We start from the raw sequence: 57,023 nt of genomic DNA on the forward strand, positions 1-57,023 counted from the left end.
GCCAAAGGCGCGTGCGTATCCCCATCAAGGCCACGGCCCGCGAGCCGATCAACAGGCCGGATACATATCAGCGACTTCCGCTATCTAAGCATAATCTCACTTGCGATCAGCAGCCGGTCCATACATTTGCGCCAAAGGCTACCATCTGGCTGTTCCGGCACGATTATGTACCAGGTTCACGTGCACGAAACGCAACAGGCTCCGGCCATGCAGGACGGCGGCGCCAATGTTTCATCGGTTTGGCTGTGGTCCTGCAACGATGCAATGTCATCGTCGTGTTTGCCGCCCTAAGATTTGGTTCGGCGAGCGCATGGCCCGACCCGGCCGTGACTGCCGTGATGGCCTTCATCTTTCTCACTTCATCCATGCAGATACTTCAGCAGGCTTGGTTCGAGTATTTCCAACAGAGAGTTTCAGCAAGTGCCGCAGCCAGCCCTCGGATGGAGAACTGCTTTTGTCTTCCCTGATCCTTATGGTTGCCTTTAATTCGAAATGAATTCCCTTCGAGGCACAGGGAATTCGACGATTTTCGTCCTTAATCCGCAGAATGGGACGGGTCGAAGACGTGCACCGGCGTCGAGAATTGCAAATTCCCTGTAAAATTCCCTGTTTGCAGGGAATTGGCACGGAGACAGGCGCGAACAACACTCCCGCCCCAGCCAGGCAGTGCCGCAGACCTATAAGCTGCCCCTTTTTCTGAAAACCCGCTATTGGCGGGCTTTCTTGCAGTCCGGAAACGTCTCTTGGCGGTGTAATTTGCCTCAATGCCGGCGAACTCCCGAAAGTCTTCGGAAAATACCTTTGAAATTCCCATTTTCGGGAGACTTTCGTCGGCGACCGGTTCGATCTCCACCGAATGGACGGGCTCGGGGTAGGTTTGGCTGGCGTCTCTATTTCACAATAGGGCGAATTGGGGCTACTGGCTGACTGCTGCGCGGGCGCCATTACCCGCCAGAACCACTCGAGAACACCCGGCTCGCGAGCACATCCGAAGCCTCCAGTGACATGATGTCGTCGGCGCTCAGCACGCGGTCGAGATCGGCAACAAGCCGGTTGGCCTGACGCAGCCGCATGCGGTCGAGCGCGTTGCGGATCGAACGGGCGTTGGAGAACAGCGGCTGGGTCTTGCGCAGCGCGATGTAGCGGACGAACGCCGCGCGCGCATCGGCGCTGAATTTGTAGTTCATATCCCCGAGCATCAATTCGGAAATGGCGAGCAACTCGTCGTCGGCATAATCGGGGAAATCGATGTGGTGGGCGATACGCGAGCGGAAGCCGGGATTGCTGCCGAAGAACTTGTCCATGCGGTCGCCATAGCCGGCGAGGATCACCACCAGATCCTCCCGCTGCGATTCCATCACCTGCAGCAGGATCTCGATCGCCTCCTGGCCGTAGTCGCGCTCGTTATCAGGCCGATGCAGGTAATAGGCCTCGTCGATGAACAACACGCCGCCCATCGCCTTCTTCAGGATCTCCTTCGTCTTCGGCGCGGTGTGGCCGATATACTGCCCGACCAGTTCGTCGCGTGTCACCGACACCACCTGCCCTCGCCGCACGAAACCCAGTTTATGCAGGATGCTGGCGATGCGCAGCGCCACCGTCGTCTTGCCGGTGCCGGGATTGCCGGTGAACGACATGTGCAGCGTCGGGTTGCCCGACGCCAGGTCCATGCGTTTGCGAATGCGCTCGATCAGCAGCAGCGAAGCAATCTCGCGAATCCGCGTTTTCACCGGCTTCAGCCCGATCAATTCACGATCGAGCTGATCGAGCACCTCGCCGATGCCGACCTCGTCGAACTCACGGCGCAGATCGACCAGCGTCGCCGGCGGCGCAGCGCCGGAGCTATCGACCGCGGTCAGCGTATTCACGACGCACCATAGCGCTGGCCTTCGGGTCGGTCGACGGCATAGGATTTGGTCGTATAGCGGATGTTGCGGCCTTCCACCTCATGCCGCTCGAGCCGGAAGCCGGGCTCTTCCTTCGGACGGTTGACGATGAAGGACAGCCGCACCGATTCCCAGCCATGGCTGGAGTCGAACGCCGATAGCCGGATGTAACTGTTACCGTAGACCTTGCGGCATTCGGTCAATTCCATCAGCACACCGGCGGCATCGCGCAGATCGAACATCGGCAGCCCCCACATTTCCCAGAAACTGTTGCGAGGATGCGGATCGTCGGTGAATTCGATGTTCACGGCCCAGCCATTGGCGAGGCAATACTGCACCTGTTTTGAAATCTGTTCATCGGTGAGATCGGGCAGGAACGAGAAGCAGCCTTGAGTGATGCGCATGATAGTCCTCCTTACAGCGAGACGCTGGGGGTGGGGGCGTAGTCGGGCATGTCAGTGGATTCGTAGTTGAAGGTGACGTTCTTCCACGTTTCCAACGCCGCCTTCAGCGGCGTGCAGGTCATCGCCGCCTTGGCAAGAATCTCCTCGCCTTCATGCAGGTAGTCGCGGCCCTCGTTGCGAGCGAGGATCATCGCCTCCAACGCCACGCGGTTGGCGGTGGCGCCGGCCTGGATGCCCATCGGATGACCGATGGTGCCGCCGCCGAACTGCAGGATGACGTCTTCGCCAAGGTGATCGAGCAACTGATGCATCTGGCCGGCATGGATACCGCCCGATGCGACCGGCATCACCTTGTTGAGGCTGGCCCAGTTCTGCTCGAAGAACACGCCGTGTTCGAGCTGCACCGGATTGTAGTCTTCGCGGCAGATGTCGTAATAGCCGCGCGTCGTCGCCGGATCGCCTTCGAGCTTGCCGACGACTGTGCCGGCATGGATGTGATCGACGCCGGCGAGCCGCATCCATTTGGCGATGACGCGGAACGAGACGCCGTGATTGCGTTGCCGCGTATAGGTCGAATGCCCTGCGCGGTGCAGATGCAGGATCATGTCGTTCCTACGCGCCCATTTCGCCATCGACTGGATTGCAGTGTAGCCGATCACGAGGTCGATCATGATGATGACGGAGCCGAGCTGCTTGGCGAATTCGGCGCGCTCGTACATGTCCTCCATGGTGCCGGCGGTGACGTTGAGATATGTGCCCTTGATCTCGCCGGACGCCGCCTGCGCCTTGTTGACCGCCTCCATGCAATAGAGAAAGCGCTCGCGCCAATGCATGAAGGGTTGCGAGTTGATATTTTCGTCGTCCTTGGTGAAGTCGAGCCCGCCCTTCAGCGCCTCGTAGACGACGCGGCCGTAGTTACGACCGGACAGACCAAGCTTCGGCTTCACAGTCGCGCCGAGCAGTGGGCGGCCGAACTTGTCCATCCGCTCTCGTTCGACCACGATGCCGGTGGCCGGGCCCTGGAACGTCTTCACATAAGCGACCGGAAGCCGCATGTCTTCCAGCCGCAAGGCCTTCAGCGGCTTGAAGCCGAACACGTTGCCGATGATCGAGGCCGACAGGTTGGCGATCGAGCCGTTCTCGAACAGGTCGAGATCGTAGGCAATATAGGCAAAGTACTGGCCTGGCGAATTCGGCACCGGATCGACACGAAAACACTTGGCCCGGTATTTTTCAGCGGCCGTGAGGCGGTCAGTCCACACCACAGTCCAGGTCGCGGTCGAGGATTCGCCGGCAACCGCTGCCGAGGCCTCGATCGGATCGACGCCGTCCTGCGGCGTCACCCGGAACAATGCGATGATGTCGGTGTCCTTGGGGACATAATCGGGCTCCCAATAACCCATCTTCTTGTATTCCATGACGCCGGACTTGTAGCGGTCCTTGCCGCGGATCGTTATCGAAGCATGTTCATTCATGGTGGCCTCCTCGTTTGGACCCGGCGTCACCGGATGGAATAAGGTCTGTTCACTCGGCAGCTTGTGCGATGTTGCCGATCTTCGGGTCGAGCGCGCCGCTGCGATAGCGCTTCGCCATTTCGGCCAGCGGAATCACCCTGATCTTTGCGGCGTGACCCGCGGTGCCAAATTGTTCGAAGCGTTCGCGGCAGAGGTCGCGCATCGCGTCCATCGCCGGTTTCAGGAATTTCCGCGGATCGAATTCACCTCTGGTTTGCACGCCGACCTTCCGGAAGGCGGAGGTCATCGCGAGGCGGCAGTCGGTATCGATATTGACCTTGCGGACGCCGTGTTTGATGCCGCGCACGATTTCCTCGACCGGCACGCCCCAGGTCTGCGGCATCTCGCCACCGAATTGATTGAAGATGTCCTGCAGTGGCTGCGGCACCGATGACGAGCCGTGCATTACGAGATGCGTATTTGGTAGCCGACGGTGAATTTCCTCGACGACCGTCATGGCGAGAATGTCGCCGTCCGGCTTGCGCGAGAACTTGTAGGCGCCGTGCGAAGTCCCCATCGCGATCGCCAGCGCATCGACCTTTGTGGCCCGGACGAAGTCGACGGCCTGATCCGGATCGGTGAGCAACTGGTCGTGGCTGACCTTGCCCTCGACGCCGTGGCCGTCCTCCTGCTCGCCGCCGCCATGCTCCAATGAACCGAGTACGCCGAGTTCGCCTTCGACGGATGCGCCGATCCAGTGCGCGATATCGACCACGCGACGCGTGATGTCGACATTGTAATCGTAGTCAGCAGCAGTCCTGGCGTCGGCCTTCAGCGAGCCGTCCATCATCACCGAGGTAAAGCCGTACTGTAGCGCAGTGGCGCAGGTGGACTCTTCGTTGCCGTGGTCCTGGTGCAGGCATAACGGAATATGCGGATACATCTCCTCCAGTGCATCGATCATCCTCGCCAGCATGATGTCGTTGGCGTAGGAGCGCGCGCCGCGCGAAGCCTGGATGATAACCGGTGCGTCGACCTCGGCGGCGGCCTCCATGATCGCCAGGCCCTGCTCCATGTTGTTGATGTTGAAGGCCGGCACGCCGTAACCATGTTCGGCAGCGTGATCGAGCAGTTGCCTCAGTGTAATGCGTGCCATGGGTCCTCCATTTCGTTGTTTTGTCCCGAACAACTCATTCGACGGCGGCGATGCGCGAGCGGGCGATGCAGCGCATCGCCGCCGTTGCAACCGCCGCAGCGGTGATACCGAATTCGCGATATAGATCGTCCGCAGGCGCCGAGGCCCCGAATCCGGTCATGCCGACGAACTCACCACCGTCGCCGAGCCAGCGCGCCCAATCGCCCTCGATCGCGGCCTCGACACCGACGCGCGGAGCGCTGCCGAGAATTGCGGCCCGATACGCGCTTGGCTGTTGCCGGAACAAATCGAAACACGGCGCTGACACCACCGCGGCGCGAATGCCGTCGTCGGCGAGCAGTCTTGCCGCGACCAGTGCGATCGACACTTCGGAACCGGCTGCAACCAGGGTGACGTCGCGGCCGCCTTCCGGCTCGATGACGACATAGGCACCGCGCGCGACCCGGTTGGTGGAATCGATGCCGCCGCGGAACACAGGGAGCGCCTGGCGCGACAGGCAGAGCACCGACGGCGCATGCGGCGTCCGCAACGCGCAATCCCAGGCCTCGGCGGTCTCGACGGCGTCGCCGGGGCGAAACACCAGCAAGTTCGGAATCGCGCGCAGCGAAGCCAGATGCTCGACCGGCTGATGGGTCGGGCCGTCTTCGCCAAGCCCGATCGAGTCATGCGTCATCACGTGAATGACGCGGATGCCCATCAACGCGGCCAGCCGGATCGCGGGGCGGCTGTAATCGGCAAAGCACAGGAATGTGCCGCCATAGGGAATGAAGCCGCCATGCAAGGCGACGCCGTTCATTGCCGCCGCCATGGCGTGCTCGCGCACGCCATAATGGACGTAGCTGCCGTCGAAGGCATCGTGCTGGACCGGCGTCTGCATCCTGGCGCGCGTGAGGTTCGAATGGGTGAGGTCAGCCGATCCGCCGAGTAGATTCGGCAAGACATCGGCAATGACATCGATGACGAGTTGCGAGGCCTGCCGGGTGGCGATCTTCGGCCGCTCCTGCAAGAAATGCGCGCGAATCTTGGCCAGCGTATCGTCGTATCCGCCGGAAAGCTGACCCTTCAGCGCGGCCTGAAAGTAGTCCCGCACAGCGCCGTCGAGACGCGCAACGCGCCCCGCCCATTCCGCATGCGCTGTCTGTCCGCGCGCGCCGACCGCGCGCCATTGTCGCGCCACCGCATCGGGAACGTGGAAGGGTGCGTGCGGCCAGTGCAGCGCGTTGCGCGTCTTCGCGATCTCGTCCGCGCCCAGCGGCGCGCCATGGGCCTTCTCGCTGCCTTGCCGATTCGGTGCGCCGAAGCCGATCACGGTGCGGCATGCGATCAGCGACGGGCGGTCGTTGTCGCGCGCCTGTGCAATGGCCGCGGCCACCGCCTCGGGATCATGGCCGTTGACGCGGGCGGCCGACCATCCCGATGCCGTGAAGCGCGCGAGTTGATCATCCGAACACGACAGCGAGGTCGCGCCGTCGATCGAGATCTGGTTGTCGTCGAACAGCACGATCAGACGATTGAGCCGCAGATGTCCCGCAAGCGAGATCGCCTCGTGGCTGAGGCCCTCCATCAAGCAGCCGTCACCGGCGATCACGTAAGTGTAGTGATCAACGAGACCGTCGCCGAAGCGGGCATTCATCAGGCGTTCGGCCAAGGCCATGCCGACCGCCGTGGCGATACCCTGGCCGAGCGGGCCGGTGGTCGTCTCGACGCCCGCGGTGTGGCCGTATTCAGGATGGCCGGGTGTCTTCGAGCCCCATTGCCGGAACGACTGCAACTGATCGAGTGTCACCTCCGCCGATCCGGTCAGATGCAGTAGCGCGTAGAGCAGCATCGAGCCGTGGCCGGCGGACAGGATAAAGCGGTCGCGGTCTGGCCAAGACGGATCGGCGGCATCGAATTTAAGGAAGCGTGAGAACAGCACCGTCGCCGCATCGGCCATACCCATCGGCATGCCGGGATGACCCGACTTCGCCTTTTCCACCGCATCGATCGCGAGAAAGCGAATCGCATTCGCCATATCCGCGTGCGGAACGGTCGCTTGATCCATCTGGGGAGCGGGACTCTGAATATTCATGCCGTGCGCCTTTTGCGTTCCATCAATTGCAGGATCAGCGGGGTGAGGATGAGCTGCATCGCCAGATCCAGCTTCGAGCCGTGGATCACGATCGAGTTGGCGCGCGACATGAAGCTGTTGGGGATCATCGACAGCAGATAGGGGAAATCGATGCCGCGCGGATTCTTCAACCGGATCACCACCATCGATTCATCCGGCGTCGGGATCCACCGCGCGATAAAAGGGTTCGAGGTGTCGACCGTTGGCACACGCTGGAAGTTGATGTCGGTCTCGGCAAATTGTGGGCAGATGTAGTTCACATAGTCCGGCATCCGCCGCAGGATGGTGTCGGTGACGGCTTCCTGCGTGTAACCGCGATCCTTGCGGTCGCGATGCAGCTTCTGGATCCACTCCAGATTGATGACGGGAACGACGCCGACCTTGAGGTCGGCATGCTGGGCGATGTTGACCTTGTCGGTCACCACAGCGCCATGCAGGCCTTCGTAAAATAGCAGGTCGGACTTTTCCGGCAGCGGGCCCCATTCGGTAAAGGTCCCCGGCGCCGCCCCGTATAATTTGGCTTCGTCCTCGTCGTGCACATAATGACGGACGGTGCCGGTGCCGGACTCGCCGTAGTCGCGGAAGACTTTCTCCAGCTCCTCGAACAGGTTGGTTTCCGGGCTGAAGTGGCTGAAGTGCTTGTTGCCCTTCTCGCCTTCCTCCAGCATCTTCGTGCGCATTTCGACGCGGTCGTAGCGATGAAACGCATCGCCCTCGATATAGGCGGCAGCGACCTTCTCGCGACGGAAAATGTTCTCGAACGTCTTTTTCACCGAGGTGGTGCCGGCGCCCGACGAACCCGTGATCGATATGATGGGATAGCTGCGCGACATTTTTCTCTGTCCCCGGTTCAGCGAAACAGGCCACGCCGCGCAAACAGCGGCGCGTCGCTATTGTCGAACATCGGTTCGATCCCTTCGTGAATGGCGGCGACGTCGCGAACGCCACCCATCGAGCCCATGATCAGCGGCACGCGCTGGTGCGGCGTTCGGGCCGCGAGTTCGAGGATGCGGCGACGGCCGGTGGTTGCGGAGCCTCCGGCCCACTCCATGACCAACGCCATCGGGTGTGCTTCGTATAAAAGGCGCAGGCGCCCTTCACGGTATCCGGGGCGCGCGTCAGCCGGATAAAGGAACACACCGCCGCGAACGAGAATGCGAAGCGACTCGGCGACCAGCGAGCCGATCCAGCGCATGTTGAAATCGGCGCCGCCATTACCACCAGTACCGGCCAGGCATTCGTCGATATAGGTCCGCACCGGACCGTGCCAGTGCCGCCGGTTCGACGCATTGATGGCGAATTCCGGCGTATTGGGCGCAATCCTGACGCCTTGTGCGACAAGCAGGAATTCACGCGCGCAGCGGTCGAGAATGAAGATGTCGACACGCCCGCTATGCGCCAGCACCAGCGTGGTCTGGGGACCGTAGACCACGAAGCCCGCGGCGCATTGGGCCGTGCCGGGCTCGAAGAAGGTGGAGACCACATCGTTGCCGCGCGGACGAATCGAGAAGATCGTTCCGACCGAAATGTTGTTCTCAAGATTGGCGGAGCCATCCAGCGGATCGATCGCGACACAGAGCGGCGCAGCGATGTCGAGAATTTCGGGCAATTCTCCCTCTTCGGAGAGAATGGCGGCGACGGGTGTCACGACCAGCGCGCGACGCATCATCCTGTCCGCGACAAGATCGATGTCCTTCTGTGCATCGCCGTCGGAATTCACGCCGCTGAGACGACCGGTGATGCCGGCCAGCGGGCCGTCGGCAATGAGGTCGGCAAGGTCGATGGACGCACCGGCGATTGCCTCGATCACAGCGGCAACCGCGGCCCGGTTCGGCATCTCTGCCGCCGCGCGATTAAGATGCGAACGCAGCGTCACGCGTTCATCCATGGCCGTTCCCTCGTTGCTGCCCTCTGCGGGGCTATTTCAAAGCGTCGTGCCGTTCGGCCCTCCGCACCCCAACAACATCCCAGCCGGACGAATTAGTAAAATTTTCTTATCTTTGGTCGCGGCAAAGTTTTCCTTATAGAAAGGGCGACAGTGGCGAGCCGATTTCTGCAGGAATTGCCCTTCTCCATTTGCGCGCTCGCCGCGATCGCTCTGTCACGGCTGCGGCCAAAAAGTGCATCCGACGCAGCCCGCGGTCACGCTGGACATGCGCAATCTGCAGACCCTGGCAGGGCCTGCCACTGATTTAGCGCAGCAGCGACGGCATGCTCCTGACCGCGCCTGGCGCGAGATGCCAGTCGCTTTCCAAAGGGATCGAAGCCGCGATCCCGTACTACAAAACATCGCTGGAAATGATGATGGGCAAGGCCGCCGGCCGCATCTCGATCGGCGCCGTCAGCACCTCGAAAAATTTTGTGAAGCTCTCTCGCCGGTTGCTACCGTCGGAGGCGAGTTGTGTAGCATGGCACGCTGCTAGACCGGCGGGACATCAGCACACGGTGCATGGTGAGGGCGAAGGCGCATGCCTACCCTTACGGGCTACCCTTCTTCGACAGTCGATTCTGTGAGTATCGCGACCAAGCAGCGGGCCGATCGGAACGAGGCCGACGCGCGGTTGTTCGGGTGCCCCACCAAGTCGAAGCACCCCTTGCAGAAGGAGATCTACGGACCAGCGCCGGTGGCGACATGTCGCCACCGGCAGATGCTCATATGCTATGTTGAATCAGGCCGCTTTGGCCGTTGCCACGTGATTGGCGAGAACATCCATCAGCGCGGGCGAAAGGCAATCATAAGGTTCGAGTCCGAGTTCCCTCAGGCGCGACCGTATTGCGGGCATCTCGCTCGGCTTCACGCCGGATTCAATCACCGACGAGACGAAGGCGGCGAAGCCCGGTGCGGCCGACCCGGTTTCTTCGAACAATTCAGGATGTATGAAGTCGAGGCCGTAAAACGCATGTCCCTTGTTCTCGATGCGGCCGAACATGTGTGTGCCGCAGCCGGTACAGGCGTGGCGCTGGATGGTGGCAGCCTGATCGACGATGCGTAACTTGTCGCCGTTCTGCAGTACGGTGACATTTTCACGCGGGACCACCGCGACGACAGAGAACGTCGCGCCGCTTGGCTTCCAGCACTTGGTGCAGCCGCAGGCATGATTATGAGCCACGTCGCCTTTGACGCCTACCTTGACCGGCTTGTCGCTGCATTTGCAGACGAGCGTTCCGCCGGCAAAATGGCCTGAACCTTGTCTGACACCGCCGTCAACGGACGGGTGGATATGAACAGTCATCAGTCTATCCTCCTTGTATGATGCGTCACTTGTGTGAAGCATTTTTGTATTGGCACTCTGGTGTTGCGGCCTGCATTCAGAACACGACGACCGATCTGATCGATTTTCCTTCGTGCATCAGATCGAATCCCCTGTTGATCTCTTCCAGCTTGAGGACATGCGTAATCATCGGATCGATCTCGATCTTTCCGTTCATGTACCAGTCGACGATCTTGGGCACGTCGGTACGACCGCGCGCGCCACCGAAGGCTGTGCCTTTCCAGACCCGGCCGGTGACGAGCTGAAATGGCCGGGTCGCGATCTCTTTCCCGGACTCCGCGACGCCAATGACAACGGAGACGCCCCAGCCGCGATGGCAGGCTTCGAGTGCCTGTCGCATGACCGTGGTATTGCCGGTGCAGTCGAAGGTGAAGTCGGCGCCGCCATCGGTCAGCGAGACCAGATGCTGGACGATATCGCCATCAACCTTCTTCGGATTGACGAAATGCGTCATGCCGAAGCGGCGGCCCCATTCTTCCTTGTCGTCATTGAGATCGACGCCAATGATCTTATCGGCGCCGACCATGCGCGCGCCCTGAATGACGTTGAGGCCAATCCCGCCCAGACCAAACACGACGACATTGGAGCCCGGCGTAACCTTTGCCGTATTGACCACAGCGCCGACGCCGGTGGTGACACCGCAGCCGATATAGCAGCTCTTGTCGAACGGCGCGTCTTCGCGAATCTTCGCGACGGCAATTTCAGGGAGCACCGTGAAGTTAGAGAATGTCGAGCAGCCCATGTAGTGATAAATCGGCTTGCCCTGATAGCTGAAGCGTGACGTGCCGTCGGGCATCACGCCCTTGCCTTGGGTGGCGCGGATCGCGGTGCAGAGATTGGTCTTCTGGCTCAGGCAGCTTTTGCATTGCCGGCATTCCGGCGTGTAGAGCGGGATAACGTGATCGCCGGGCTTGACCGAGATGACGCCGGGACCGACCTCACGCACGATGCCTGCGCCCTCATGACCAAGAATGGAAGGAAAGATGCCTTCGCTGTCAAAACCGTCGAGCGTATAGGCATCGGTGTGGCAGATTCCGGTCGCCTTGACCTCGACCAGAACTTCGCCGGCCTTCGGCCCTTCGAGATCGACCTCGACGATCTCCAGAGGCTTCTTTGCTTCGAAAGCGACTGCGGCGCGGGTCTTCATTCTCAACTCCCCTTGTCATCTGGACTGCAGGTCATCATGTCGCTTGAGCTCGCATTGTCAGGGTTTCCCCATGCAGGCGCTCTCAGCCTGGGTATAGGCCGCTGGCTTATCCTCGCGTTTGCCGGGACGCACGCGGCCAACCGCATCATTGGCACGGGCACGCAGGTAGACGTAGAGGTCGTCCATGTAGCAGGCGACATTGGTGTTATCGCCGAACGCCGGCATGACATTCTCCTGCGACGAACTGACGTTCTTGCGGCCGCTGGCGACCACACCGAGGAAGTCGCCATAGCTCATCGTCTTGAGCGAATCTTTCAGTGCCGGTGCATAGGTCGAGCCCATGCCGTCCGGGCCGTGACAAACGTGGCATTCCGAGTGATAGCGGCGGTAACCGGAATATGTGTACCAATCGACGGTGCCATCGGCTGATACCTTGAAGGTGGGATTGCCATCCTTGTCGAAATACTTGCCGTCTTCGGATTTGACGGCTGTGGGATCGCCAACGTCCTCGGCGAAGGTAACACTTCCAGAGGCCATGAAAGCGATCACGGCAATGACAGACCAAATGTGACGCAAGAGCTTATCCTCGGCATGCTATTTCAGAAAAGACCGGCGCATGGACGAAGCCATGCGCCGGTGACTGATGCGTCAGTTCACTGTGGGAGTGCAAAGACCGTCAGCGCGCCGCCGAGTGCGGTATAGCTGGTCAGGGCCGCGTAACCACCGACGGCACCGAGACCGGCAGTCGGATCCGTCAGACCCGCTGCGAGACCGATACCGGCCCAGCCGCCGACGCCTGACAGGACGGCGATATACTGCCGGCCATTGTTTTCGTAAGTGGTGACGTTGCCGATGATGCCGGACGGAGTCTTGAACTTGTAGAGTTCCTTACCCGTCTTGGCATCGACCGCCTTCAGGTAGCCTTCCAGCGTCCCGTAGAACACCACGCCGCCGGCAGTGGCGAGGGCGCCTGACCAGACCGAGAACTGTTCCTTGTTGGACCAGACGATCTTGCCGGTCTTGTTATCCCAGGCGATGAAGTTGCCCATGTGGGTTTCGCCCGGAGGTGGGTACATCGACAGCGTCGCACCCACATAAGGCTGACCGGCGGTGTAGTTCACCTTGAACGGCTCATAGTCCATGCACACGTGGTTGGTCGGCACATAGAACAGCTGGGTGTCCGGAGAATAGGCCCCGGGTTGCTGATCCTTGGTGCCGAGTGCCGCCGGGCAGACGCCCTTGGTATTGACGTCTTCACCTTGCTTCTCGGTGGAATACTGATCAACCACCTTCGGGCGGCCATAGGTCGGCGACGACTTGTTCATGTCGACACCGGTGGTCCAGTTCACCTTCGGATCGTACTTTTCGGCGACCAGCAATTCGCCGGTGACACGATCCATGGTGTAAGCGAGGCCGTTACGATCGAAATGCGTCAGCAGCTTGCGGTTTTGGCCGTTCATCTGCTGATCGCTGAGGATCATTTCATTGACGCCGTCATAGTCCCATTCGTCATGTGGCGTCATCTGATAGACCCACTTGGCCATGCCTGTATCGGCATCGCGCGCGAAGATGGTCATCGACCACTTGTTGTCGCCGGGACGCTGCTTCGGATTCCAGGTCGAGGGATTGCCCGAACCGTAATAGACGAGATTCAGTTCAGGATCGTAGGAGGTCCACCCCCAGGTGCAGCCGCCGCCGATTTTCCACTGATCGCCCTGCCAGGTCTTCAGGCTGGAATCCTTGCCGACCGGCTTGCCCAGCGCCATGGTCTTCTCCGGATCCACCATGATCTGGTCGTCCGGTCCTTCCGAGAAGGCGCGCCAAGCGAGTTTGCCTGTCTTCAGGTCATAGGCGGTCATGTGGCACTGGACGCCGAATTCGCCGCCCGAGATGCCGATCAGGACCTTATCCTTGACCACGAGTGGAGACGACGTGCCCGTCGCACCTTTGCCGGGGTCACCGTTCTTCACGGTCCAGACTTCCTTTCCGGTCTTGGCGTCGAGCGCGACCAGCGTGGTATCGGCCTGGTGTAGGAAGATCTTGCCGTCCGCATAGGCAACGCCCCGATTGACGGTGTCGCAGCACATCACTGGAATGACGTTCGGATCCTGCTTCGGCTCATACTTCCAGACGATCTTGTTGTCCTGCGACAGGTCCATCGCATAGACCTTGTTCGGGAACGGCGTATGCACATACATCATGTTGCCGATGATCAACGGGCCGCCTTCGTGGCCGCGCAGAACACCGGTAGAGAAGGTCCACGCCACCTGCAGCTTGCCGACATTAGCCGCTGTGATCTGGTTCAGCTTCGAATAGCGCGTATTGGCATAGTCGCCCGCTGGCATCACCCAGTCTTTCGGGTTCTGCGCCATCTTTGTCAGTTCATCATTGGCGATGGCAACGCCTGCGGCAGAGGCCGCCATTGTGCCAAGACAGGTCGCAAGCAGCACCTTACGCATCGTGATGTCCTCCCAGACATAATGCCGGGTCTCGTCGAGCGGCCCAGCTTCATTTTGGTATCTATGAGTAGCAAGATCCGCTGCTGCATACTTGCCCAAGAGCGAAGCAGGCTTGCTCGACAGAGAACCTGTGCAAGATAATTTTCTCGCGCGGGAACAAGAGATCTGAACGGGATCTGGAAAGCCGGCGCCTTTCGCACTGCACACGGATCGCCGCACCGCGACCAGGGGCTGATGTTTCGCTTGACGGGGCTGGTATCAAGTCAGAGGATTGACAAGGAGAAGTGAGTTACTCTGATCACGATTCACGAATTGCGGGCTGTGCCGTTGCATATTGTGTCGCACATTTTTCTGTATGTGCTTCGTTCGATATGTGCTTCGTTCTGTAAGTATAGTTCCATCTCGTGACCAATTGTTACGTGATGGTCTTTCATCGGTGAATTGTTCATGCCCGATACGCTTAGTTCTCTCAGCACATCCGGATTGACGCCGACAAGGCAAATCCAGGTTTGGTCAGATGCCCTGACCGATCTGTGCGGTCGATTTGATATCGATCCGCTGGAAGCGTCCACATTCGACGGGCTGATCAACTGCACATCGGTTTCGCGGCTGAAATTATGTCAGATCGAGGCGAGTCAGCATCGAATCGGCCACGCAGCCCCGCGAATTCGGCAAAGCGACCATCCATACGTGAAGATTTTGTTTCAAACTTATGGCATCTCGCACTTCGAACAGGACAGCCGCCGGATCGATATCGGGCCCGGGGATTGCCTCGTTTATGATGTGTCGTGCCCGCATACCATCGTCAGCCCGGCCTTTACACGCCATGACGTCGTGATCGTACCGAAGGAACTGCTGCATGAGCGCGGCCTCGGCGCAGGAAACATCGCCGCCTGTAAGCTCTCGGCCCGCACCGGCACCGGACGCATCGCGCACGATTTCGTACAGGCCGCTTTCAGCGAATCGACCAGACTATCGCCAAACAATGCCGCCGGCGTCGCGGATTCGCTGATTGATCTCTTGCTGTTACCACTGCGGGAAGTCGACATGACGCTTGATCGCGTCGGCCCGGAAGCCATGTATGTCCGTGCGCAGGGTTTCATTCGGGAACATCTACGTGACCCCGAGCTCAGCATCGATCAGATTTCGGCTGCACTGCATTGCACCAAACGTTATCTGCATATGCTGTTCAGCGATCGCGGGATCACCGTGAGCGACTATATCTGGCAGGCGCGACTTCAGAATTGCCGGCAGGAACTGGAGGCACAGAACGGAAAGACGATCACGGACGTCGCGTTTTCCTGGGGATTCTCAAGTTCCTCACACTTCAGTCGCGTGTTCCGGAAATATTTTGGCGTCGTTCCATCTGCGATTCACAGAGCGCATCACGGCCATCAGCGGCCTGCTCTGACCGAGGAAGTATAGTTGCGCTCCGGTTGCCTGCGCGCATTTGCGCGGCGCAGCCTTGAGGAGTTGTATTGAAAGACATCGCCTCACTGCTTATCGTCACACGGCGCGATCACCGCGCAAACTCTGAGGAGACCAAGATGAGCTGGAAGACTCCGAAGATCGTGGAAGTGCAGGTCGGCATGGAAATCAACATGTACGCCTGCGCGGCCCGTAAGTGACAGATTGATCATCTTGATCGATCTCTCCCGGCTCACAGACTGCGGTTTGTGAGCCGGGCAGAGGCCGCTGAACGCGCGTTGCGGCTGTCAAGCGTCCTTCGTATCGAAAATCAGCAGATCTGCGCCGCCATCCGCAAAATTCGCGAGGTCGCCTGCTGCAGCCTGCCCTTCCGGTGAGGCGAGACCCAGCTTGAGCGCAGCAACCGTCTCGAAATCCAGCGCTGCAACAAGATGAATATCGCTGGCACCTGTTGGCGTTCCGACATCACCAGAACTGATATCGTAGTGCTTGAGCCCTGGAATCTTCTTCGCGAGCGGGATGTGAACGGATTGATAGTGCTTGTTGAATGCTTCGGGATTCTTGGGTGTTTTATAAAGAACCAGAAGTCTCGCCATTGATCCTTCCCTGAATGCGGAGCTATTGGCGCTCGCCGCGACGCATAGCAACTGATCCGAATGAAATGTTCAAGCAAATCGCGAACATCGCCTTCGCGGCTGGGCCAATTTCGGCTAGGCTCGCGCAGTGTGTTATCTCTGTATACGTCTCTCTTCGATGACAGGATTGGATACAGGTGCAGCGTGGCGTCAGGATAGTCTACGCGGCGGTTCTTGCATTCAGCACGCTGGCCGTGCCGCGCGCACAGGCCGGTGATATCGATACCGAGCATATTTTCGGCTTCATGATCGGCAGCGACGTCGGCCGAGTGGGCGAACGGGAATTCCAGAGCGAAACGACCGGGCGGTTCGGGAAATCCGGCGGTCGCTACCGCGCGGGCGAGCAGGAATTCGAACTGGAATTCGTTCCCGCCAAGGACATTCGCATCGAGATAGGGAGCAGTTTCTCGGCCCATCGGATCGTCGGCGTTCCCGGGCTCGCCGATCAGCGCTCGCTCGGCTGGCAGGGAGCATCGCTGGACTTTCGCTACAGATTTCTTGATCGCGAGACGGCCCCTATCGGCATGACGCTCGCGATCGATACGCAGTTCAACAGGATCGACGAAACGAGCGCAGCGCGGGTCAGGAGCTACGGCACAGGGCTGACGCTGGCCTTCGATCGCGAGATCGTCCCTGACGTCGCTGTTGCGGCGCTCAATCTGATCTATCAGCCGGAATGGACGCGCTATGCCGATACCGGAGCGCGGGAACGCGAGGCGAGCATCGGAGCGGCGCTCGGCGTCATGATGCAGGTGCGTCCCGGCATCCTCCTCGGAGGCGAGGCGCGTTATATGCGCCGATATGAAGGAATCGGCCTTGGCGAACTGGCCGGTCAGGCGCTGTTCGTCGGGCCAACGGCCTATTTCCAGCTTTCCGAACGATCACGGCTGACTGCAAGCTGGAGCACCCAATTATGGGGGCGCTCGGAGGTGCCGGGATCGACGCTGGATCTGGTCAGTTTCGAACGTCACCAGGCCCGCCTGGTTTATGGGATCAATTTTTAGCGCAGGGACCGCCGAAACTTCGCCATGCCGGGCACGTATTTGAGATGTTATCGTCCGGTAAACGATCAGGGATGCCGACATGAATATGATCAATCTGGTCCTGACAGTCTGCGCGGTGATGTCGCCAAACACCTGCGAAGAGCGGAATCTGTCGTTTACGGCGGACTTTTCACTGCATCAATGCGCCATGGCGGCGCCGCCCTACATCGCCCAGTGGGTCGGCGAACATCCGAAATGGACCGCGGTGAAGTGGCGCTGCGAATATCCGCATGCTCATGACAAGGCTGACGCGGCGCAGGGAACAACATCCGGCTAATCAAAGGCGACCCGGCGCTATTTGTTGCAGTCCTGCAGGTCCTTGTCCGCAATCGAGAATACAGCATCGGCCTTGATCTCGATATTCCTGACCACGCACTGCCGTGCCTCGGCATAGCTGACCTTGGCGTCGTAACTGCCGGGCTCTATCCCAGTGATGCGCAGCCGCTCATCGTGATCGACTTCCTTGTCCTTGTCCGCCAACGTCAGATTGGCGCTCCATTGCTGCTTTCCAGCCGGGGATAGCTGGAACCCAATAATGGTCGACGTCGTCAGGTTCCAGAGCCGGATGCCCTTCCCGGCTTTGCCCTGCGCATGAGCGTGGCTTGCCATGAGCAGCAATATAAGAGCCATCGATAGAGATATGCGTGACATGTCCCCTCCGCATCTGTTCGGCTTATTGAGCCGCTTCGTTTTACTAGTATAGTTCGCCGATCGTCTTCGCCAGCTTTGCGAGGCTCTCGTGGGATCCGATCGAATGACAGGATATCTCGTCACGTTTGCGGCCGTTGCCGTTTTGTCGGGGTCGGCAAGAGCCGCGGAGGTCAATGACTATCCGACCTCCGCGCGCGCCGAATATGTCTTCGGCTGCATGAAGGCGAATGGCGAGACCCGGCAATCGATCGAGCAATGCTCGTGCTCGATCGATGTCGTGGCGTCGCTGGTGCCCTATACCCGCTATATCACGGCGGAAACGGCACTAAGTATGTCACAGGTGCGCGGCAATTTGAGCGCCCAGTTCCGAACATCGGAGCAGGCTACCAGCGCCATCAATGACGTCAGGCGCGCTCAGGCCGAGGCCGAAGTGCGCTGCTTCTAACGGCTATCGTCTGCCGGTTGCATGATGCGCTGCATTACATGCCGGAGCCATCGACCTTCCACTCATGACTAAATTGATGTCCATCGGTGTCCTTGGCCTCGGCACGGAACGTCTTTGCGCCATTTGAGACGTATGTGAATCGAATATTCGGGTCTTCGGAGATCGAGATACCGCCCTCCACCGACAAGACCGGGCTGTCGTCCTGCCATAGCTGGAGCCGATCGACATAAAGAGCCGGGATATACAGTTGCGAGACCTGATCCATCTGCAGGCCGGAATTATTGGGGTGACCGACCATGACCTGCGCCTCGCGCGTGCTGCTACTTCCCTCGTTTTGAGGTCTGGCAAACTGCCTGTAGCGCATCTGGCCCAAGCGGTTCTTGGCCTCTTCGGCATTCTTCGCCGCCGGTGCAGAGCAGCCACCGGATGCCTTCACATAGGTTTGCACCACATGGAGTTTGCCGTCACTGGTCTCCGCGACAGCATGGACGTTGGTATAATTGTTGATCCGGACACGGGTTGAAATCTCCGAGACATTTGCGTCTGCCCCGAGCTTGAACTTCGCCGCCATGGGCGCCGGATTCTGGTCGATCACCAGTGTGATCGACACCACCCTCGAGCGCGCATCCGATGTCAGCTTGAGGCGCAACGTCACCGGCACGATGGCGGCATCCTCCGCGCGTGTCGGCATTTCAAGCGCAATCAGGTTGCTGCCGTCATCCATCGCTCGGCTGTCGAAAATGTCCTGCACCAGCCCCGGCCATGGATCGTAGGGCTCCGGACCGGCCGCGGAAACAGAATGCAGACTGAGTACGGCGCTCAGCAGGATGGCGGCATAGACGCTGCGGAGTGCAAATCCCGGCATGGTACGGCCCTCGCAAGGGAAGAAGCGACGCGCTTGATACTAACCTAACCGGCAGTCATTCCCATTCAAATTGTGAGTATGCTGCAGTTGCGTTGCGGGCATTGTAGTCGTCGAACAGCTCCCACTTGTCGCGCTCTGCCGCTGCCGCATGTTCCGCCGCGGCCGCGATCGGCCTGCCGTCGGTGACGTCGCTGCGGATGTCGGATGCCAGCGTTTCGAGGTAACGGCGCTCGGCGGCAAGGGCTTGTGGCCACGCGCTCACCGGACCGTGGCCGGGAACGACGCGGTTGGCGGGCAGTGCCGCGAGATCGTCCAGCAGCTTGAGCCATGCCTGGATGCTGCCATCGAGCACCGGAATATGGCGGAGAAAAACCAGATCTCCAGCGAACAACGTCTTCGTCACCGTGTCGAATACCGTGACATCACTATCGCTATGGGCGGTGGGCCAGGCTTTCACGACAAGCGTGCGCCCGCCAAGATCGAGGACGAGTTCTCCATCGACGAGCCGGGTTGGCGGTACGATACGAACGTCGTCGATCAGTGCGTCGCCCATGCTGCGCCTGAATGCGTCGACATAATACTGCCCGCGTACTGCTAATGCCTGCGGCAGCCTGACATGACCGACGAACTCGGTTCCTTCGGCAACGAAGGCAGCGTTGCCGAACATATGGTCGGGATGGCCATGGGTGTTGATGACGTAGCGAATGGGCTTGTCTGTATGTGCGCGAATGGCGGCCAGTAGTTGCCGCCCTTCCCGCACGCTGCCGCCGGTGTCGATCACCGCAACCGCCTGCTCGCCGATCACGACGCCGATATTGGCGATGGCGCCGTCATTGTCCGACGACATCAAGGCGATGCGTCCCTGATGCATGAAGACGCCTGGTGCGACTTCACCGATCGCCAAGGTCTGCTGTTGCGCGTGGGCAGATGCGAGCATTGCCAGCATGATGAGCGCTGCATGCATCGCAAGGCGAGATGTCATTTGCATCTCCATATCACCCCGGAGAAGCAGCGATCCTGCAATCACCCGGAAAGTGCGGCGCAACATCGGAAGCGCCCCTTTGCATCTTGCACGCTTAAAACGAGAGGCCTAGGTTTTTGTCGTGTCACCCATCAAATGTGAATGGCAAGTAGCGCATGCAGCACCGAGCGGAACGATCCGGACCATGTCGCGCACTACTCACGTCGCTCTTCGCAAGTGCACTGTTGCTGGATGGCATATGCACCGCACTTGGCCAGACTGCTGCTCCCGCCGATGATCTCTCGATCGAACTGGTCGATCCGCAGGTACTGCGCGTCTGCGCCGATCCGCGCAACATGCCGTTCTCGAATGAGAAGGGCGAGGGTCTGGAGAACAAGCTCGCCGAGCTGTTCGCAGCCAAACTGCAGAAGAAGCTCGATTACGTCTATTTTCCGCAGGCGACGGGCTTCGTTCGCATGACACTCGGCGCGCATCGTTGCGATGTCATCATGGGCTTCCCGCAGGGCGACGACCTCGTCCAGGGGACCAATCCCTATTACCGGACGGCCTATGCGCTGGTGTCGAAGACCGGCGCCGGTCTCGATGACGTCACGACGCTGGATGACGCCAGGTTGAAGAGCAAGCATATCGGCATCGTGGCGGGGACGCCGCCGGCCACCAATATGGCGGTCAACGGCCTGATGGTGAATGCGAAGCCCTATCCGTTGGTGATCGATACCCGCGTCGATTCATCGGCACTGGCCATGATCAAGGATCTCACATCCGGCGATATCGACGCTGCGATCCTGTGGGGGCCTATGGCGGGCTTCTATGCCAAGAACGCCAATCCTCCGCTTCATGTCACGCCGCTGGTCAAGGAAACCACGGGGCCCCGCCTCGTCTATCGCATCGGCATGGGCGTGCGCTCCGCGGATCAGAACTGGAAGCGGCAGCTCAACCGGCTGATCCAGGAAAACCAGCCGGCCATCAACAAGGTCCTGCTCGATTTCGGTGTTCCCATTCTCGATGAGAACAATCGTCCGATCGGGCCGGAGGCGGCGGCCAAGTCGCCGTGACCATGCGTGACGCCGTCCTTCTCGCGATGGCACTGGTGATGGTCACGACGGCCCGGGCCCAGGATATTGTGGCCGAGCCGGATGACTATCGCACCGACAATTATCGCGCGCCGGTGCCTGCGACCCTGAAAGGCGCGCGCGTTCTCACCACCAGCGAGGCCGAGACAATCTGGCGGGACAAACGTGGCACTTTCATTGATGTCATGCCGCGTCCGCCGAAGCCGGCCAATCTGCCGCCGGAAACAGTCTGGCGCGACAAGCCGCGGCACAACATTCCGGGCAGCCTGTGGCTACCCGACACCGGCTACGGCAGGCTGGCCACCCAGACCGAGGCCTATCTGCAAGACGGTCTCGCGCGCGCATCGGCCGGCAACCGTGCTGCGCTTCTGGTGATCTACTGTCAGGCGAATTGCTGGATGTCCTGGAATGCAGCGAAGCGCGCGCTGTCCTATGGCTACAGTAATGTCGTCTGGTATCCGGAAGGCACCGACGGTTGGGAGCTGGAGGATCTACCGCTGGCGGACGCTCAGCCTGAACCGCGGTCGCCGGCAAATTAGGCCGTGCTTGGAACCATCTTCCGCGCCATAGTAAAAGACTCCCCTTGGCTGAGATTAAGACATCATGCATTGGGCACTCAGGCTTTTCGGTTTCGTCGTCGGTGTTTTGGCCTTGGCGATATTGGGGCTCGGCGGTTGGATCGTCATCGCCCGTCAAGACGAATTACAGCTCGCCTCCGCTGCTGCGGCGAAGACCATCTGCTCGAACGTATTCATGGCCAAGCGCGAAGCGGATGCGATCTTGCGTACCGACCTGCTGGCCCTCGGACATTCGATCTTCCGCCTCATGAAAATCGACGTCAGCGCCGTCGAGCAGAGCGTCGATGCCAGTCTTTTCGGTCTTTTCGCCAAACGTCACGCCCAATATGTCGAAGGACGGGGCTGCACCAACGTCTTGAACGACCAATCTTGGGACCGCCCTGCCGCACTGCGACTCCCGCCAACCAAAGACGCCGACATGCTCTGGCCGACCGGCGAGAAGGTGCAATTATCCGACAACCAACGTTTGCAGGCGGCGGTGAACGATCCGGTTTTGCAAGGTCCGGGCATGCGCGCCATCGTTGTCGTACACAGCGGGCGCATCGTCGCCGAAACCTATGGCCAAGGTTTCACCGCTTCAACACCCTTGCTGGGTTGGTCGATGACCAAGAGCGTCACGGCGGCCCTGGTCGGCCTGGCCATCAGGGACGGCAAGCTTTCGCTCGATCAGAAACATCTGTTTCCGCAATGGGCGGACGCCCGCTCGGACATCTCGGTCGCCGATCTGATGGCCATGTCTGGTGGACTGGAATGGAACGAAGATCAGGGGCGTCACACCGACGCGGGGCGCATGGAGTATCAGGTGAGGGATGCGGCGGCTTTCGCGCGGGACCGCGCGCTCGTCGCCTCACCGGGAACGACATTCCACTATTCCGGCGGCGATTCCGTCTTGCTGACGCGCCTCTGGCAGAACGCGATTGGCGAGGCGGCTCTGTCTTATCCGCGCGAGCGGCTGTTCAACCCTTTGGGCATGAATAGCGCCGTTATCGAAGCCGATGAGGCCGGCACGTTTCTCGGCGAAGGCTTCCTCTACGCCAACGCGCACGATTGGGCGCGCTTCGGCGAGTTTTTGCGATTGGGCGGGGAATGGAACGGCCAACAGCTTCTACCGGCGGGCTTTGTCGACTATATGCGCTCACCTTTCCCGGCGTCCGATGAGGGCCAAGGCCCCGTCTATGGTCGTGGACAGCTTTGGTTGGCCCGGGGCCAAGGATTCGATCTCCCCGCCGACACGTTTATGTTGCAAGGCCACCTCCGTCAGGTGATCGCGATCATTCCCTCGCGCAAATTGGTAATCTTGCGCATGGGATTAACGCGTGAAGATATTGGCTTTAGCAACGCGAAGCTGCTGCATGCCATCGTCGCCGCCGGCTTTTGAAGCTTGTTGGAGATATGAGTCCACGCCCTGGCACGCGATATTATTCCATCTCCTGCTGGATGGTGCGACTGAGCGCGAACAGCCGCTGGTCGATCAGCGTCGGCACCTCGCAGACGAAGGTAACGACGCGGCGCCGGTCGTCGAAGATGCGGGCTTCCCATAGCAGCTTGTTGTTGAGTTCGTCGATCTTCGCCTGATCGGGTGGCGACGCGTTCTGCAATGTCTGCAGCGCTGCCGTGTCGGCGCGGACCCGATCGGCTGCTTCGCGCTGCTTGCGCGTGACGCGTTCGAGACCGGCCAGCACCGTCGCTCGCTGCGCGTTCAGGCTGTCGAACAACCCCGCGAAGATCAGTTTGCCTGCTTTGGCCTTGTCCGGCGATTGTGAGAGAAAGTCCGTGACAGCCTTCTGCGCTTCCTCAACGGGTACGCGTCGTGTCGCCAGACGTTCGACCAGCGCGCTGACCTGGGCGTCGTCCTTCCAGGCGCTGGCGACATCGTCGATCGGCGGTCCGGCCCAGACCGCAGCCAGCGAGATTTCCGGCACCTTGGCCTGAACGCACGGCCAGTCGGGATAACGCGGATCGGCGGCCTGCGTAGTGCCCGACCAGATCAACAAGAGTGCTGTGATGACGCCGATCGGTCTGTTCATGTCTCGCCCCCGGCTGGTGCCCGGCGGGCAAGGCCGCGGCCGGGATCGTAAGCAATGATTGCACCGATGGTGAAGACGGCGGTACAGCCCGCGACCACGGCAAGGGAGACCCAGTTGACCTTGTCATAGAGCGCGAAGCGGATCAGTTCGACCACATGGGTGAAGGGATTGAACAGGCAGAGATAATAGAGCATCGGGCTGCCCTCCTGCACGCGCCACAAAGGATAGAGCGCGGACGACGCAAAGAACATCGGGAAGATCACGAAGTTCATGACCCCCGCAAAATTCTCCAGTTGCTTGATGCGTGACGAGATCAGCATGCCCAGCGATCCCAGCATCAATCCGGACAGGACCAGTGCCGGCAGAACAGTGAGATAGCCAATGAGCGGCGGAGCGATGTCCCAGAACCACGCGATCAGGAGAAATGCATAGACCTGCAGCAGGGAGACGACTGTCCCGGCCAGCAATTTGCAAACCAATAGGAACCAGCGCGGCAGCGGACTGACCAGAAGCGTCCGCATATTCCCCATCTCGCGGTCATAGACCATCGACAGCGAGGACTGCATGCCATTGAACAATTGGATCATCGCGATAAGGCCGGGCGCGATATAGACCTCATAGAGAATGTAAGTCTCGTAAGGCGGGATGATCGAGATACCAAGCACCTGCCGAAAGCCGGCGGCGAAAATGAACAGCCAGACCAGCGGACGCACCAGCGCCGAAACGAAACGTTCGCGCTGATGCAGGAAGCGCAGCGCCTCCCGCCACAGGATGCCGTTGAGACAGGTGACATAATTGCCGAAACCCAGTTTGCGATGCTCATGGGTGACGAATGTCGTGCTCACGATGGCCTCCCGCGCCGGTCAGCCGCCTCGGTCATGCTCCGGAAGGCGGTGTCAAAATTGGGAGCGCCGGTTTCGCCCAGGATCTGCGTTACGGAACCTTGTGCGAGCACGTGGCCGCCATGCAGCACGACGAGATCGTCGCTCTCGGCGATTTCGTCAAACAGATGTGTTGCCCACAGCACGCCAATGCCTCGTTCCGCGACCAGCGTCCGAACATGCGCAAGAATATCGGCGCGGGCCTGCACGTCGAGGCCAACGGTCGCTTCATCCAGCAACAGCAGCCGCGGCCGGTGCAGCAGTGCGCGGGCGATCTCGAGACGTCGCATCTGTCCGCCGGACAGATCGCGCACGCGGCTGTTCACGCGGTCGGCAAGGCCGATGCGCGCAATCACCTCGTCGCCGCGCAAGCGGGCCTCGCGCCGTGCGATGCCCTGCAGCGCGGCGTGATAAAGTAGGTTCTGCATGACAGACAGATCGAGATCGAGCGTACGTGGCTGAAACACCACGCCCAGCAGCCGCAAGGCATCGCCCGGCGTATCGCTGATGTCGTGGCCGAATACACTGATCCGTCCAGCCTGAATGCCGAACAACCGGGTGATCAGCGCAATCAGCGTACTCTTGCCCGCGCCATTGAGGCCGACGAGAGCCGTGAAACTCGCCGGCGCGACGCCGAAGGAGACATCCGACAGCGCCCGGCGACGACCATAGCAATGGCTGATGCCTGCGACCGACAGAGCGAGCGTGACGGCCGGCACGCTAGTTGGCTCCGGCGCGTCGCGCGCGATCTGTTCAGGGCGGGATGTGTCGATCGTGGTCATGGCCGTGCCATGGCGACGCCCCAGGGCAATTCGCCAACCTGAATGGTCTTGATGACCTTCTGCGCCGTGACGTCGATCACCGAGACATCGTTGGAGACGCCATTGGTGACCAGCAGATATTTCTCATCGGGGGTAAACGCCATGTGCCAGACCCGCTGGCCCACCAGCAGATACTTGATCACCTTGTGGGTCGCCGCATCGACGATGGCGATCCGGTTGGCGGGGCCGAGCGCGATGAAGGCGGTCTTGGCATCCCGGGTCATGCCGATACCGACCGGCTGAATGGCTTCGCGCCGCAGACCGGGAATGTTGAACTCGATCTTGTCGGTCACCACCCGTTTGGCCGGATCAATCACGGACACGGTGCCGCCGATCTCGGACGACACCCACAGTTCGGAGCCGTCGCGCTTGAATTCGGCAAAACGCGGACGCGCGTCGACCAGCACATTGGCCACGATCTCGCGCGTCGCGGTGTCGATGAAATGCGCCATGTTGGTGGTTTCGGATGTGTTAATCAGGATCTTGCCATCGGGACTGATCGCCATGCCTTCGGGCTCGACACCGACCTGCACGTCGCCCATGCGCACGCGTTTTTCGAGATCGATCACGGTCACCGTGTTGTCGTTCTCGTTGGCGACATAGAGAATCTTGCCGGTGGCATCCTGGGTGAAAAGCTCGGGGTCCGGACCGGATGGCAGCGAGTCGACCACCTTCTGGCTGGCGACGTCGATGATCTGGATGGTGTCGTCGTCGCCGACCGCGACCAGTACCGATTTGCCATCGCGCGTCAGTTCGATACCGCGCGGACGCTGACCGACCTTGATGGTCGCGGTGACGGTCCAGCTGTCGGTGTCGATCACCGAGACGGTGTTGCTCTTCTCGTTCGACACATAAGCGAGAAAGGCCGATGCAGGCGCTGCTGTTGCAAGCCATATCGCCGCTCCACACAGCCAGACACGACACAGCATCTTTGATCTGTTCATCATCATTGCAGCCTGCATTTGCTTTCCGGACGGTCGATTCCGAGTGTGTCGAGTTCCGAGACCTGATGCAGGAAACCTTCCTGCGGCGAGACCGAAATCACCATGCGCCCGTCGACCAGCAGGATCGGTTGGCGTAGCTGCAGGTTCCAGTCGCGGATCGTGAGCCGCTGCCCCTTGAAGCCGGCGATGGAGAAATCGGGCGACTTCAGAAACGTCAGAATGGCGTTGCCGTCGCCCGAATTCGTGCGGGACGCGGCTTCGCCGATCATGCGGGTCGCGAGCCATGCCTGCATGTCGCGCGCTGTCATGCGGCGCGAATTCAGTTTGTTGAAGCGGTTCTGGATCTGCACGGCCCCCCATTGATCCTGTGCGGCATGCCAACTGGTCGGCACCAGACCCGCCGATCCCGCGACCGGCCGCGGATCCCAGGTGCGATACGGCAAATAGGAGGCGAAGACTTCGCTCTCGTCGGCGGCGATCATGACGTCATAGGCCGGTGCCTGCTGTGTGAAGACCGGGATCTGGCGCTGGATCAATGTGACGCCACTATCGGTACGCCGCGCGCCGCCGGTATCCTCGAAGACACGTTCCTGCACGATCTTTGCGCCGAACCGCGCGGCTGCACGGCGATAGGCGTCTGCTTCAAGCCGATCGTCGTCATGCGAGCCGACCACGAGCAGCCAGCGTTTCCACTGCTTCCACACCAGATACTGTGCCAGTGCATCCGCCAGCATCGATCGCGTCGGCGCAATATGGATCACATTGGCCCGGCAGTCCGCCTCGCGCAGCCGATCGTCGGCGGCCCCCACATTGAACAGGATCCCGCCGCGATCACGGACCGCGTCGGCCGCCTGTAACAATGCATCGGGCGGCAGGTCGGCAATGATGAAGGTGCTACGGCCAGCGAGATCGCGTACGGCTCCGGCGACGTCGTCGCCGTCCTTCACACGGACCTCCTCCAGCCGGAACTGCTGCTTCAGGAACCTGCCAGTGGTGTTGTTATCCTCGATGGCGAGCCGCGCGCCGGCGATGCCATCGTTCTCGGACGGTAATTCGACCAGTGAAAGAGTTGCCTTGATGCCGGCCTGACCTAGATAACCGATGCTGATCGTCAGCGGTTCGGCCGCCAGCGCAGACGACGTCACGGCGCAGAGACTGATCGCGCCGATCAACCACCGTATCATGTTCCCTCCGGCTACTCCTCCCCGGCTTGGCACCGGCGAAGGGTCTCGTGGCTTGAAACATGAACCAATTATCGTAGCTTGCAACCTCGGATTCTGCCGACGCGTTGCATTTTAATGATGCGAGGTCCGTGATGAGAGCACTATCGATCGCCATATGGCTGCTTGTGACGGCGTCCGTAGCCCAGTCCGCAGAACTCAAGATGGCCGTCTTCAACTTCGAATTGCTCGATACGAGTCTCGATGGTGAGATAAAAGGCCCGCGTGCCGACGAGCATGAGCGGCTGCTCCATATCAGCGATCAGCTTCGCCATGAGCTCGGTCAGTCCGGCCGTTTCGAGCTGCTGGATATGTCATCCCTCAATGTTGCGGCGCAAGGCCGGAACTTGCAGGCCTGCGGCGGCTGCGACGTCCAGCTTGCGCAGCAAATCGGCGCCGATCTCGTCGTCACCGGCGTGGTGCAGAAGATTTCCAACCTCATTCTCAATATGAGAATCTATCTGCGAAACGTCCACACCGGTCGGCTCGTAACGGCCGTGAACGCCGACATGCGCGGCAACACCGACGAATCCTGGTCGCGGGCGACCAGCTATCTGGTTCACAACCGTTTGCTGGCGCCTAATTACGGCGCTCCCCAGCCGCAATAGCTCACCCTTTGAGCCGCGCCGCGTGCCAGCGCAGATGATCGGCCATGAAGGTCGAGATGAAATAGTAGCTGTGATCGTAGCCGGGCTGGTGGCGTAGCGTCAGCGGAATGCCCGCCTTTTCGCAAGCACTCTGCAGCAGTTCAGGCCGCAGTTGTTCGGCGAGAAAATTATCGGCGTCGCCCTGATCGACCAGCAATTCGGGGAATCGTGCCCCATCCTCGATCAGGGCAACCGCATCGTGTTTTCTCCACGCCGCTTTATCGTCGCCGAGATAGCCACGCAGCGCCTTGATCCCCCACGGCACCTGCGACGGCGCCACGATCGGAGCGAAAGCGCTAGCCGCGCGATAGCGATCAGGATGACGCAGCGCAATGGTCAGCGCGCCATGCCCGCCCATGGAATGGCCGAGAATCGACTGACGACTGCTATCGACGGGAAATTGATCGGCCACGAGCTTTGGCAATTCCTCGGTCACATAGCTCCACATGCGATAGTTGCGCGCATACGGCTCCTGGGTAGCATCGACATAAAAGCCGGCGCCCAGCCCGAAGTCATAGGCATTGTCGGCGTCGCCGGGAACATCAGCACCGCGCGGGCTGGTATCCGGCGCAATGAAGATCAGCCCCAGCTCGGCGCATGCGGCGCGAAAGTCGCCCTTTTCGGTGACATTGGCATGCGTGCAGGTGAGGCCCGAGAGATACCAGACCACGGGCAGCCTGACGCCATCCTGATGCGGCGGCACATAGACCGAGAATGTCATGTCAGTTCCGGTCGCGTGACTGGCGTGTTTGTAGACGCCCTGTGTGCCGCCATATGATCGATTGAGCGAAACTGTCTGCATGGTCATGACTTTACAGGTTGGATGCGGCAGCGATACGACATCGCCGAAACACGTGATGTCTGGTCAGGGACGCCCGGTCAGGCGATGCCACGCTCGATGGCGAAGCGCACCAGTTCGACCGAACTGCGGACGCCGAGCTTTTGCCGCATAAGTGACGATGTATTGGCGACCGTCTTGTAGGAGGCGTGAACCATCCATGCAATTTCGGCGAGGCTCTTGCCGGCACCGAGAAGTCGCAGGATTTCCATCTCGCGCGAATTCAGCTTCGACAGCGGGCTTTGCATCAGCGCAGGCCCGGCAAAAGCAAGGCTTCGCGCCATCGCCGGTGGGAGATACACGCCGCCGCGCGCAACCTCATAGACTGCCTCCAGCAGATCGTGTGGGTCGCCGGTCTTGGAGACATAGCCTTTGGCGCCACTCTCGATCGCACGGGCAGCGAAGATCGGGTCGTCATTCATACTGAACATGATGATGCGCATCGTGTCGTCGCGCAGCAGGATGCGCCGCGCCAATTCATATCCGGACACTGTCGGCAGATTGATATCGATGATGCAGATATCGGGATCACCGGTGAGGAAAACCTGCTCCCCACTGGCGGCATCGGACGCTTCCAGCAGCTCGATCTCCGGATCGTCCGCGAACACCGCGCGGCAGCCCGATGTGACGATGGGGTGATCATCGACGATCAGAACGCGCATGGGTTAACCCCGTAAACTCTGTCGGCAAAAAACTTTTTCAGTAAGAAACTCAGTCAGCAAGTCTCGGCCTGCTCCTCGATTGCTGCGCTGCATCAGCCGCGCGCCTTTGGAGTGACATGATTGACAATCGAAGGTCGCCTCGATCCGATATGATCGCCGTCGAATTTCGCTGTCAAGTTCATAGTCGCGGCATGCAGGCGAGATGCGAGTGAAAGCATGGTCATGTGGCAGAATCTTTCGCTGCGCGCGCGGATCAATCTTCTGGTAGCGCTTGTGCTCACTCTCGGCCTGGTCGCCAATGTTGTGCGGCTCGCGCTGGAAGCCGGCCCGCGCGTCCAGGCCGAGGACCAGAGCGTGATCCGGCTGACACGTGAAGTCATCGAAAGTATCGGAACCGGCCTGAGCGAAGCGCAGGATCCGAATGCGCGGCTCGATAAAATTGTCGCCGATCTGAATCGATTGCGACATGTCAGTATCGTCAGGCAAGGCGACGGGAACATGCCGTCCCCGAAGAGTGACGGGCATGATCGGAGCGACGGTGCAGGCTCTCCGCCATCGTGGTTCATATCGTTGATTCATCCCGAGCGGATATCGGTTCCGGTGTCGGTGGCGATTGGTGGGAAACAGCAGATGCTGATGATCACCTCGCATCCCGATGACGAAATGCGGGAGATATGGGACGGTATCGTCACCCAGTTGGCACTCAGTCTGATCGTTGCCATGGTGCTGTTCGTCGTCACGAGCCTGGTCGTCAGGCGGGCGCTGGCGCCGCTCGACGCATTGTCGCAGGCCATGGTCGATATCGAAGCGGGGAACTATCAAGCGCGCGTCGCGCCCGCAGGCGCACCGGAACTCGCCGCGCTCTGCATCCGGCTCAATCATCTCGCTGCCACATTGGGCGATGTGCTCGAGGACCGGCGGCGTCTGGCCGAACGGGCCGTCTCGCTGCAGGATATCGAGCGCAGGGATATCGCACGCGAACTGCATGACGAGTTCGGGCCGTATCTCTTCGCCCTGCGCGCCCATGCAGGCGCGGTGATGCGTCTCGCCGATCACGATCCGTCGGGGACCGGTGCCTTGTCGAGGCATGGCACGGCCATTCTGGCGCAGGTCGATGTCTTGCAGCAGTTCAATCGCCGCATTCTCGAGCGATTGCGCCCGGTCGGACTAACGGATCTCGGTCTGTCCGGCGCTGTTGCGGTCTTGCTGCGTCTCTGGCGCGAATCCCATCCGGAGGTCGTCATCGAGAGCCTGATATCGCCGACGCTTGCGCCGCTTGGTGAGGTCGCCGAACTCACCGCCTATCGTGTTGTTCAGGAGGCACTCACCAATGTGTTCCGCCACGCGCAAGCCTCTGCCGTGAGCGTGGTCATCGAACCGGTGATGGGGACGGCGGCGAACCCCGAGTGTGACAACGTACTGGTCCGCGTGCGCGACAATGGCCGCGGCCTCGATCCCGATCGCAATGGCGGCTTTGGTCTCGTCGGCATGAGAGAGCGGGTCTGGGCACTGGGTGGGACGCTCACGGTCAGATCTGATGTGGACGGCGTAACTGTCGAGGCCATCATTCCCGTGACGGAACCGTTGCCAAATGCGCTGGTTACGCGCGATCGGGAATTTGTCCCGACTTTATCGGGAAAATAACTGAGACGGATTTCGACATTTGCAGATAGCGCAGCCTCTCACACTCGCTAGTATCACGCTACCGAACGGTGCCATCAGAGCGCCGACGCGGAATGGGGTGAAACAGATGCGCGTAAGAGTGCTGGTCGTGGCTTCGCTGTCGACGGGTCTTCTACCGATTTCCGAAACGGCTTTTGCGCAAAGTCCGCCTGGAGAGCCGCAGGTGCTGCCTCCCGTGGTGGTGTCCGCCCCTGCCACCGCCAGCAAACGCGGCCCCCGGCGTCAGACCACCCAGCGGGTCGCCGAGCGGCCGCGGACGGTCTACGTCTATCCGACCACGCCAACGTCGCGTTCCGGCATCGACGTCGACAAGGTCACCGCGGGTATCAATTATGTCGATGCCCGCGCGATCGAACGTGCCAATTCCCTGAACGTCACTGATGCGCTGCAACAGCAAGTGCCCGGCATTCTGATCAACGAAGTCGCGGGCAATCCCTTCCAGCCCGATCTGCAATTTCGCGGATTCGTGGCGTCGCCGGTGGCTGGTACGCCGCAGGGGCTCGCGGTCTATCAGAATGGCGTGCGTATCAACGAAGCCTTCGGCGACACCATCAATTGGGACCTGATCCCGACCACGGCGATCCGCTCGGTCAGCGTGGTCACCAACAATCCCGCCTTCGGCCTCAACGCGCTAGGCGGCGCGGTCAACATCCAGATGAAGGACGGTTTCAACTATCAGGGAGCCGAGCTTAGCACGATGGGCGGCTCGTTCGGCCGCATCCAGGGCTCGGCGCAATGGGGCAAGCAGGTCGAGGGATTCGCCGTCTATGGCGCGCTCGAAGGCCTGCATGACGGCGGCTTCCGCAACTTCTCGGCATCGGACGTCCGACGTTTTTATGGCGATGTCGGCTATCGCAGCGACAGCACAGAGCTTCACCTCAATATGGGCGTCGCCGACAACAAGTTCGGTGCGGCGGCGACCGTGCCGGTCGAACTGCTGCAACAGAACTACGGCGCGACCTATACGACGCCGCAAACCTCGAATAACCGCGTCGGCTATCTCAACTTCACTGGAAAGGTCGAGGCCACGCCAACCTGGACGGTGGAAGCGGCGGCGCATCTGAGATTCTTCAGGAACAAGACCCAGGATGGCAATCCGACCGGTACCCAGCGCTGCGAAGATCCGACCCTGTTGTGCTTCGGCGATGATGACACGCCGGCCAACGGCCTGAACGGCGCACAAATCGCCAATCCCTTCGCGCCCGGCGCGGTTCTTGGCGAGAATGATCGTACCTCGACGCGCTCAACCACGGTGGGCGGCTCCCTGCAGGCGACCAATACCGATCAGCTGTTCGGCCATGACAACCGCTTTGTCGTGGGCGCCAGCTATTCGTCCAGCGTCAGTCAGTTCACCGCGAGCGCCGAACTCGGCACGATCGGCCCGGATTACGTCGTCACCGGCAGCGGGATTTCCCTCGGTCAATCCGGCGATCCGGTCGCGATCGGCCCGGTGTCGCTGCGCACCACCAATCGCTATGGCGGCATTTACGCGCTCGACACGTTCGATGTGACCAATGCCTTTTCGATCACCGGCGGCGGTCGCTTCAACACCGCGCAGATCGTGCTCGAGGATCAGATCGGCACCGCGCTCAACGGTGACCACACGTTCAATCGTTTCAATCCGATCATTGGCGGTACCTACAAGATCACGCCAGAGCTGACCGCCTATGCCGGCTATTCGGAAGCCAACCGCGCGCCAACCCCACTGGAACTTGGCTGCGCCGACCCCGCCAATCCATGCATCGTCGGTGCCTTCCTGATCTCCGATCCGCCGCTCAAGCAGGTGGTTTCGCATACGATAGAAGCTGGTCTGCGTGGCACCAAGGAGCTGAATGCCGGCACGCTCGGCTGGAAGCTCGGCGCCTTCCGCGCCACCAACACCGATGACATTCTCGCAATCCCGAGCCCGGTGCTGCAAGGCTACGGCTATTTCCAGAATGTCGGCTCGACGCGCCGGCAGGGCATCGAGGCGGAAGTCACGCTGCGTGCGCCCACCCTGCAGCTCTATGCCAGCTATGCATTCGTCGATGCGCGCTTCCTCGATCCGCTCGCGATCGGATCGAACAGCCCGTTCGCGGATGCCGATGGCAATGTCCAGATATTGCCCGGCAACCAGATTCCGGCGATCCCGCGTCATCGCGTCAAGGCCGGGTTCGATTATGCGCTGACTGATGCCTTCAAGGTCGGGGCTGATGCGCTGTTCGTCAGCAGCCAGTATTTCGTGGGCGACGATTCCAACCAGGCGCCAAAACTTGAAGCCTATACCGTGTTCAATGCCCACGCGTCGTATCAGGTCGACAAGTCGGTGCAGGTCTTCGCCCGCGTCGACAATATCTTCGACCGCCGCTATTCGACATACGGAACTTTCTTCGAGACCGACTCGGTGCCGAATTTTGCCAATAACGGCGCTCAGTTCGCAGACGCACGTTCGGTCAGCCCGGCGCGGCCGCGTGCTTTCTATGCCGGTGTGAAGGTCAGGTTCTGACGGCGCGGACGATCAGGTCCGATCTGCCGGTCGGCGTTCTGCAGCCTGCCGTGCCTTGATCCGGCAGTGGGCCACCGCGGTGGCTCGGTCGCACGCATAGATCGGGTGCGAAGTGGCCGGGGCTCGCAAGCCGCAGCTCTACTGGCGATGCGCCTGGTCGATTATTTCTTTCTGGGCTTTTCCGCCTCGGGATGCATCAGTCCCTTCATGGACGGAGCCGCTGCGCTCGTCTTGATCTTGTCCTTCTTCGGCTTCTTTGTTTCGCGATTGCTTCGCTGTTCGCCCTTGGCCATGGTTTCGTCCTCCGCCCGAGCTGGGCTTCGATGATAATAGCACATCGGTAGGCCGTCTCGCGCATTATGTTGCCCTGGAATGCCGGCACATCTCGGTCGTGAGGGAGGGGCAATCGTCGTCCCGGCGGCGGATTGCGGGCTCTGTTTGGGAAAATCAAAGTTTGCTCGATTGACTCGCCGCCGAATAGAGCGCTGCTGTGCTTCCAGAGATAACCGGGAGAACTGAAGTGGCCACTGGCGTAGTAAAATGGTTCAATGCGACGAAGGGCTTCGGCTTTATCCAGCCGGACGATGGCAGCAAAGACGTCTTTGTTCACATCTCGGCCGTTGAGAAGGCGGGTCTGAGCACGCTGAATGAGGGTGCCAAGGTCAGTTTCGAGGAAGTAGCCAACCGTGGCAAGACGTCGGCAGAAAACCTCCGGGTTGGCTGATAGGCTTCTTTTGCCTGGTGCCGCAAGTTCTGCAGCGCCAGGCGATCGCCAAATGACCACATGACTGAATAGCCTGCCGGATCTACCCCCCGGCGGGCGTTTCGCGTTGTTTCAGCGTGCTGGCGTTGTTTCGCTGGTTTATCTCAGCGAAGTGGTAATCAGGGGTGTTCGCAGCGACCTCGAATTTCAGGCCGCCGTGAAGCCATCCATATCGTTGTGCATGATTTTCTGGCTGTCGCGGCTATCCCATTTGACCGTGACGCTGCTCCAGTCCTTGGCGATGACGGTGCCGAAATCATCCTTGTCGTTCTTCCAAAAGACTGTCGTTCCGACAACGAGCGCCCTTGATTTTTCACCAGTCACGACGCGTCTCCCAAGAGTTTGCTTTCACGGATTGACGAAGAATACAGATCTTGAGCTGAGCGCGCCGAGCCGCATCCGACTGCATCTCGATTGAAGCCAAGTGGACCGTCATCTGTCCATCGCTGCGAGAAGGTTTCTTATATCGATCGTCGCGATGTTCGAGTAACTGTCCGAGATCGCATATGGAAAGATGATCCTGTCGCCATGCCGCATTGCGCCGCATGTGTAGACGACATTCGGCACATAACCTTCGCGCTCGGACGGCGCGGGCCGAAGCAGCGGTTCACGCAGGCGTGCCAACACCTTTGTCGGGTCGTTCTTGTCGAGCAGCGCCGCTCCTATCGAATATTTGCGAACTGGCCCGACACCGTGGGTCAGTAACAGCCATCCTTCATCCAGTTCGATAGGCGAGCCGCAATTGCCAATCTGCACGAATTCCCAGGGAGCGGCCGGCTTCAGGATCGGCGTGCCGCCATCCCATGTGTAAAGATCATCCGAATAGATCAGGTAGAGGTTCTCGTTGTCCTGCCGTGCGATCATCGCGAACCGGCCGTCGATCTTACGGGGAAAGAGTGCCATGCCCTTGTTATGTGACGCACTGCCTCGAAGAGCTGAAAAGCGAAACGTGACGAAGTCGGACGTTTCGATGATTTCAGAGCGGATCGCCCTGCCGCTATAGGCGGTGTAGGTCGCGTAATAGACTGTCCGCTCCGCATACGTGAATTTCACGAAACGCGCATCCTCGATGCCGTTCGATTGCGATTCCGTAATCGGAAAAATGACCCGTTCGCTGATATCCTCGCCGCTCCTGAACGTGACGTCGACATCCTCGCCGCCAGGTCCGGAGCCAGGGCGCTGCACCGTTGGATTTGATGCGAGGCGTGCGGTCGGATCGATGCTAACGGCCCCCTCGGCGCCCACAAGCCCTGTGCGAAACGTCAGGGATGAGACATGGCCTTCTCCCACCGCGCGCAGGCTGAGGATAAAGCGCAGAGCGCCGGCTGACGTTCCCGATTGATCGGGGTGGGGCACGATGCTCGGATTGAAGAGTGCCGACGCTTCAAAGGAGTATTCACTCAGGAAGTAAGCTCCGATCAGCTGACGCTGTATCTTCGTAAACTGACTATGGTCGTGAAACGCATCTTCCATTTCGTCGGCGCGGGCCTCGAACGTCTGAAGCAAATTCCGGTGGCGACCCAGAAAATTTTCAAGAACGTCTGCCAACTGGTGTTCTGCCTGCTCAGGACTGAGCGCAAGGATCCGATCGACAATATGATTGGCGCGCGTCTTATCTGTCGGATTGAGATCGCGTGGCTCCGTTGCGGGTTTGAACGGCCGTACGATGACTCGGGACGCATCGGGCCGGAGATAGAGATCTTGGCGATTCAGGATCGGGGATGAGGGCAAAGGACTCTCAATTTTCTGAGGGGGCGACAACGCCATTAGGCCACGCGGGCCGCTGACTTCGGTTTATCCTCAGCCATGCGCGCCATATGCCGAATCTCGGATAGCCCGAGCAGGTAGGAGACGACTGACTCGCCACCGCGGTTCTCATTCGCACGGTCCGGATGCAGTCCGTCGCGGCAGCTTCCTGTCTCCAGATCGACGAGCGAAATCGAAAGGTCATTGCTGCCGAGGAACCACGCGAATACCCGGGCAGCTTCACTCTTCCATTCGACGTCTTGATCGGCGCGCCACGCCGCGAGACTCGCGGCGATGGTGGCGGTTGCCTCTACGGGCTGTTGATCGAAGCTACGCGGCTGGCGCCGGATGTCATGGAATCCTTCCGTGCCCACCGGCCGGAACTGACCGCTGGCCGAGGTTTGTTTGGCCACCAGCCAGCGCAGGCTTCTGAGTCCGGCATTCAGATAATCTGGCCTCTCCGTCGCCACGCCGGTGAGAATCAAGGCCTGACAGAGTCTGGCGTTGTCATAGGAAAGTCCGTCTTCAAACCAGACCCAGTCGCTCGTCTCGACTTTTTCGAGGAGCGAGACAAGTCTGTCGGCCAGAGCCGTCCGGGTTGTGTTGGCATGACTGTTGTTGGAGACGGTCGTGCAATACGCATCAAGTCCCAGCAATGCGAACGCCCAGGCACGGGGCGAGAGGAAATCGTCAACTGCCGGCAAAGCCTGGGCAAAGAGTGTTGCAGCCCAGGTGCGCCGAGAGGGATTCGCATCGGAAAGAGCGCAAACGCCCAGTGCCCAAAGCGTGCGACCATGACTGTCTTCCGATCCACTCTCCTCCAGCCAGCCGCGATCGAAGGCCATGAAATTCCGAAACCGGTGCGTTTCAGGATTCCACGCATGCTGGACGAAAGCTGCAAAGCGGGAGGTCAGGACCTCCGACAGACGCAGCTCGCCCGGAGTGTTCAACGCACATGCCAGCAGTAGCGCGCGGGCATTGTCGTCGACGCAATAGCCATGCGAGCGATCCGGCACACAGTGGACCGCATGCTGGAATAGCCCGGTGTCGTCGCACATCGACAGGAAGTGACCAATCTGCATCTCGGGCGGCGCACGACTATCTCGCAGGAGCGTACTCGTATCCGACTTCGCAATGGTCTTGAGCCGATGGCGGCGACCCGCGTTCTCGAACACCGACATGTATCGATCGGCCGTTCGTTCCCAGGTCATGGAGCGGCTGCTGGCATAGGCGCGCTTGCGCATCGCCTGGCGCAGTGGCGCATTGATCAGAAGCTTTTCGATCTCGGTGCCGATCGCATCCGAGTCCGCGAACGGGACGATAATGCCGCGGCCATCGGCAAGCAGTTCGCGAGCGTGCCAATAGGGAGTCGATACCACGGCCTTTCCCAGGCCAAAACTATAGGCCAGGGTGCCTGACGTCATCTGCGCTTCGTTCAGGTAAGGCGTGACGTAGACGTCGCACATCGAAATGAACTCGAGCAGAGTCTCCTGGTCAACGAAGCGATCAAGGAACACGACATGATCCGCGACGCCAGCTTCGCGAGCTCTTGCAATAAGGGACTCGCGATAGGTCTCGCCTTCGTCGCGTACCAGATTTGGATGGGTTGCACCCAGTACGACATAGACGGCATCCGGACAGGTGCTCAGGATGGACGGCATCGCATCGATCATGAATTCGATGCCCTTGTTGGGCGAAAGCAGGCCAAACGTCAGAATGACAGACCTGCCGGCGAAGCCGAGCCTGGTCTTTGCGGCGTCGGGCTCCACAAACGCGAATTCGGGAATTCCATGTGGAATGACCTCGATCTTCTCTTCGGCGACCTGATAGATCGTCCGAAGCAGTTCCCGACCTTTCTCCGCCATCACCACCACTTTCGACGACATCTCGACAACGCGCGTGAAGACATCCTTCTGTGCAGCGGTAGGCTCCGCAAGAACCGTATGAAGTGTTGTCACGATCGGCATTTTGAGCAGCGATAGAAGCTGTATGATATCGCTCCCCGCCACGCCGCCGAAGATCCCGAACTCATGTTGAAGCGACACCACGTCGAAATGGCCGGCGTTCAGGAATTCCGCGGCGCGTATGTAGTCATTGATCAGTCCGTCATTGATCTGGATGCCAACAGTGGCCGGATAATCATAGAGATGACCGTGATCAGTCATGGCCACGATGACGGTTTTGGAGTCAGCGCGGGCGGCTGCTACTGCGCTCTGCAGATCGGTGGTGAACGTGGCGATCCCACATCGGCGTGGAAGTGAATTGCCAATAAATGCAATCCGGCTGAACACCGTCAATCTGCGGCCTCGCGATTTCAAGGTTGGAAGGGCAATCGCCCAAAATTGGCAATGCTGCGCCAGCCGCGGCACGTCGGACAATTTCGTGGCAAAAGCAGCGCGCTCGGCAGGGACCATCAGGGTCATCAATGCGCGCGCGTGAAGCGTGCGCTCTTTCTTCGCGAATAGCCATCAGTATCTTCGGGCACGGAAAGTCGGAACAAGTGTCGGTGCGAGGTCAGCGAGGGATTGCTGATAATAAATCGGTCTTTCACGATTAGCCGTGGTAACGCTCGATCTCACTTAGCGGGAGTACGACATGGCCAAGGGAAATCGCGAAACAAAGAAGCCGAAGAAAGTTCCAATCAAGACGATCGCTGCTGCTGAGAGTCTGAAAGGCGGCGGTCCGAAGATCATGCCGTCGCTGGGCGCGGTCAGAAAGAAGTAGCGCAGATCCTGCCAAGTCAGCGCGAAGCGTTTCCCGCGAATGATCAGATCGCAAGTCTGCTCACGCAGTGAAACGCGTTAACGTCGCAAACTCACAGATCGAGGAACAGATGTCGATCAAGCCGGCCATTCGAGATGCGTACGGCACTCCTGCGATTTTCTCCGGCTCCAAGACAGGCCAGGAAGATGCACCGTTTGTTTTCATCAATGTTGGCGGCGAAGAGCGCCGGATGAGAGCTGCCGAGTGGGATGCGCTGCCGCCATGGTTAGGAGAGCGCCCGGCATGGGCAGGTAAAGGCTGACATTCGAGGAGGTCTTTCCTCGCCCGCCGGAACATAAACGCTTTCAGCGGCTTGTCGGGCGTGAACAACCTCAACCACAGAATGTGAGGCCCCTGCATCTGTGGGGGCTTTTTATTGGAGAAATCCCATGGCCAAAAAGCCCAAGCTGCTCGCCGACCTTTTTCACGACACCCTCAAGGACGTGTACTTTGCCGAGAAGAAGATCTTCGCAACCCTGCCGAAGATGGCGAAGGCCGCACAAGACAAGGGCCTGAAAGCGGCCTTCCTCAAGCATCAGAAGGAAACCGCAGGTCAGATCAAGCGCCTTGAGCGCGTGTTCAAGATCGCAGGCAAGAAGCCGGTCGCCAAGACCTGTGCAGCCATCATGGGCATCACGAAGGAGGGCACCGAGATCATGACCGAGTACAAGGGCATGCCCGCGCTCGACGCTGGACTCCTTGCTGTCGCTCAGGCCGTTGAGCATTACGAGATGTCTCGTTACGGCACCCTTCGCACATGGGCGCAAGAACTAGGCATGTCGGATGCGGCATCATTGCTCGATGCGACGCTGCAGGAAGAGAAGGCGACGGACGCTGCGCTGACCAGTCTGGCCGAGTCAGTCGTCAACGTGGAAGCTGAAGCCGGGATGTGACACGGATGCCCGGCTGCTTCAGCAGCCGGGATCGATCCGCCGGCGTTTGAGAAACTCTGGAACGTCAGGTGCAGGCGAACCTTATCCGAGGCAACCGCCGCACGGCGCGTGCGAACAGCACTTCCGCCCCGGCCAAGGCAGGCCCATCGGCGACCCGTCACCTCTGTTTCATGACGTAAACGCCTGCATTCCGCTCCAACAGCACCTGAACAAGGTCCAGCCGCGCTTCCCGAGCAGGCCCCTCATGCGCCCTTTGGCGAGTTGAGGGGCGGAGCGTTTCGTGGGAAGACGGCGGAAAGCTGAAAAGTGGACCCAAAGAATCTCTGGGAGCGAGATGCCATGACCTACCGAGCACCGATCAACGACATGCTGCTGGCCCTGAATCACGGCGCCGGCCTGCAGGCAGCCCTGAAAGCCGGGCATTATGGCGATTTCGACGCGGATATGACCGCTGCCGTGCTCGAAGAGGCCGGCCGCTTTGCCAGTGACGTTCTGGCGCCACTCAATACCGTGGGCGACAAGAACGGCATCAAGCTTGCCGACAACAAGGTCACCACCGCCCCCGGCTGGCCCGATGCCTACGCGCGCTGGACTGCCGCCGGCTGGAACGGCGTCTCCGGCCCCGAAGCCTTCGGCGGCCAGGGCCTGCCGCTGGCGATCAATGCCGCCTGCACCGAGATCTGGAGCGCGTCGAACATTGCGTTCGGCCTGTGCCCGCTGCTGACACTGTCCGCCATCGAAGCACTCGATGCCCATGGCAGCGACGAGCTGAAAAAAATCTATCTGGAGAAGCTGGTCACCGGCGAATGGACCGGCACCATGCAGCTCACCGAGCCTCAGGCCGGCTCCGATGTCGGCGCCCTGCGCTCGCGCGCCGAGCGCGCGCCGGACGGCAGCTATCGCATCTCCGGCACCAAAATCTTCATCACCTATGGCGATCACGACATGACCGACAACATCGTGCATTTCGTGCTTGCGCGATTGCCCGATGCACCCGCCGGCACCAAGGGCATTTCGCTGTTCCTGATTCCGAAATTCCTCGTCAATGCTGACGGCTCGCTCGGCGAACGCAACGATATCCATGCCTCGGGCGTGGAGCACAAGCTCGGCATGCACGCCTCCCCTACCTGCACCATGACCATGGGCGACAAGGGCGGTGCGATCGGCTACCTGATCGGCGAAGAGAACCGCGGCATGCTCTGCATGTTCACGATGATGAACCAGGCCCGCCTCGGCGTCGGCCTTGAGGGTGTCGGCATTGCTGACCGCGCCTATCAGCAGGCACTGGCTTTTGCGCAGGAGCGCAAACAAGGCCGCGGCATCGGCAGCAAGACCACAGGGATGGACCCGATCATCGTGCATCCCGACGTCAAGCGCATGCTGATGCAGATGCGTTCGCTGACCGCCGCGGCACGCACCATCTGCTACGCCACGGCCGTGGCGCTCGACATCGCCGCACGTTCGCCCGACGCCAAGGTGCGTACCGAAGCTGCAGCGCGCGGCGCATTGCTGACGCCGATCGCCAAAGCCTTCTCCACGGATATCGGCAATGAAGTGACGTCATTGGGCGTGCAGATCCATGGCGGCATGGGCTTCATCGAAGAGACCGGCGCGGCACAGCACTACCGCGATGCGCGCATCACGGCGATCTATGAAGGCACCAACGGTATCCAGTCGATCGATCTCGTCACGCGCAAACTCGCGGCGTCAGGCGGCGAGTCAGTGTGGACGCTGCTCGGCGAGCTCTCCGGCATCGTCAGCCGCGTCGAGGCCTCCAATGATCCCGCCTTCGGCACCACCGGCGCAAAACTCCGCGACGCGCTCGGCTCGCTGGAACGATCGAGCAAATGGCTGCTGGAGAAGCTGGCCTCCGCACCGAACGACGCACTCTCTGGCGCCACGCCTTACCTGCGGCTGTTCGGCTCCGCCCTCGGTGGCTGCATGCTTGCCAACGAAGCGCTCGCGGCACGCGATGGCGACGGCGATTCCGCGCGCTACGTAACGGTAGCGCGGTTCTTCGCCGAGAATGTTGCAGTGCAGGCAGGATCTCTCGAACGCACCGTGATGGACTCAAGCGAATCCGTGATGTCGGCCGATGCCGTTTTGCTGGCATAGACCGTCGCCAACCATATCGGCTGCAGCGGATTGATGTAGTATCCGACAGAGGAACGCGCCAGCCGCGCTTTTTGCGGGGCGCTGCAAGGAAGTGACATGACCGAACATCTGATCGTGACCGACGAACACGCCACGCGCGTGATCACGCTGCGCCGCCCCGAGAAGAAGAATGCGATCACCCAGGACATCTATCGCTCCATGAGCGAGGCGATCGACACCGCACAAAACAATCCCGATATCCGCTGCATCATCATCACCGGCGGCTCCGGTGTCTTCACGTCCGGCAACGATCTCGAAGATTTCATGAAGGACAGCGTCGCCAAGGCCGAAGTGCCGCGCGCTTCAAACGCCGTGAAATTTCTCTATTCGCTGGCTCAGAACACCAAGCCGATCATCGCGGCGGTGGACGGTATCGCCATCGGCATCGGCACCACGATGCTGTTTCACTGCGATTATGTGCTGGCCTCTACGTCCGCGAGTTTCAAGACACCATTCATTCATCTCGGTCTGGTGCCGGAAGCCGCATCGAGCCTGCTGTTTCCGCGTACCATGGGTCATCAGCGCGCCTTCGCAACCCTGGTGATGGGCCGCACGATGACTGCGGAGGACGCCAAGGCCGCCGGCTTTGTCAATGAAATCGTCGCGCCCGGCCACACCGAAGTCGAGGCGCGCAAGGTCGCCCGCGAAATCTGCGCCCTGCCCGCCGAAGCCGTGGCGATCTCGCGCCGGCTGTTGAAGCTCCCACCTGAGGACCTTACCCGCCGCATCGATCAGGAGAGCCATCTGTTCGGTGAACGCATGAAATCGCAGGAGGCGATTGCGGCTTTCAAGGCGTTCTTCGCGCGCAAGAAGGCGTAATGTATCTGCAGTAGACTGGACGGCATGAACAGCCCTCGCTCAACCCTCATTGCCGCAGCATTCTTGCTCGGCAGTATAGTGCCCTATGCAACAGCGCAGACGCCGGCTCCCGTCGACGTCACCGTCCTCGCGATCAACGACTTCCACGGCAATCTGCGCCCTGCCCCCGGCGGCATCAGCATCGACGATCCCGCCGACAGGACGAAGAAGATCACGATCCCCGCCGGCGGCGCCGAACATATGGCGACGCTGGTGAAGCAGCTCCGCGCCGGCAAAGCGAACAGCGTGTTCGTGGCTGCAGGAGACCTGATCGGCGCCAGCCCGTTTCTCTCCGCGCTGTTCCACGACGAACCGACCATCGAGGCACTGTCGATGATGGGCCTTGAGATCGCTTCGGTCGGCAATCACGAATTCGACGAAGGGCGCGAGGAGCTGCTGCGCATGCAGAACGGTGGGTGCCACCCCGTCGATGGCTGCCAGGGCCCGCATCCCTTTGCCGGCGCGACCTTCAACTATCTCGCTGCGTCCACTATCGATACCAAAACCGGCAAGCCGCTGCTGCCGCCCTATCAGATCAAGACATTCGATGGCATTCCCGTCGCCTTCATCGGCCTGACGCTGAAAGGTACGCCGGGACTGGTTGCGCCGCCGGGGATCGCCGGTCTGGAATTCTGGGACGAAGCCGACACCGTCAATGCGCTGGTGCCCGAACTGAAGGCCAAAGGCGTCGAGGCCATCGTGGTGCTGATCCATGAAGGCGGCCTTCCCACCGGCGACTACAATGAGTGCCCGGGCATCTCCGGACCCATCGTCGATATTGTGAAGAAGTTCGACAAGGCGGTCGACGTTGTGGTCAGCGGCCACACCCACCGCGCCTATACGTGCCAGATCGACGGGCGCCTCGTCACTTCGGGCGATAAATACGGCACGCTGGTCACCACCATCGATCTCAAGCTCGACCGCACCACGCGCGATGTCGTCAGCGCGAAGGCGGACAACGTCATTGTGCGCACGGCAACCTATCCGGCAGATCCCGCCCAGACGGCCTTGCTTGCCGCCTATGACAAGGTTGCCGCGCCGATCGCCAGCCGTCCTGCCGGATCGATCACCGCAACGCTGTCGCGCATACCCGACATGACGACCGGGGAAAGCCCGCTCGGCGATATCATCGCCGACGCACATCTCGCGGCGACATCTACGAGCACACTCGGCGGTGCTGTAATCGCCTTTACCAATCCCGGCGGGATCCGCGCCGATATCGTGAGATCCACTGACGGCACAGTGACCTATGGCGACGTCTTCGCAGCGCAGCCCTTTCGCAACCAGTTGGTGACGCTGACGCTCACAGGCGCGCAGATCAAGGCGACGCTTGAGCAGCAATGGAACACCCCGAGCCGGCCGCGCATCCTGCAGGTGTCGAAAGGCTTCAGCTATGCCTGGGACAATACGGCGGCGGCGGGCCAGCGCGTTCCACCCGGGCGCATGATGCTGGATGGCAAGGTGATCGAGCCCGCTGCCAACTACCGCGTCACCGTGAACGGCTTTCTCGCCGTCGGCGGCGATGGCTTCACGGTTCTGAAAGATGGCAAGGATCCGCTGGTCGGCGTCTATGATGTCGATGCGCTGAACGCGTATATGAAGGTCAACAGCCCGGTGTCGCCGGTGCCGTTGGGACGAATTGCGCGGGTGGATTAGCGGAAGCATCCGCCTGTCCTGCGCTATCATTCCAGAATTATCATGGCGCGTCATTCCGGGCGCACGAAGGCGGCGAAGCCGCTGCAGTGCGAACCTCAGGCAAACCAATTGGTTTGCCGGGGAATGACAGCTTGGAGTATCGAACATTTTTTCCTATTTCTCGTTGACAACATCCCCTTCTTGACTATATTCCCCTTCGTCCTGCCCCACCGAGAGGGGCGATCGCGATCGTCACGGTCGTGGGGCTGGATGCGGTGGGCGCCGGAGATGCGGCGTCACGCGGTTCATGGGTGACGTCTGTCTTCGGGCAGGACGGATCTGCGCCAGCACTGCCACTGGCAACGAGACGGTCGGCCTTGAGATGGAAAGACCCTCTGGACAGTGTGACGGACGACTTCATCCGAGGCGTTCGGTTCTTGGCTGCGCTAATCCGACCTCATCGCAATGGGGTCTAATAATGATGGGTCTGAGGGTTCATCTGGAAAGCCGGGCACCCCGTCAAACACCGCGTGCGGAACGCTGGGCATTTGCTCGGCGCCTCCGAAAGTCCTGATGCATTCACTATTGCGGAAGACCGCATCGCATCAGGCCCAAGGGTGCAACGGGCACCCGGCGTTCCGCACGCCCTCTCACCGGAGGGCGGGAATGCGAAACACGACGGCGCCCCCGCGCCGCAAACAATGGGGGCGATGACGCATGTCTGAAGAGCAGTGGCTGTTTGAAATTCGAAGAAGCTGAGACGCGCGGGCGGTCGCGATATCCCTCCCTCAAGCGGCGAAGCCGCGCAGTGCGGAGGGAAAGAAAGAGCCCCGTCATATTCAACACGCACTTGCCGGTCCGGCCATGACCGTGGTGAATTTCAACGGCCTCCACCTTCTACGCCACATCCCGCTGTTCGATCTCGTTATGGATATCGAACGGCTCGGGCCTGCCCACCGCATAGCCCTGCGCAAAGTCCACGCCGATCTCGGTGAGCGCTGCAATGATCTCGTCGCTCTCCACAAATTCCGCCACCGTACGCTTGCCCATGATCTTGCCGATATGGCTGATCATCTCGACCATGGCACGGTCGATCGGGTCGGTGAGCATGTCCTTGACGAAGGAACCGTCGATCTTGAGATAATCGACCGGCAGATGCTTGAGATAGGCAAAGGATGACATGCCGCTGCCGAAATCGTCCAGCGAGAACCGGCAGCCGATCTGCTGCAGTGCCTGAATGAATTTGTTGGCATCGGCCAGATTGGCGATGGCGCTGGTCTCCGTGATCTCGAAGCAGATGATGGTCGGCGGTATCCGATAGATACGGAACTGCTCGCGGACATAGTCCAGAAAGCTTTCATCCTTGAATGTCGCGCCAGACAGGTTGATGGCGCAGGTCGAGACCGGAATGGCATGTTCGGCCAACCGCGCGGCGAGAATGACAAAGGCATTCCTGACCACCCAGCGGTCGATCAGCGTCATCAACCCGTAGCGCTCGGCCGCGGGAATGAAGTGACCGGGCGCAATCAGTTGCCCTGCCTCGTCTCGAATTCGCAACAGCAGTTCGACATGCAGGCTGCCGTCGTCCCGTTCGCCGAGCGGAATGATCTTCTGGGCATAAAGACAGAAGCGATCCTGTTCGAGCGCATCGTGAATGCGCTGCACCCAGGTCATCTCACCGAACCGCTGCAGCAATTCGGAATCGCTGGCCTGATGCAGCTGAACGCGATTGCGGCCCTTCTCCTTGGCCATGTAGCAAGCCACATCGGCGGCGCGCAGAGCTTCCTCCAGCGTCACCTCCGGGTGTACAATACAGACGAGGCCGATACTCACGGTGACGTTGAAGGTGCGCCCGTTCCAGACGAAGTTCAGTTCCTCCACCGTCTGCCGCAGCCGCTCGGCCGTCGCAACGGCACGATCCGGCTCGCAGCGTTCCAGCAGCACTGCGAATTCATCGCCGCCGAGACGCGCCAGCAGATCGTCCACGCGCAAGTGCTTCTGCAGCATACCGGAGACCTGCCGCAGCAGATGATCGCCGGCGGCATGGCCGCAAGTGTCGTTGACGATCTTGAATTGATCGAGATCGAGGAACATCAGCGCATGCGGCCGCGATTCGATACCGATGCGCGGCAGCGCTTCCTCGACGCGGCGCTCGAACTCGCGGCGGTTCGCCAGCCCAGTGAGCGCATCATGCGAGGCCTGAAACGCCAGACGGGAAATGTATTCCTGCTCGCGCTCCTTCTCGATCTTCAGGGCCGTCTCGAAACGCTGGCGCTGGATCAGCAGATTGCGCGTCCGCCAGATGCCGAGCAGGATCAGCAGTGCCGCGGTCAGCCCATTGGCAATGAGCAGAATGCTTTGAATGGCGCGCGAACCGATACCGAGACGCTGCGAGAATGCGACAGCAAGCGGTGTGGTCTGTTCATTGATCTGATCGATCTGCGCCTTCAGGGCCGCTAATCGCATCGAGCCGACCCGGCCTTCGCTGACGTTTGCGTGGATCGCGTCGGCCGTATCCACCAGTTGCCTGATCACGGGATCGGTCGCACGCCAGCTCTCGATGGCGCGGGCGAGATAGACGACCTCACTGAAATTGCGGAACAGCGAGATCATGCCGGGGATGTCTGCGGCATCGTTGCCGCCTTGCAGGAATCCGTCATGGGCGGCCTGCAGGTCCGGTACCGGCCGTTCCAGCGCGTGGCGCGCGTCGAGATCACCGAGCGGCACGGCAATGCTCGCCTGATAGCGCCGGTAGTATTTGTCGTCGCCCGTCTCGGCATAGAGGCTAAGCGAATGCACCGCCTCCATTTGCCCCTTCGACCAGCGGCTCTCGCCGGTGACATAGGCGCGGACCGACGACAGGATATTGATGCTGGCGCCTGCCAAAACGGCCTGCAGCAAGACGATGGCGACGAACGGCCAGACCGAACGCAGGAGATGGGGTACGCCCCTTGGATATCTCATCTCGCTCATCGCCCACGAACCCACCACAGACGCACGTGCAACTGCGGAGTTCGGACAGCCTCTATATGCGCACCTTCTCCGCAGAATGCCGCTGCCCGTAGTGATAGCAGTCGCGACTTAACGCGCGTTTCAATTCCACACGGTCATGACGCCTCGATGAAACGCTATGAACAGGTCGTGAAGAAAGCGATCAGCGAATTTGATTGGTAGTTTCTTCCGTGGCGATGGACGGGATCGCGTCGACCTTCAGCGCTGGCTCCTCTCGCCGGACGCAGCAAGGCCCGGGTTTCGCGGGCGTCCCCCTATCGGAACCTGACCCGACCAGCTAGGTTATCGTCCCATCATACCAGCGCTCCCCACGCTCGCGGATCATTTGCATGACGACACTCCTTCTGAGCCATCCGGCATCGCTCGATCACCTCACCCCGCCCGGCCATCCTGAACGCCCCGACCGCATACGCGCAGTAGCGCAGGCACTCAGCGAAGACCGCTTCAACGCGCTGGTGCGGGGCGAAGCGCCGGAGGGCGATCTCGATGTGGTCAGCCTGTGCCACGACAATCACTACATCGACGAATTGCGTCATGTCGCACCGAGCAGCGGGCTCGTCTATCTCGACGGTGATACGTCCATGTCCCCCGGCACCTGGGAAGCCGTGATGCGCGGCGTCGGCGGCGCCGTGGCTGCGACCGACGCGGTCATGAAGGGCGAGCACAGCAATGCCTTCGTCGCGACACGCCCGCCCGGTCATCACGCAGAGCACAACAAGCCGATGGGCTTCTGCTTCTTCGATCAGGCCGCGATTGCAGCGCGGTATGCGCAACGCACCTACGGCATTACCCGCGCCGCCGTCGTGGATTTCGACGTCCACCATGGCAATGGCACGCAAGACATCTTCTGGGCCGACCCCACGGTGATGTATTGCTCGACACATCAGATGCCGCTGTTTCCCGGCACCGGTGCGTCCCAGGAGCGTGGCGAGCACGATACCGTGGTGAATGCGCCGTTGCACGACGGCGATGGCGGTGCGAAATTCCGCTCCGCTTTCGACAATCTCATCCTGCCGCAACTGCAGAAATTCGCACCCGAACTGCTCATCATCTCCGCCGGCTTCGATGCGCATCGCCGCGATCCGCTCGCGTCGCTCAACCTCGACGCTGAGGATTTCGGCTGGGTGACACGCAAGCTGATGGATCTCGCCGACAGCACCGCAGGTGGCCGCATTGTCTCGGTGCTCGAGGGTGGGTATGATCTGCAGGGCCTGAAAGAATCGGTCGCGGCCCATGTTTCTGCGCTGATGGGCGCATAGATCGCGGCGCAACAGACCCGCCACAATACGCCCTCAAACATATCTTTGACTCCGTCCTTCCAAAATGCGCACACGGGAAACCGAATGGCCGAGAACACCCACGCTGACGTCAAGAAGCTGACGTTTGAGACCGCGATCGAAGAACTGGAATCGATCGTGAAGCGCCTCGAAGACGGTAAGGTGCCGCTGGAAGAGTCGGTCGCCATCTATGAGCGCGGCGAGGCGCTGAAACGGCGCTGCGACGAATTGCTGCGTCAGGCCGAAGCGCGTGTGGACAAGATCACCACGGATTCGACTGGCAAAGCGGTCGGCACCGAGCCACTGGACGTCCAGTAGGACATCGCGCCGGGCTGAGACCTCGCACCACCCCGCGGCCGAATTAGCGCTTGGCGCATGGCGCGGCCTGTTTATAGTCCGCCGTCAGTCCGGGGAACCAGCGTGCGCGTCCAGCACCGTCATGTCATCTATGTGCAGGGATACGATCCGCGGGGCCTCTCGCAGTATTACCGCATGTTTCGGACCGAACTGCGCAAGTTCGGCCGCCTTTATGGCCTGACCACCTCGGTCAGCCGGCCAAAAGGTCATACCGACGGCGAATTCGCTCATGAATCCGCCTCCTGGCGCATCGAAACCTCCGGCGACGGCTGGCAGACCACGACCGATTACGATTTCCTGCGCTGGGAAGACATGATCCAGCGCGATCTGGCCGTGCCGATCTGGCGCACGCTCATCCACGCTATCGCCATCTATTGGGGCCTCGTCTTCTCCGGCACGATGGGCCGGTTCTGGAAGGCGCATTGGCGCTTCGCGACCTTCATCAGCTGGCCCCACTTCCTGTTGCTCAACGGAGCGATCTGGTCGGCAGGCATCGCCTGGCTTTTCGCGTTAGGGCTGCAGGCGGTTGGAATACACGGGTTTTTGGTGGGCTGCGGCGTTGCGGCGGTGTTTGTGGCCGTGCTCGGCTCGCTGCTAAAATACACCGAAAAGCACACGTATCTGCTCTATCTGATGGCCGACACCATCTTCACCTGGCAGTTCTCCCACGGCAACCGGCCGGACTGGGACGCCCGGATCGACCGTTTCGCGCAGCATCTGGTCAATGTCGCCCGGACCACCGAGGCGCAGGAGATCGTGCTGGTCGGCCACAGCTCCGGGTCGTTTCTTGGCTCCGAAATCCTCGCCCGCGCGCTGAAGCTCGATCCGGAACTTGGCAATCACGGCCCTCGTGTCGTGCTGCTGACACTCGGCGGCAACATGCCCATCGTCGGCTTCCATAGGGTCGCGCAAGGCTTTCGCGACAATTTGCGGCTGCTGGCCGTGGAGCCTGCCATCGACTGGATCGACTGCCAGTCCCGCAAGGATGTGATGAACTTCTTCCCGTTCGACCCCATCGCCGGTCACGGGATCGATGTTGGTGCAGCCCGGCGGAACCCGACCATCGTTCCCGTCCGGTTCCGCGAAATCATCCGCCCGGAACATTACAACCGGTTCCGCTGGAAGTTCTTCCGGGTGCATTTCCAGTTCGTCATGGCCAATGAGCGACCGCATGCCTACGATTTCTTCATGACCGTCTGCGGCCCTGTGCCTCTCAGAGAGCGTGTCAACCAGCCGAACACAACTTTGGCGCTAGTCAACGGCACACCTGCTACCCGCGAAATCGCATGGAAAAAGCTCGATTTAGGTCAAAACGGCCCCGTTAAGCGGGCTGCCGTGCATGCCGAACCCTCAGCCCAGCGCATCGGTTAGGCACCGTCGCGTGAATGTGCATACGGGAACCCTGCTTGCCGCGCAGGCAGGCGGCATGGTTGGCTTTGGCTATGTCTTTGGTGTAAAGGGACAGGGTCTTTGCGTAAGCGAGCGTGCCAATGCCGGTCGTTAACGTAGATAAGCGCTTCATCCATCTGGCAGAATTCTTCAGATGAAGAAGCATCCAAGCGTGCTAGATATCACACTGAAAAATCGAAGCCCATTATAAGGCTTCGAACAGGCTTCCCGGTTCTGGAGGCTGCGATAGTCCGAACTGTCTTGCGCGTCAGCGCGACGAACTCGATGCCTACGCAACCCCTGGACATGTAAAATTGGAATAGTGCCGTGAGCAATTTTAGTAAGACACCACTGCTCGATACCATCAACACACCAGAAGATCTTCGGAAGCTGAAGGTCGAGCAGATTCGCCAGGTCGCTGACGAACTCCGTCAGGAAACCATCGATGCGGTGTCGGTCACCGGCGGACATTTCGGCGCCGGTCTTGGCGTTGTCGAACTGACCACTGCCCTTCACTACGTGTTCGATACGCCGCGCGACCGCATCATCTGGGACGTCGGGCATCAGGCCTATCCGCACAAGATCCTGACCGGTCGCCGCGACCGTATCCGCACCCTGCGCACCCCCGGTGGCCTGTCGGGCTTCACCAAGCGCAGCGAGAGCGAATACGATCCGTTCGGCGCTGCGCACTCCTCAACTTCGATCTCGGCCGGCCTCGGCATGGCCGTGGCGCGCGATCTATCGGGCGGCAAGAACAACGTTATCGCCGTGATCGGTGACGGTTCGATGTCAGCGGGCATGGCTTATGAAGCCATGAACAACGCAGGCGCGATGAATTCCCGCCTGATCGTCATCCTCAACGACAACGACATGTCGATCGCTCCGCCGGTCGGCGCCATGTCGGCCTACCTGTCGCGCATGTATTCGGGCAAGACCTACCGCTCGCTGCGCGATGCCGCCAAGCAGCTCGGCAAGCATCTGCCGAAGCTGATCGCCGACCGTGCCGAGCGCGTGGAAGAATATTCCCGCGGCTTCATGGTCAATGGCGGTACGCTGTTCGAAGAACTCGGCTTCTATTATGTCGGCCCGATCGACGGTCATAACCTCGATCACCTGCTGCCCGTGCTGCAGAACGTCCGCGACATGGAGACCGGCCCGATCCTGGTTCACGTCGTCACGCAAAAGGGCAAGGGTTATGGCCCGGCCGAAGCTGCCGCCGACAAGTATCACGCCGTCGTCAAATTCGACGTCGCTACCGGCGCCCAGTCGAAGTCCAAGCCCAACGCGCCAGCCTATCAGAACGTGTTCGGCGCAAGCCTCGTCAAGGAAGCGGAAAAGGACGACAAGATCGTCGCCATCACCGCGGCCATGCCGTCGGGCACCGGCGTCGACATCTTCAACAAGGCTTTCCCGTCCCGTACGTTTGACGTCGGCATCGCCGAGCAGCATGCAGTCACGTTCGCAGCCGGCCTCGCCACCGAAGGCTACAAGCCGTTCTGCGCGATCTACTCGACCTTCCTGCAGCGTGGCTATGACCAGATCGTCCATGACGTGGCGATCCAGAACCTGCCCGTGCGTTTCGCCATCGACCGCGCTGGTCTGGTCGGCGCCGACGGCGCGACCCATGCCGGTTCGTTCGACAACGCCTATCTCGGGTGTCTGCCGAACATGGTCATCATGGCGGCGTCCGACGAAGCCGAACTGGTGCACATGGTCGCGACGCAAGTCGCCATCAATGACGCGCCGAGCGCGCTGCGCTATCCGCGCGGCGAAGGCCGCGGCGTCGAGATGCCGGAAGTCGGTATCCCGCTCGAAATCGGCAAGGGCCGCATCGTTCGCGAAGGCAGCAAGGTTGCTCTTCTGTCGTTCGGCACCCGTCTTGCGGAATGCGAGAAGGCCGCTGACGAACTCGCAGCCCACGGCCTGTCGACCACGATTGCCGATGCGCGCTTCATGAAGCCGCTCGACGTCGACATGATCATGAAGCTCGCCCGCGACCACGAGATCCTGCTGACCATCGAGGAAGGTTCGATCGGCGGCTTCGGCTCGCATGTCATGCAGCTGCTCTCCGACAACGGCATGCTCGACGGCGGTCTGCGGATGCGGTCGCTGGTTCTGCCGGACATCTTCCAGGATCACGACTCGCCGGCCGCGATGTATGCGCGCGCGGGTCTGGATTCAAAGGGCATCGTCACCAAGGTATTCGAGACCCTCGGCAAGGATTTCAAGGCCGAGACCGTCAAGCTCGCCTAAGGCTTTCGCTTGCTTTAGATCCGGTCGAACACGACGACGCGTTCAACCGGAAGAAGATATCGCAACGAGGCAATTCGGCGTGAGCAGCCGGATTGCCTCGTTCTCGTCTGAATTGGCTCGTCAATGTCGGCGCAGCTCACCATGACGACGGGGACTTCATGAATATCTATCTCGCAGGCCCCGACGTCTTTCTGCCCAATGCCGACGAGATCGGCCGGCAGAAGGTCGCGCTCTGCAAGCGCTACGGCGCACATGGGTTCTTCCCGCTCGATAACGCCATCGACCTCAGCGCCAGCGACGCCTCGCGCCAGATTTTCCACGCCAATGAAGCGATGATGAATCATTGCGACATCATCATTGCCAATCTCACTCCGTTTCGTGGGCCCAGCGCCGATGCCGGCACGGTGTTTGAACTCGGCTATATGGCCGGCCACGGCAAACTCTGCTTCGGCTATTGCAACGACCCGACGCTCTATCTCGACCGCGTCCGTCGCATGACGGAAGTCACTGATAGCGAGGGCCCTCCAGTCGATGCGAACGGGCTCAGTGTCGAGAATTTCGGTCTCGCCGACAATCTGATGATGATCCACGCGCTCGACCTCTATGGCGCTCCCATGATCGTTCCCCGCGAAGCACCTGATGATCTCTGGCAGGATCTGACGAGCTTCGAAGCCTGCCTAAAACTTGCTGCATCGTACTGACCATGACCAAATCTCCGACCACTGCTCCCGCGCTGCGCAAGCGCGCCGATACGCTTCTCGTCGACCGCGGTATCTTCGAAAGCCGTGCGCGTGCGCAGGCCGCCATCGAAGCGGGCCTCGTGAAGGCCAACGGCAAAGCTGTTGCCAAAGTGTCCGAGCCGTTGCCGCTTGACGCAGCGATCGAGGCTGAACCGGCGCATCCCTGGGTTTCGCGCGGTGGGGTCAAGCTGGCAGGTGCGCTCGAACAATATCCGATCGAGATCGAGGATCATGTCTGTCTCGACGTCGGCGCCTCCACCGGCGGCTTTACCGAAGTGCTGCTCGCCAACGGCGCCAGCATGGTATTCTCGATCGATGTCGGGCACAGCCAGTTGCATCCGTCGCTACACGGCCATCCGAAAATCATCTCGATGGAAGAGACCGATATCCGCAGCTATGAGAACAAGCGCCTGCCGGCACGCCCCGATGTCGTGGTCATCGATGTCAGCTTCATTTCATTGAAGGCGGTACTGCCTGTCGCGCTCTCGCTCGCGGCAGCGCCGATGAGCCTGTTGGCGCTGATCAAGCCGCAATTCGAGGCGGATCGAAAGCAATCCAAGCGCGGCATCATCAAGAACGCCGCGGTTCATCAGGCGATCTGCGACGACATCACCAACTTCGCGAAGACGCTCGGGTGCACCGATATCGAGGTCTTCCCGTCGTCGATCACCGGCGGTGACGGCAATATCGAATTCTTCATGGGTGCACGGCGTGGCTGAACGCCTGACCATCGATCATGTCGGCCAGCGCGGCGACGGCGTCAGCCTCGCCGAAGGCGCGCCGATCTTCGTGCCCTACACGCTTGCCGCCGAGATCGTCGACGCCGATCCCGATGACGGGCATCCGGAGCGGCGGCGGCTGTTGCAGATCGACACCGCCAGCCCCGAACGGATCGACCCGTTCTGCACCTACTTCACCCGCTGCGGCGGCTGCGCCATCCAGCACTGGCAGCCCGACCGCTATCAGGTGTGGAAGCGCCAGATCGTGGTCGACACGCTGGCGCAAGCGAAGATCGCCTGCAAGGTCGACCCGATCATCGACGCCCATGGTGCCGGCCGCCGCCGCGTGACATTACATGCCCGCCGCGGCAGCGATGGCGAATTGCGTGTCGGTTTTGCTGCTGCTGCAAGCCACGCGATCATCGCCATCGACGCATGCCCAATCCTCGATCACGCGCTGGATGGCGCGCTCGATGCCGCACGCGCGCTGGCCGAGGTGTTGAAGCCGGTCAGCAAGCCGCTGGACATTCAGGTGACGGCGGCCAGCAACGGACTCGATATCGACGTCCGCGGCACCGGCCCATTACCGACGGCCATCATCACATCGCTGTCGCGCGTCGCCGAAGCGCACAAACTGGCACGCCTCACACGGCATGGCGAACTCGTGCTGATGCGCGTGCCACCCGTCGTCACGATGGGCAACGCACAGGTTACGTTACCACCCGGCTCATTCCTACAGGCCACGGCGGCCGGTGAAGAGACATTGGCCGCGCTTGTGCTCCAGCTCTGCAAAGGCGCGAAAAACATCGCCGATCTGTTCTGCGGTATCGGTCCCTTTGCGCTCCGGCTGGCAGCCAAATCCAAGGTCACCGCGCTCGACAGCGACAGTGGCGCGATCACATCATTGCAGCAGGCGATCAAGGACACGAAAGGCCTGAAGCCAATCAAGGCCGAGATGCGCGACCTGTTTCGCCGCCCGCTGGTGCCGCAGGAATTGCGCGACTTCGACGCCGTCGTGTTCGATCCGCCGCGGCAGGGCGCACAGGCACAGGTCGAGCGACTCGCGGCAAGCAAGATCCCCGTCGTCGTCGCCGTGTCATGCAACGTCCAGACCTTCGCACGCGACGCAAAAATCCTGATCGATGGCGGTTATAAAATCGACGGCGTTACGCCTGTCGACCAGTTCCGCCATACGCCACATATCGAATTGGTGGCCCGCTTCAAACGCTAGTTGTCTTTTCGCCGAGCTTACGGTGGAGTGCATCCACGCTGCCGCGCAAGTGCAGCATGGAGGCGACGTGACACCCATTGAGTCCCACATTCTGCCGGCCGGAATTCGCTCGCGCTTCGTCGAGGACATCAACGGCTTGCGCGTCCATGTGTTGGAGGCCGGCTTCGAAACCAAAGGCCGGCCTTGCATCCTGCTGGTGCACGGCTTTCCCGAACTGGCCTTCAGCTGGCGCAAGGTGATGCCGCAGCTCGCCGCTGCGGGCTATCATGTGATCGCGCCGGATCAGCGCGGTTATGGCCGCACCACCGGATGGAGCGCCGACTATGATGGCGATCTGCGTCCCTTCAACCTGCTCAACCTCGTGCGCGATGCGGTCGGACTGGTCGCCGCCTTTGGCTATCGCCATGTCGATGCGGTGGTCGGACACGACTACGGCAGCTCGGTCGCAGCCTGGTGTGCGCTGGTACGACCGGATGTCTTCCGATCCGTTGCGCTGATGAGCGCGCCCTTCGGCGGTCCTCCGCCGCTGCCGTTCGGCACCGCCGACCAGCCGGCACCACCCAAAGCCGAAGACCCCGTCCATCAGGACCTCGCCGCATTGCCGCGGCCACGCATTCACTATCAATGGTATTATGCCACACGCGACGCCAACGCCCACATGCAGCATGCGCCACAAGGCGTGCATGATTTCCTGCGCGCCTATTATCATCACAAGAGCGCGGACTGGCCCGGCAACACGCCCACTCCATTGCAGGGCTGGACGGCAAGCGAACTCGCGAAACTCCCGACCTATTATGTGATGGACCGTGACCAGACCATGGCCGAGACCGTCGCTGCAGAAATGCCGACGCCCGAACAGATCGCCGCGTGCACGTGGCTGCCGGACAATGAGCTGGCCTTCTATGCCGGCGAATATGCCCGCACCGGGTTCCAGGGTGGATTGCAATGGTATCGTTGCAATACGACCGGCGCGTTCAGTGCAGATTACGAGACATTTGCCGGGCGCACCATCGACGTACCCTCTACATTCATCTCCGGCAAACAGGACTGGGGCATCTATCAACGCCCGGGCGCCATCGAGGCGATGCAGACCAGCGCCTGCACCGACATGCGCGCGGTTCACCTCATCGACGGCGCAGGCCATTGGGTACAGCAGGAACAGCCGGATGAGGTCAGCCGCTTGCTGCTCGCATTCCTGAAAAATGCACATGCCCAATCGGATTGACCGACGTAGATGGCCGTATTAAATTTCCGCGTATGAAGATGATGATCATCACGGCGTTCTTCCAAATCTGACCGGGCCTTCGGCCCCGCGGATTTGAACGCCATGCGCTCAAACCGAATTACATGATGCGCGCCTGCACAGCGGGAACGCATCCGGTTTGCCTGATCATTGAAAGTCTTCTCATATGCCTGACAACAATATCTCCACGCGCG

At 60.6% G+C, this 57,023-nt stretch carries 55 protein-coding genes and 1 pseudogene (1 of these 56 running past the window's edge); 28 read left to right on the forward strand and 28 right to left on the reverse strand.

Going from position 1 to position 57,023, the window contains the following annotated elements; translation table 11 throughout:
* Nucleotides 1-467, forward strand: a pseudogene (locus tag CIW50_RS29910) (hypothetical protein); the annotation flags it as partial.
* A gap of 477 nt (nt 468-944) precedes the next feature.
* On the opposite strand, the gene cbbX reads toward CIW50_RS29910, so the two are convergent.
* The 11 genes from cbbX to xoxF5 form a co-directional block, all read right to left on the reverse strand.
* Nucleotides 945-1,859: a CbbX protein gene (gene cbbX / locus CIW50_RS25175; RefSeq protein WP_149534042.1), complete on the reverse strand. Its 915-nt coding sequence runs from the start codon at nt 1,857-1,859 to the stop codon at nt 945-947.
* 5 nt (nt 1,860-1,864) lie between these two features.
* Nucleotides 1,865-2,290 (reverse strand): ribulose bisphosphate carboxylase small subunit, encoded by a 426-nt coding sequence (locus CIW50_RS25180; protein ID WP_149533909.1) that lies wholly within the window; start codon nt 2,288-2,290, stop codon nt 1,865-1,867.
* A gap of 11 nt (nt 2,291-2,301) precedes the next feature.
* Nucleotides 2,302-3,765, reverse strand: coding sequence for a form I ribulose bisphosphate carboxylase large subunit (locus CIW50_RS25185; protein ID WP_149533910.1), 1,464 nt, complete (start codon nt 3,763-3,765; stop codon nt 2,302-2,304).
* Nucleotides 3,766-3,814: 49 nt separating this feature from the next.
* Nucleotides 3,815-4,900: a class II fructose-bisphosphate aldolase gene (fba, locus tag CIW50_RS25190; RefSeq protein WP_149533911.1), complete on the reverse strand. Its 1,086-nt coding sequence runs from the start codon at nt 4,898-4,900 to the stop codon at nt 3,815-3,817.
* Between the two features lie 34 nt (nt 4,901-4,934).
* Nucleotides 4,935-6,971, reverse strand: coding sequence for a transketolase (gene tkt, locus CIW50_RS25195; protein ID WP_149533912.1), 2,037 nt, complete (start codon nt 6,969-6,971; stop codon nt 4,935-4,937).
* A complete protein-coding gene (locus CIW50_RS25200) occupies nt 6,968-7,843 on the reverse strand; it encodes a phosphoribulokinase (protein WP_149533913.1) in 876 nt (291 codons plus the stop codon). The genes tkt and CIW50_RS25200 overlap by 4 nt, the downstream gene beginning before the upstream one ends.
* 17 nt (nt 7,844-7,860) lie before the next feature.
* Nucleotides 7,861-8,898 (reverse strand): class 1 fructose-bisphosphatase, encoded by a 1,038-nt coding sequence (locus CIW50_RS25205; protein ID WP_149533914.1) that lies wholly within the window; start codon nt 8,896-8,898, stop codon nt 7,861-7,863.
* Nucleotides 8,899-9,679: 781 nt separating this feature from the next.
* Entirely contained in the window at nt 9,680-10,243 is a 564-nt protein-coding gene (gene gfa, locus CIW50_RS25210; protein ID WP_149533915.1) for an S-(hydroxymethyl)glutathione synthase, read from the reverse strand.
* Between the two features lie 76 nt (nt 10,244-10,319).
* Nucleotides 10,320-11,429 carry an S-(hydroxymethyl)glutathione dehydrogenase/class III alcohol dehydrogenase gene (locus CIW50_RS25215; protein ID WP_149533916.1) on the reverse strand — a complete coding sequence of 370 codons (1,110 nt, stop codon included), beginning with the start codon at nt 11,427-11,429 and terminating at the stop codon, nt 10,320-10,322.
* Nucleotides 11,430-11,486: 57 nt separating this feature from the next.
* Nucleotides 11,487-11,966: a c-type cytochrome, methanol metabolism-related gene (locus CIW50_RS25220; protein WP_149534043.1), complete on the reverse strand. Its 480-nt coding sequence runs from the start codon at nt 11,964-11,966 to the stop codon at nt 11,487-11,489.
* Between the two features lie 116 nt (nt 11,967-12,082).
* Complete coding sequence (gene xoxF5 / locus CIW50_RS25225; RefSeq protein ID WP_149533917.1) at nt 12,083-13,888, reverse strand: lanthanide-dependent methanol dehydrogenase XoxF5; 1,806 nt, start codon at nt 13,886-13,888, stop codon at nt 12,083-12,085.
* Between the two features lie 447 nt (nt 13,889-14,335).
* Between xoxF5 and CIW50_RS25230 the strand changes: the two genes are divergently transcribed.
* The gene (locus CIW50_RS25230) at nt 14,336-15,313 is read left to right on the forward strand and encodes a helix-turn-helix domain-containing protein (protein ID WP_172980463.1); all 978 of its coding nucleotides are present in this window, start codon (nt 14,336-14,338) and stop codon (nt 15,311-15,313) included.
* Nucleotides 15,314-15,435: 122 nt separating this feature from the next.
* Nucleotides 15,436-15,516 (forward strand): pyrroloquinoline quinone precursor peptide PqqA, encoded by an 81-nt coding sequence (gene pqqA, locus CIW50_RS25235; protein WP_081421972.1) that lies wholly within the window; start codon nt 15,436-15,438, stop codon nt 15,514-15,516.
* Nucleotides 15,517-15,603: 87 nt separating this feature from the next.
* On the opposite strand, the gene CIW50_RS25240 is transcribed toward pqqA, so the two are convergent.
* Nucleotides 15,604-15,912, reverse strand: a complete 309-nt coding sequence (locus CIW50_RS25240; protein ID WP_149533919.1) for an EthD family reductase — start codon at nt 15,910-15,912, stop codon at nt 15,604-15,606.
* A gap of 176 nt (nt 15,913-16,088) precedes the next feature.
* Here CIW50_RS25240 and CIW50_RS25245 point away from each other — a divergent pair, with 176 nt between their 5' ends.
* Both CIW50_RS25245 and CIW50_RS25250 read left to right on the forward strand, forming a co-directional pair.
* Complete coding sequence (locus CIW50_RS25245; protein WP_246664459.1) at nt 16,089-16,955, forward strand: DUF6662 family protein; 867 nt, start codon at nt 16,089-16,091, stop codon at nt 16,953-16,955.
* 79 nt (nt 16,956-17,034) lie between these two features.
* Nucleotides 17,035-17,271, forward strand: a complete 237-nt coding sequence (locus tag CIW50_RS25250) for a hypothetical protein (RefSeq protein ID WP_149533920.1) — start codon at nt 17,035-17,037, stop codon at nt 17,269-17,271.
* 17 nt (nt 17,272-17,288) lie between these two features.
* Here the strand turns inward: CIW50_RS25250 and CIW50_RS25255 are convergent, their stop codons facing one another.
* Nucleotides 17,289-17,624, reverse strand: coding sequence for a hypothetical protein (locus CIW50_RS25255; protein ID WP_502707540.1), 336 nt, complete (start codon nt 17,622-17,624; stop codon nt 17,289-17,291).
* Nucleotides 17,625-17,748: 124 nt separating this feature from the next.
* On the opposite strand from CIW50_RS25255, the gene CIW50_RS25260 reads away from it, so the two are divergent.
* Nucleotides 17,749-18,090 (forward strand): hypothetical protein, encoded by a 342-nt coding sequence (locus CIW50_RS25260; RefSeq protein ID WP_149533921.1) that lies wholly within the window; start codon nt 17,749-17,751, stop codon nt 18,088-18,090.
* Nucleotides 18,091-18,124: 34 nt separating this feature from the next.
* Here CIW50_RS25260 and CIW50_RS25265 read toward each other — a convergent pair whose 3' ends face one another.
* Both CIW50_RS25265 and CIW50_RS25270 read right to left on the reverse strand, forming a co-directional pair.
* Nucleotides 18,125-18,955: a quinoprotein dehydrogenase-associated SoxYZ-like carrier gene (locus tag CIW50_RS25265; RefSeq protein WP_149533922.1), complete on the reverse strand. Its 831-nt coding sequence runs from the start codon at nt 18,953-18,955 to the stop codon at nt 18,125-18,127.
* A 55-nt stretch (nt 18,956-19,010) separates the two neighbouring features.
* Nucleotides 19,011-19,937 (reverse strand): quinoprotein relay system zinc metallohydrolase 2, encoded by a 927-nt coding sequence (locus tag CIW50_RS25270; protein ID WP_149533923.1) that lies wholly within the window; start codon nt 19,935-19,937, stop codon nt 19,011-19,013.
* A gap of 155 nt (nt 19,938-20,092) precedes the next feature.
* Between CIW50_RS25270 and CIW50_RS25275 the strand changes: the two genes are divergently transcribed.
* The 3 genes from CIW50_RS25275 to CIW50_RS25285 all read left to right on the forward strand — a co-directional run bounded on the left by CIW50_RS25275 (nt 20,093) and on the right by CIW50_RS25285 (nt 22,966).
* Nucleotides 20,093-20,992, forward strand: coding sequence for a substrate-binding domain-containing protein (locus CIW50_RS25275; protein WP_149533924.1), 900 nt, complete (start codon nt 20,093-20,095; stop codon nt 20,990-20,992).
* Between the two features lie 2 nt (nt 20,993-20,994).
* A complete protein-coding gene (locus CIW50_RS25280; protein ID WP_149533925.1) occupies nt 20,995-21,549 on the forward strand; it encodes a PQQ-dependent catabolism-associated CXXCW motif protein in 555 nt (184 codons plus the stop codon).
* 64 nt (nt 21,550-21,613) lie between these two features.
* Nucleotides 21,614-22,966 (forward strand): serine hydrolase domain-containing protein, encoded by a 1,353-nt coding sequence (locus CIW50_RS25285; RefSeq protein ID WP_149533926.1) that lies wholly within the window; start codon nt 21,614-21,616, stop codon nt 22,964-22,966.
* Between the two features lie 40 nt (nt 22,967-23,006).
* Here the strand turns inward: CIW50_RS25285 and CIW50_RS25290 are convergent, their stop codons facing one another.
* The 5 genes from CIW50_RS25290 to CIW50_RS25310 are packed head-to-tail and all read right to left on the reverse strand — an operon-like array spanning nt 23,007 to nt 27,445.
* The gene (locus tag CIW50_RS25290; protein WP_149533927.1) at nt 23,007-23,615 is read right to left on the reverse strand and encodes a hypothetical protein; all 609 of its coding nucleotides are present in this window, start codon (nt 23,613-23,615) and stop codon (nt 23,007-23,009) included.
* Nucleotides 23,612-24,460, reverse strand: coding sequence for a lanthanide ABC transporter permease protein PedC (locus tag CIW50_RS25295; RefSeq protein ID WP_149533928.1), 849 nt, complete (start codon nt 24,458-24,460; stop codon nt 23,612-23,614). The genes CIW50_RS25290 and CIW50_RS25295 overlap by 4 nt, the downstream gene beginning before the upstream one ends.
* The gene (locus tag CIW50_RS25300) at nt 24,457-25,278 is read right to left on the reverse strand and encodes a lanthanide ABC transporter ATP-binding protein PedB/LutE (RefSeq protein ID WP_149533929.1); all 822 of its coding nucleotides are present in this window, start codon (nt 25,276-25,278) and stop codon (nt 24,457-24,459) included. The genes CIW50_RS25295 and CIW50_RS25300 overlap by 4 nt, the downstream gene beginning before the upstream one ends.
* The gene (locus CIW50_RS25305) at nt 25,275-26,264 is read right to left on the reverse strand and encodes a YVTN family beta-propeller repeat protein (RefSeq protein ID WP_502707541.1); all 990 of its coding nucleotides are present in this window, start codon (nt 26,262-26,264) and stop codon (nt 25,275-25,277) included. Before CIW50_RS25305 ends, CIW50_RS25300 begins: the two co-directional genes overlap by 4 nt.
* Nucleotides 26,264-27,445 carry a lanthanide ABC transporter ABC transporter substrate-binding protein PedA1 gene (locus CIW50_RS25310; RefSeq protein WP_149533930.1) on the reverse strand — a complete coding sequence of 394 codons (1,182 nt, stop codon included), beginning with the start codon at nt 27,443-27,445 and terminating at the stop codon, nt 26,264-26,266. Before CIW50_RS25310 ends, CIW50_RS25305 begins: the two co-directional genes overlap by 1 nt.
* Before the next feature lie 131 nt (nt 27,446-27,576).
* Here CIW50_RS25310 and CIW50_RS25315 point away from each other — a divergent pair, with 131 nt between their 5' ends.
* Complete coding sequence (locus CIW50_RS25315) at nt 27,577-28,089, forward strand: DUF3280 domain-containing protein (RefSeq protein WP_149533931.1); 513 nt, start codon at nt 27,577-27,579, stop codon at nt 28,087-28,089.
* 1 nt (nt 28,090) lies between these two features.
* Here CIW50_RS25315 and fghA read toward each other — a convergent pair whose 3' ends face one another.
* Nucleotides 28,091-28,936, reverse strand: coding sequence for an S-formylglutathione hydrolase (gene fghA / locus CIW50_RS25320; protein ID WP_149533932.1), 846 nt, complete (start codon nt 28,934-28,936; stop codon nt 28,091-28,093).
* Nucleotides 28,937-29,007: 71 nt separating this feature from the next.
* On the reverse strand, nt 29,008-29,628 hold the full coding sequence (locus tag CIW50_RS25325) for a response regulator transcription factor (protein ID WP_149533933.1): 621 nt from the start codon (nt 29,626-29,628) through the stop codon (nt 29,008-29,010).
* A gap of 222 nt (nt 29,629-29,850) precedes the next feature.
* Between CIW50_RS25325 and CIW50_RS25330 the strand changes: the two genes are divergently transcribed.
* The gene (locus tag CIW50_RS25330) at nt 29,851-31,272 is read left to right on the forward strand and encodes an ATP-binding protein (RefSeq protein WP_149533934.1); all 1,422 of its coding nucleotides are present in this window, start codon (nt 29,851-29,853) and stop codon (nt 31,270-31,272) included.
* Nucleotides 31,273-31,378: 106 nt separating this feature from the next.
* The gene (locus CIW50_RS25335) at nt 31,379-33,796 is read left to right on the forward strand and encodes a TonB-dependent receptor (RefSeq protein ID WP_149533935.1); all 2,418 of its coding nucleotides are present in this window, start codon (nt 31,379-31,381) and stop codon (nt 33,794-33,796) included.
* A 161-nt stretch (nt 33,797-33,957) separates the two neighbouring features.
* Here the strand turns inward: CIW50_RS25335 and CIW50_RS29785 are convergent, their stop codons facing one another.
* Nucleotides 33,958-34,089 carry a hypothetical protein gene (locus CIW50_RS29785; protein WP_283808864.1) on the reverse strand — a complete coding sequence of 44 codons (132 nt, stop codon included), beginning with the start codon at nt 34,087-34,089 and terminating at the stop codon, nt 33,958-33,960.
* A 227-nt stretch (nt 34,090-34,316) separates the two neighbouring features.
* Here CIW50_RS29785 and CIW50_RS25340 point away from each other — a divergent pair, with 227 nt between their 5' ends.
* Nucleotides 34,317-34,520, forward strand: a complete 204-nt coding sequence (locus CIW50_RS25340) for a cold-shock protein (RefSeq protein ID WP_115029484.1) — start codon at nt 34,317-34,319, stop codon at nt 34,518-34,520.
* Between the two features lie 186 nt (nt 34,521-34,706).
* On the opposite strand, the gene CIW50_RS29230 is transcribed toward CIW50_RS25340, so the two are convergent.
* The 3 genes from CIW50_RS29230 to CIW50_RS25350 all read right to left on the reverse strand — a co-directional run bounded on the left by CIW50_RS29230 (nt 34,707) and on the right by CIW50_RS25350 (nt 38,602).
* Nucleotides 34,707-34,883 (reverse strand): hypothetical protein, encoded by a 177-nt coding sequence (locus tag CIW50_RS29230; protein ID WP_172980465.1) that lies wholly within the window; start codon nt 34,881-34,883, stop codon nt 34,707-34,709.
* A gap of 108 nt (nt 34,884-34,991) precedes the next feature.
* A complete protein-coding gene (locus tag CIW50_RS25345) occupies nt 34,992-36,326 on the reverse strand; it encodes a glycoside hydrolase family 130 protein (protein ID WP_149533936.1) in 1,335 nt (444 codons plus the stop codon).
* The gene (locus CIW50_RS25350) at nt 36,326-38,602 is read right to left on the reverse strand and encodes a glycosyltransferase family 4 protein (RefSeq protein ID WP_149534047.1); all 2,277 of its coding nucleotides are present in this window, start codon (nt 38,600-38,602) and stop codon (nt 36,326-36,328) included. Before CIW50_RS25350 ends, CIW50_RS25345 begins: the two co-directional genes overlap by 1 nt.
* 298 nt (nt 38,603-38,900) lie before the next feature.
* Here CIW50_RS25350 and CIW50_RS29790 point away from each other — a divergent pair, with 298 nt between their 5' ends.
* The 6 genes from CIW50_RS29790 (at nt 38,901) to CIW50_RS25375 (ending at nt 44,629) form a co-directional block, all read left to right on the forward strand.
* The gene (locus tag CIW50_RS29790) at nt 38,901-39,029 is read left to right on the forward strand and encodes a hypothetical protein (RefSeq protein WP_283808865.1); all 129 of its coding nucleotides are present in this window, start codon (nt 38,901-38,903) and stop codon (nt 39,027-39,029) included.
* Nucleotides 39,030-39,138: 109 nt separating this feature from the next.
* The gene (locus CIW50_RS25355; protein ID WP_149533937.1) at nt 39,139-39,330 is read left to right on the forward strand and encodes a hypothetical protein; all 192 of its coding nucleotides are present in this window, start codon (nt 39,139-39,141) and stop codon (nt 39,328-39,330) included.
* A 127-nt stretch (nt 39,331-39,457) separates the two neighbouring features.
* Nucleotides 39,458-39,961, forward strand: a complete 504-nt coding sequence (locus tag CIW50_RS25360; RefSeq protein WP_149533938.1) for a YciE/YciF ferroxidase family protein — start codon at nt 39,458-39,460, stop codon at nt 39,959-39,961.
* A gap of 339 nt (nt 39,962-40,300) precedes the next feature.
* The gene (locus tag CIW50_RS25365; RefSeq protein WP_149533939.1) at nt 40,301-42,076 is read left to right on the forward strand and encodes an acyl-CoA dehydrogenase family protein; all 1,776 of its coding nucleotides are present in this window, start codon (nt 40,301-40,303) and stop codon (nt 42,074-42,076) included.
* Between the two features lie 96 nt (nt 42,077-42,172).
* Nucleotides 42,173-42,934 (forward strand): crotonase/enoyl-CoA hydratase family protein, encoded by a 762-nt coding sequence (locus CIW50_RS25370; protein ID WP_149533940.1) that lies wholly within the window; start codon nt 42,173-42,175, stop codon nt 42,932-42,934.
* Nucleotides 42,935-42,958: 24 nt separating this feature from the next.
* Nucleotides 42,959-44,629, forward strand: a complete 1,671-nt coding sequence (locus CIW50_RS25375; protein WP_149533941.1) for a bifunctional metallophosphatase/5'-nucleotidase — start codon at nt 42,959-42,961, stop codon at nt 44,627-44,629.
* Between the two features lie 876 nt (nt 44,630-45,505).
* On the opposite strand, the gene CIW50_RS25380 is transcribed toward CIW50_RS25375, so the two are convergent.
* Nucleotides 45,506-47,572 (reverse strand): putative bifunctional diguanylate cyclase/phosphodiesterase, encoded by a 2,067-nt coding sequence (locus CIW50_RS25380; protein ID WP_149533942.1) that lies wholly within the window; start codon nt 47,570-47,572, stop codon nt 45,506-45,508.
* A gap of 377 nt (nt 47,573-47,949) precedes the next feature.
* Here CIW50_RS25380 and CIW50_RS25385 point away from each other — a divergent pair, with 377 nt between their 5' ends.
* Together CIW50_RS25385 and CIW50_RS25390 are read left to right on the forward strand one after the other, a co-directional pair.
* The gene (locus CIW50_RS25385) at nt 47,950-48,879 is read left to right on the forward strand and encodes a histone deacetylase family protein (protein ID WP_149533943.1); all 930 of its coding nucleotides are present in this window, start codon (nt 47,950-47,952) and stop codon (nt 48,877-48,879) included.
* Nucleotides 48,880-48,963: 84 nt separating this feature from the next.
* Nucleotides 48,964-49,215 (forward strand): exodeoxyribonuclease VII small subunit, encoded by a 252-nt coding sequence (locus tag CIW50_RS25390; protein WP_149533944.1) that lies wholly within the window; start codon nt 48,964-48,966, stop codon nt 49,213-49,215.
* Nucleotides 49,216-49,299: 84 nt separating this feature from the next.
* Here the strand turns inward: CIW50_RS25390 and CIW50_RS25395 are convergent, their stop codons facing one another.
* Complete coding sequence (locus tag CIW50_RS25395; protein ID WP_149533945.1) at nt 49,300-49,485, reverse strand: hypothetical protein; 186 nt, start codon at nt 49,483-49,485, stop codon at nt 49,300-49,302.
* Nucleotides 49,486-49,566: 81 nt separating this feature from the next.
* Here CIW50_RS25395 and CIW50_RS25400 point away from each other — a divergent pair, with 81 nt between their 5' ends.
* The 7 genes from CIW50_RS25400 to CIW50_RS25430 all read left to right on the forward strand — a co-directional run.
* Nucleotides 49,567-50,625: an alpha/beta hydrolase gene (locus CIW50_RS25400; protein WP_149533946.1), complete on the forward strand. Its 1,059-nt coding sequence runs from the start codon at nt 49,567-49,569 to the stop codon at nt 50,623-50,625.
* A 345-nt stretch (nt 50,626-50,970) separates the two neighbouring features.
* Nucleotides 50,971-52,896 carry a 1-deoxy-D-xylulose-5-phosphate synthase gene (gene dxs / locus CIW50_RS25405; protein ID WP_149533947.1) on the forward strand — a complete coding sequence of 642 codons (1,926 nt, stop codon included), beginning with the start codon at nt 50,971-50,973 and terminating at the stop codon, nt 52,894-52,896.
* A 158-nt stretch (nt 52,897-53,054) separates the two neighbouring features.
* Nucleotides 53,055-53,597, forward strand: a complete 543-nt coding sequence (locus CIW50_RS25410; RefSeq protein ID WP_149533948.1) for a nucleoside 2-deoxyribosyltransferase — start codon at nt 53,055-53,057, stop codon at nt 53,595-53,597.
* 2 nt (nt 53,598-53,599) lie between these two features.
* Entirely contained in the window at nt 53,600-54,355 is a 756-nt protein-coding gene (locus CIW50_RS25415; RefSeq protein WP_149533949.1) for a TlyA family RNA methyltransferase, read from the forward strand.
* A complete protein-coding gene (locus tag CIW50_RS25420) occupies nt 54,348-55,586 on the forward strand; it encodes a class I SAM-dependent RNA methyltransferase (protein ID WP_149533950.1) in 1,239 nt (412 codons plus the stop codon). The genes CIW50_RS25415 and CIW50_RS25420 overlap by 8 nt, the downstream gene beginning before the upstream one ends.
* Before the next feature lie 67 nt (nt 55,587-55,653).
* The gene (locus tag CIW50_RS25425; protein ID WP_246664460.1) at nt 55,654-56,811 is read left to right on the forward strand and encodes an alpha/beta hydrolase; all 1,158 of its coding nucleotides are present in this window, start codon (nt 55,654-55,656) and stop codon (nt 56,809-56,811) included.
* Between the two features lie 184 nt (nt 56,812-56,995).
* Nucleotides 56,996-57,023, forward strand: the start of a protein-coding gene (locus CIW50_RS25430; RefSeq protein ID WP_149533952.1) for a phytanoyl-CoA dioxygenase family protein. 773 nt of this gene lie beyond the right edge of the window; 28 of the gene's 801 nt are visible here — the first part of the coding sequence; it begins with the start codon at nt 56,996-56,998; its stop codon lies off the right edge, out of view.

This window comes from Tardiphaga sp. P9-11 (assembly GCF_008329525.1).
GTDB lineage: Bacteria > Pseudomonadota > Alphaproteobacteria > Rhizobiales > Xanthobacteraceae > Tardiphaga.

Bases quoted from the DNA above. Each gene is read 5' to 3' on its own strand.
- CIW50_RS25180 (WP_149533909.1), bottom strand. From the start codon at position 2,290: ATGCGCATCACTCAAGGCTGCTTCTCGTTCCTGCCCGATCTCACCGAT.
- CIW50_RS25185 (WP_149533910.1), bottom strand. From the start codon at position 3,765: ATGAATGAACATGCTTCGATAACGATCCGCGGCAAGGACCGCTACAAG.
- fba (WP_149533911.1), bottom strand. From the start codon at position 4,900: ATGGCACGCATTACACTGAGGCAACTGCTCGATCACGCTGCCGAACAT.
- tkt (WP_149533912.1), bottom strand. From the start codon at position 6,971: ATGAATATTCAGAGTCCCGCTCCCCAGATGGATCAAGCGACCGTTCCG.
- CIW50_RS25200 (WP_149533913.1), bottom strand. From the start codon at position 7,843: ATGTCGCGCAGCTATCCCATCATATCGATCACGGGTTCGTCGGGCGCC.
- CIW50_RS25205 (WP_149533914.1), bottom strand. From the start codon at position 8,898: ATGGATGAACGCGTGACGCTGCGTTCGCATCTTAATCGCGCGGCGGCA.
- gfa (WP_149533915.1), bottom strand. From the start codon at position 10,243: ATGACTGTTCATATCCACCCGTCCGTTGACGGCGGTGTCAGACAAGGT.
- CIW50_RS25215 (WP_149533916.1), bottom strand. From the start codon at position 11,429: ATGAAGACCCGCGCCGCAGTCGCTTTCGAAGCAAAGAAGCCTCTGGAG.
- CIW50_RS25220 (WP_149534043.1), bottom strand. From the start codon at position 11,966: ATGGCCTCTGGAAGTGTTACCTTCGCCGAGGACGTTGGCGATCCCACA.
- xoxF5 (WP_149533917.1), bottom strand. From the start codon at position 13,888: ATGCGTAAGGTGCTGCTTGCGACCTGTCTTGGCACAATGGCGGCCTCT.
- CIW50_RS25230 (WP_172980463.1), top strand. From the start codon at position 14,336: ATGCCCGATACGCTTAGTTCTCTCAGCACATCCGGATTGACGCCGACA.
- pqqA (WP_081421972.1), top strand. From the start codon at position 15,436: ATGAGCTGGAAGACTCCGAAGATCGTGGAAGTGCAGGTCGGCATGGAA.
- CIW50_RS25240 (WP_149533919.1), bottom strand. From the start codon at position 15,912: ATGGCGAGACTTCTGGTTCTTTATAAAACACCCAAGAATCCCGAAGCA.
- CIW50_RS25250 (WP_149533920.1), top strand. From the start codon at position 17,035: ATGAATATGATCAATCTGGTCCTGACAGTCTGCGCGGTGATGTCGCCA.
- CIW50_RS25255 (WP_502707540.1), bottom strand. From the start codon at position 17,624: ATGGCTCTTATATTGCTGCTCATGGCAAGCCACGCTCATGCGCAGGGC.
- CIW50_RS25260 (WP_149533921.1), top strand. From the start codon at position 17,749: ATGACAGGATATCTCGTCACGTTTGCGGCCGTTGCCGTTTTGTCGGGG.
- CIW50_RS25265 (WP_149533922.1), bottom strand. From the start codon at position 18,955: ATGCCGGGATTTGCACTCCGCAGCGTCTATGCCGCCATCCTGCTGAGC.
- CIW50_RS25270 (WP_149533923.1), bottom strand. From the start codon at position 19,937: ATGACATCTCGCCTTGCGATGCATGCAGCGCTCATCATGCTGGCAATG.
- CIW50_RS25275 (WP_149533924.1), top strand. From the start codon at position 20,093: ATGCAGCACCGAGCGGAACGATCCGGACCATGTCGCGCACTACTCACG.
- CIW50_RS25280 (WP_149533925.1), top strand. From the start codon at position 20,995: ATGCGTGACGCCGTCCTTCTCGCGATGGCACTGGTGATGGTCACGACG.
- CIW50_RS25285 (WP_149533926.1), top strand. From the start codon at position 21,614: ATGCATTGGGCACTCAGGCTTTTCGGTTTCGTCGTCGGTGTTTTGGCC.
- CIW50_RS25290 (WP_149533927.1), bottom strand. From the start codon at position 23,615: ATGAACAGACCGATCGGCGTCATCACAGCACTCTTGTTGATCTGGTCG.
- CIW50_RS25300 (WP_149533929.1), bottom strand. From the start codon at position 25,278: ATGACCACGATCGACACATCCCGCCCTGAACAGATCGCGCGCGACGCG.
- CIW50_RS25305 (WP_502707541.1), bottom strand. From the start codon at position 26,264: ATGATGAACAGATCAAAGATGCTGTGTCGTGTCTGGCTGTGTGGAGCG.
- CIW50_RS25310 (WP_149533930.1), bottom strand. From the start codon at position 27,445: ATGATACGGTGGTTGATCGGCGCGATCAGTCTCTGCGCCGTGACGTCG.
- CIW50_RS25315 (WP_149533931.1), top strand. From the start codon at position 27,577: ATGAGAGCACTATCGATCGCCATATGGCTGCTTGTGACGGCGTCCGTA.
- fghA (WP_149533932.1), bottom strand. From the start codon at position 28,936: ATGACCATGCAGACAGTTTCGCTCAATCGATCATATGGCGGCACACAG.
- CIW50_RS25325 (WP_149533933.1), bottom strand. From the start codon at position 29,628: ATGCGCGTTCTGATCGTCGATGATCACCCCATCGTCACATCGGGCTGC.
- CIW50_RS25330 (WP_149533934.1), top strand. From the start codon at position 29,851: ATGTGGCAGAATCTTTCGCTGCGCGCGCGGATCAATCTTCTGGTAGCG.
- CIW50_RS25335 (WP_149533935.1), top strand. From the start codon at position 31,379: ATGCGCGTAAGAGTGCTGGTCGTGGCTTCGCTGTCGACGGGTCTTCTA.
- CIW50_RS29785 (WP_283808864.1), bottom strand. From the start codon at position 34,089: ATGGCCAAGGGCGAACAGCGAAGCAATCGCGAAACAAAGAAGCCGAAG.
- CIW50_RS25345 (WP_149533936.1), bottom strand. From the start codon at position 36,326: ATGGCGTTGTCGCCCCCTCAGAAAATTGAGAGTCCTTTGCCCTCATCC.
- CIW50_RS29790 (WP_283808865.1), top strand. From the start codon at position 38,901: ATGGCCAAGGGAAATCGCGAAACAAAGAAGCCGAAGAAAGTTCCAATC.
- CIW50_RS25355 (WP_149533937.1), top strand. From the start codon at position 39,139: ATGTCGATCAAGCCGGCCATTCGAGATGCGTACGGCACTCCTGCGATT.
- CIW50_RS25360 (WP_149533938.1), top strand. From the start codon at position 39,458: ATGGCCAAAAAGCCCAAGCTGCTCGCCGACCTTTTTCACGACACCCTC.
- CIW50_RS25365 (WP_149533939.1), top strand. From the start codon at position 40,301: ATGACCTACCGAGCACCGATCAACGACATGCTGCTGGCCCTGAATCAC.
- CIW50_RS25370 (WP_149533940.1), top strand. From the start codon at position 42,173: ATGACCGAACATCTGATCGTGACCGACGAACACGCCACGCGCGTGATC.
- CIW50_RS25375 (WP_149533941.1), top strand. From the start codon at position 42,959: ATGAACAGCCCTCGCTCAACCCTCATTGCCGCAGCATTCTTGCTCGGC.
- CIW50_RS25380 (WP_149533942.1), bottom strand. From the start codon at position 47,572: ATGAGATATCCAAGGGGCGTACCCCATCTCCTGCGTTCGGTCTGGCCG.
- CIW50_RS25385 (WP_149533943.1), top strand. From the start codon at position 47,950: ATGACGACACTCCTTCTGAGCCATCCGGCATCGCTCGATCACCTCACC.
- CIW50_RS25390 (WP_149533944.1), top strand. From the start codon at position 48,964: ATGGCCGAGAACACCCACGCTGACGTCAAGAAGCTGACGTTTGAGACC.
- CIW50_RS25395 (WP_149533945.1), bottom strand. From the start codon at position 49,485: ATGAGCGAATTCGCCGTCGGTATGACCTTTTGGCCGGCTGACCGAGGT.
- CIW50_RS25400 (WP_149533946.1), top strand. From the start codon at position 49,567: ATGATCCAGCGCGATCTGGCCGTGCCGATCTGGCGCACGCTCATCCAC.
- CIW50_RS25410 (WP_149533948.1), top strand. From the start codon at position 53,055: ATGAATATCTATCTCGCAGGCCCCGACGTCTTTCTGCCCAATGCCGAC.
- CIW50_RS25415 (WP_149533949.1), top strand. From the start codon at position 53,600: ATGACCAAATCTCCGACCACTGCTCCCGCGCTGCGCAAGCGCGCCGAT.